Origin of the sequence: Klebsiella sp. D-Nf1 (assembly GCF_002810515.1) — a bacterium.
In the GTDB taxonomy this organism is placed as follows: Bacteria; Pseudomonadota; Gammaproteobacteria; order Enterobacterales; family Enterobacteriaceae; genus Klebsiella; species Klebsiella variicola.
In genome coordinates, this window is record NZ_PIOK01000003.1 from 454,459 (window position 1) to 511,162 (window position 56,704).

Below are 56,704 nucleotides of genomic sequence, written 5' to 3' on the forward strand. Positions count from 1 at the left end.
AGTAGTCAAGACGGAAGGTCTCGGTGCCCAGCGGGTAGACGCGTTTGCCTGCGACCGCCGGGAGATGCGCCAGCAGCGGGTTGGCGTAGATGGCATCCGCATCTTTCTGGTCGCCGGCGAACAGGAACAGGCTCTGGCCGTTCAGACCGGCCGCGAGGTTCTCCCCGCCCAGCTGCACGATATCGTGGCGTTTACCCTGGCTATGGCTGGCGGGCAGGCCGCCCGGCAGCGTCGCCAGGCTAAAGCCCAGCTGTTCGAGCATCTGCCCCTGGGCCGATGCCGGCGTCCAGATATTGGCGCTGTGCGCGGCGGCGGTATAGACCAGGGCGGTCACCGGCTGCGGCGGCAGTTTCATTTTTTCTTTTAACGAAACGAGCTGTTTATTGAAGTCGGCAATGCGCGCGCTGGCCTGCTGCTCATGGCCGGTGATCTGCCCCAACTGGGTGAGCAGAGTTTGCCAGCTTTTATCGTCATAGTTGATGACCAGCGTCGGGGCGATCGTTTTGAGCTGATCGTACAGCGGCAGGGCAGAGTCGCCGCCGGTGGCGCTCACCAGGATCAGATCCGGCATCTGGGCGGCCACCGCTTCCGCGCTTGGTTCGCCGATGTACAGCCGCGCCAGCTTGCGGGCTTTGGCGACCTCGCTCCACTGACGCAGAAAGCCCTGGCTATCGGCGACGCGGTTGTTCGGCGTGGTGGCGCCGCTGGCGACCACCGGGGCGTCAATCGCCAACAGCGAGCCGGTGAGGGTCACGCTGGTGGAGACAATGCGCAGCGGCTGGCTCGCCAGGGTGTGGGTCCCGTAGCTGTCGGTGATCTGGCGCGGCCAGTCCGCCGCCTGGGCTGAGGTAATTCCTAAAAGCAACAGCATGCCGGTCAGCGCACCGCGGCGGCAGAAAGAAAAGAAGTTCACGTCATCGCATCCTGATTCGAAAGGTAATAAATGCGTCTCATTTTCAACTTTGCGTCAGCAGGATGCAAGCCAAAGTGGCGCGCAATGACGTAACGCGGTTGACATGGCGGGCAATACCTTTTAGGTTAGCCAACCAAAATACAAATGATAATTATTCGTAATATATTTATCGTTTTTGGAGGATGATATGGAAACGTCACTGGCTGAGGATGTACAGAAACACACCCAGACCCTGTCTCCGGACAGCTTCTTCTTTATGTCGCCGTACCGCAGTTTTAGCACCTCCGGCTGCTTCCGCCGCTTCTCACAGCCCGCTGTCGGCGGCGATGCGCTGAACGGTGAGTTCCAGCAGCAGCTGGCCGCCGCTTTTGCCGACGCCCGCGCGGCGGGGATCCGCAAGCCGGTGATGGTGGGGGCTATCCCGTTCGACACCTGTCAGCCTTCCGAGCTCTATATCCCCGAGCGCTGGGAAGCGTTCTCCCGCCCGGAAAAACAGCGTTCCGCCCGCTACGCCGCGCCGCTGGAGACAATGGAAGTGGTGGAGCGCCGGGAGATCCCGGAGCAGGACGCGTTTTTAGCCATGGTGGAACGCGCTGCCGCGCTGACCGCCACCCCGGAAGTGGACAAGGTGGTGCTCTCAAGGCTTATCGATATTACCACCCGCGACCGCGTCGATAGCGGCGCGCTGATGGAGCGACTGATCGCCCAGAACCCGGCGAGCTTTAACTTCCACGTGCCGCTCTCCGACGGCGGCGTGCTGCTGGGCGCCAGCCCGGAGCTGCTGCTGCGTAAAGACGGGCCGCGCTTTAGCTCATTGCCGCTGGCTGGCTCCGCCCGTCGTCAACCGGACGATGTGCTGGACCGGGAAGCGGGCAACAGGCTGCTGGCATCCGGCAAAGATCGCCACGAGCACGAGCTGGTGACCCAGGCGATGAAGAGCGTGCTGGGCCCGCGCAGCAGCCAGCTGTCGCTGCCGGCATCGCCGCAGTTGATTACCACCCCAACGCTCTGGCACCTGGCAACACCAATCGAAGGCACCGCGCTGGCGCAAGAAAACGCCATGTCGCTGGCCTGTCTGCTGCACCCGACCCCGGCGCTGAGCGGTTTCCCACACCAGGTGGCGAAGCGCCTGATTGCCGAACTGGAACCCTTCGACCGTCAGCTGTTCGGCGGCATCGTCGGCTGGTGTGACGATGAAGGCAACGGCGAATGGGTGGTAACCATCCGCTGCGCGCGTCTGCAGCAGCGTACGCTGCGCCTGTTTGCCGGCGCGGGAATCGTTCCGGCCTCCTCGCCGCTGGGCGAATGGCGCGAAACCGGCGTCAAACTGACCACCATGCTTAACGTATTTGGCTTGAATTAAGAGGCAAGGATGATTGCATTTACCCGTTGGCCGGATGCGTTCGCGGCCCGCTATCGTCAAAAAGGCTACTGGCAGGATCTGCCGTTAACCAATCTGATCACCCGTCACGCGGAAAACGACGCCGTGGCGATTATCGATGGCGAACGGCAGATTAGCTACCGCCAGTTTAATCAGCTGGTGGACAACCTTGCCTGCTCGCTGCAGCGCCAGGGACTGAAGCGCGGGGAAACCGCGCTGGTGCAGTTGGGCAACGTCGCCGAGTTTTACATCACCTTCTTTGCGCTGCTGCGCATCGGCGTCGCGCCAGTGAACGCGCTGTTCAGCCATCAGCGCAGCGAGCTTAACGCCTACGCCGCGCAGATTAAACCGGCGCTGCTGATTGCCGATCGCGAGCACGCGCTGTTTGCTGACGATAGCTTCCTCCATGCGTTTATCGCTGAGCATCCTTCCCTGCGCGTCGCACTGTTGCGTAACGACGGCGGCGAGCGCGATCTGGCGACGGAGATTAATCGCCCGGCGGATAACTTTGTCGCCAATCCAACCCCTGCCGACGAAGTGGCCTTTTTCCAGCTCTCCGGCGGCAGCACCGGGACGCCGAAGCTGATCCCGCGCACCCATAACGATTACGACTACAGCATCCGCCGCAGCAACGAGATCTGCGGGATCAACGCGGAGACGCGCTACCTCAACGCGCTGCCGGCGGCGCATAACTATGCGATGAGTTCCCCGGGTTCGCTCGGCGTCTTCCTCGCCGGCGGGCGGGTGATCCTCGCCGCCGACCCGAGCGCCACCCTCTGTTTCCCGCTGATTGAACAACATCAGATCAACGTTGCCTCGCTGGTGCCGCCGGCGGTCAGCCTGTGGCTGCAGGCGATCCATGAATGGGGCAGCAATGCGCAACTGCAATCGCTGGAGCTGCTGCAGGTCGGCGGCGCGCGCCTGTCGGCGACCCTCGCCGCGCGCATTCCGGCGGAAATCGGCTGCCAGCTGCAGCAGGTGTTCGGCATGGCGGAGGGGCTGGTGAATTACACCCGCCTTAACGACAGTCCTGAGCGGATCATCCATACCCAGGGCTGCCCGATGTGCCCGGACGATGAAGTGTGGGTAGCGGATGCCGATGGCAACCCGCTGCCGCGCGGCGAAGTGGGCCGTCTGATGACCCGCGGGCCGTATACCTTCCGCGGCTACTACAACAGCCCGCAGCATAACGCAGAAGCCTTTGACGCCGACGGGTTTTACTGTTCCGGCGATCTGATTTCGATCGACGAAGACGGCTATATCACCGTCCAGGGCCGGGAAAAAGATCAGATCAACCGCGGCGGCGAGAAGATCGCCGCCGAAGAGATCGAAAACCTGCTGCTGCGCCATGAGGCGGTGATCCATGCCGCGCTGGTCAGCATCGAAGACAACCTGCTGGGCGAGAAAAGCTGTGCTTATCTGGTGGTGACCTCGCCGCTGCGCGCCGTCGCGGTGCGCCGCTTCCTGCGCGAGCAGGGGGTGGCGGAATTTAAACTGCCGGATCGCGTGGAGTGCGTTGCCGCGCTGCCGCTGACGCCGGTGGGCAAAGTCGATAAAAAACAATTACGTCAGTGGCTGGCCGAAGGCAAGCTGGGCTGAAGGAGAACAGAGAATGGCAATCCCTAAATTACAGGCATATGCGCTGCCGGAAGCCAGCGATATCCCGGCGAACAAAGTCAACTGGGCCTTTGAGCCGTCGCGCGCCGCGCTGCTGATCCACGATATGCAGGAGTATTTCCTCAACTTCTGGGGCGAAAACAGCGCGATGATGGAGAAAATGGTGGCGAATATTGCCGCCCTGCGCGACTTCTGCAAACAGAACGGCATTCCGGTGTACTACACCGCCCAGCCGAAAGAGCAGAGCGATGAAGATCGGGCGTTGCTGAATGATATGTGGGGGCCGGGCCTGACCCGCTCGCCGGAGCAGCAGCAGGTGATTGCCGCACTGGCGCCGGATGAAGACGATACCGTGCTGGTGAAATGGCGTTACAGCGCATTTCATCGCTCGCCGCTGGAGGAGATGTTGAAAGAGGCCGGCCGCGACCAGCTGATCATCACCGGCGTTTATGCTCATATCGGCTGCATGACCACCGCCACCGATGCTTTCATGCGCGATATCAAACCGTTCTTTGTCGCCGACGCCCTGGCGGACTTCAGCCGTGAAGAGCACCTGATGGCGCTGAAATACGTCGCCGGCCGCTCCGGCCGCGTGGTGATGACCGAAGAGCTGCTGCCGCTGCCGGCCTCCAAAGCGGCGCTGCGCGCGCTGATCCTGCCGCTGCTCGACGAATCCGATGAGCCGCTGGATGATGAAAACCTGATCGACTACGGTCTGGATTCGGTGCGGATGATGGCCCTGGCCGCCCGCTGGCGCAAAGTGCACGGCGATATCGACTTCGTGATGCTGGCGAAAAACCCGACCATCGACGCCTGGTGGGCGCTGCTCTCCCGTGAGGTGCAATAATGGCGGCGCTGGATTTTCGCGGCCAGACCGTGTGGGTGACCGGCGCAGGTAAAGGGATTGGCTATGCCACCGCGCTGGCTTTCGTCGAGGCCGGGGCTCATGTCACCGGTTTCGACCTCGTCTTTGACGGCGAAAGCTACCCGTTTGCCACCGAAACGCTGGACGTCGCCGATGCCGACCAGGTACGCGACGTGTGTGCGCGGCTGCTCAACAACATCGAACGACTGGACGTGCTGGTGAACGCCGCCGGGATCCTGCGCATGGGCGCCACCGACCAGCTGAGCGCGGAAGACTGGCAGCAGACCTTCGCGGTCAACGTTGGCGGCGCGTTTAATCTGTTTCAGCAGACGATGGCCCAGTTCCGCCGTCAGCGGGGCGGGGCGATCGTTACCGTCGCCTCCGATGCCGCGCATACGCCGCGTATCGGCATGAGCGCCTATGGCGCCTCGAAAGCGGCGCTGAAAAGCCTGGCGCTGACCGTTGGTCTTGAGCTGGCAGGCAGCGGCGTGCGCTGCAACCTCGTGTCGCCGGGCTCTACCGACACCGATATGCAGCGCACCCTGTGGGTTAGCGACGATGCCGAGCAGCAGCGGATCCGCGGCTTCGGCGAGCAGTTTAAGCTCGGGATCCCGCTGGGTAAAATCGCCCGTCCGCAGGAGATCGCCAATACCATTTTGTTCCTCGCCTCTTCTCACGCCAGCCATATTACCCTGCAGGATATTGTGGTTGATGGCGGCTCGACGCTGGGGGCGTAAATGGCCTGGAAGCGAGAGCTCACGCTGGCGGCGCTGAACGCCAGCAGCGAAAACACCATGGTGGCGCATCTGGGTATAGTCTACACCCGGCTGGAAGCGGGGCTGCTGGAGGCGGAGATGCCGGTGGATGCGCGCACCCATCAGCCGTTTGGCCTGCTGCACGGCGGCGCCTCCGCGGCGCTGGCGGAGACGCTGGGCTCGATGGCCGGCTGGCTGATGACCGAAGAAGGGCAGTGCGTGGTGGGCACCGAGCTTAACGCCAGCCATCACCGGGCAGTCTCCAGCGGGAAAGTGCGCGGTGAATGCCGACCGCTGCATCTTGGCCGCCAGAGCCAGAGCTGGGAGATAGTGGTGTATGACGAGAAGGGGCGACGTTGCTGCACCTGTCGCCTGGGCACCGCGGTGCTGGGCTAAGGAGCCGCTGTTTCCCGGCTTGCGCTGCGCTGAGCCGGGCTACGTATCGGCGCAATGAGTAGCCCGGATAAGGCGCAGCGCGCCGCCATCCGGGAATTTCCCTGGGCCAGGAAGCCGCTATTTCCCCGGCTTGCGCTACGCTGAGCCGGGCTACGGATCTGTAGGCCGGGTAAGGCGTTAGCCGCCACCCGGCAAAAAAACGGCACCGTTCACGGTAATCCTTTCATTCATTTTCCTGCCTTAAGTGATCTCGCTAGCAATGTGAGACAAATCTCTGTGGGCGTACGGCATCTGCGCTGTTTCGATGTTGTTAAATTCTGCGTTGTGATCTAGAAACAAAATGTAACATCCTGATTACCCTACCGGTGGACCACAACAATGAATAATTCAGGGAAATACCTCATCTGGACATTGCTCTCCGTGATCGGCGCCTTTGCCCTCGGCTATATCGCCTTAAACCGGGGTGAGCAGATCAACGCGCTGTGGATTGTCGTCGCCGCGGTCTGCGTCTATCTGATCGCGTATCGTTTCTATGGTCTGTATATCGCCAAAACCGTGCTCGGCGTTGACCCGACGCGGATGACGCCGGCGGTGCGGCATAACGATGGCCTCGACTACGTTCCAACCGACAAGAAAGTGCTGTTCGGTCACCATTTTGCGGCGATTGCCGGGGCAGGACCGCTGGTGGGCCCGGTGCTTGCCGCGCAGATGGGCTACCTGCCGGGGATGATCTGGATCCTCGCCGGCGTGGTGCTGGCCGGCGCCGTACAGGACTTTATGGTGCTGTTTGTTTCGACCCGTCGCGATGGCCGCTCGCTTGGCGAACTGGTTAAAGAGGAGATGGGGCCAACCGCTGGCGTCCTGGCGCTGGTGGCCTGCTTTATGATCATGGTCATCATCCTCGCGGTCCTGGCGATGATCGTGGTGAAAGCGTTGACCCACAGTCCGTGGGGGACATACACCGTCGCCTTTACCATCCCGCTGGCGATCTTTATGGGTATCTATATTCGCTACCTGCGCCCGGGGCGCATCGGCGAGGTGTCGGTGATCGGCCTGGTGATGCTGGTGTTCGCCATCATCTCCGGCGGTTGGGTGGCGGAAAGCCCGACCTGGGCGCCGTGGTTTGATTACACCGGCGTACAGCTGACCTGGATCCTGGTGGGCTACGGCTTTATTGCCGCGGTACTGCCGGTCTGGCTGCTGCTGGCCCCGCGCGACTACCTCTCCACCTTCCTGAAAATCGGCACCATTGTTGGGCTGGCGATTGGCATTCTGATTATGCGCCCGACCCTGACCATGCCGGCGCTGACCAAGTTCGTCGACGGTACCGGCCCGGTGTGGAGCGGCAACCTGTTCCCGTTCCTGTTTATCACCATCGCCTGCGGCGCGGTCTCCGGCTTCCACGCGCTGATCTCCTCCGGCACCACGCCGAAAATGTTGGCCAACGAAGGCCAGGCCTGCTTTATCGGCTACGGCGGCATGTTGATGGAATCCTTCGTCGCGATTATGGCGCTGGTGGCGGCCTGTATTATCGATCCGGGCGTCTACTTTGCGATGAACAGCCCGATGGCGGTGCTGGCGCCGGCGGGAACCACCGATGTCGTCGCCTCGGCAGCGCAGGTGGTGAGCGGCTGGGGCTTTAGCATTACCCCGGATACGCTGCATCAGATCGCCAGCGAGGTGGGTGAACAGTCGATTATCTCCCGCGCCGGCGGCGCGCCAACGCTGGCGGTGGGGATGGCCTACATCCTGCACGGCTCGCTGGGCGGGCTGATGGATGTCTCTTTCTGGTACCACTTCGCCATTCTGTTTGAGGCGTTGTTTATCCTGACGGCGGTTGATGCTGGCACCCGTGCGGCGCGCTTTATGCTGCAGGATCTGCTGGGGGTGGTCAGCCCGGGGCTGAAAAAAACCAGCTCGCTACCGGCCAACCTGCTGGCGACTGCGCTGTGCGTGCTGGCGTGGGGCTACTTCCTGCATCAGGGGGTAGTGGATCCGCTGGGCGGGATTAACACCCTGTGGCCGCTGTTCGGTATCGCCAACCAGATGCTGGCGGGGATGGCGCTGATGCTCTGCGCGGTGGTCCTGTTCAAGATGAAGCGCCAGCGCTACGCGTGGGTGGCGCTGCTGCCGACCAGCTGGCTGCTGATCTGTACCCTGACCGCTGGCTGGCAGAAGTCGTTCAGCCCGGACACTAAAGTCGGTTTCCTGGCGATCGCTAATAAATTCCAGGCGATGATCGACAGCGGCACTATTCCGCCGCAATATACCGAATCACAGCTGGCGCAGCTGGTGTTTAACAACCGTCTCGATGCCGGGCTGACCATCTTCTTTATGATTGTGGTGGTGGTGCTGGCGCTGTTCTCGATTAAAACCGCGCTGGCGGCGCTGAAAGAGGACAAACCGACGGCGAAAGAGACGCCGTATGAGCCAATGCCTGAAAACCTGGGCGCGATTGAGACCCAGGCGAAAGGGGCGCATTAACCGGTGTGCCGGGTGGCGGCTTCGCCTTACCCGGCCTACATTTCTGATCCTCCTTCTCCCTTTGGGAGAGGGAAACAAAAGAGAAATGACTTATGTTCGACACCCTCTCCAAAGCGGGAAAATATTTAGGCCAGGCGGCGAAGATGATGATCGGCGTGCCGGATTACGATAACTACGTCGAGCACATGCGAATAACCCACCCGGATCAGACGCCGATGACCTATGAAGAGTTCTTTCGCGAGCGCCAGGACGCGCGCTACGGCGGCAAGGGCGGGGCGAAGTGCTGTTAGCCCTCTTTGGGGAGATAGAGGCTGATTTGCTCCTGGGTACAGCCGTAAATCGCCGCCAGCTTCTCGCGGGTGCGCTTCTGCGGACGGGAGTCCAGCGCTTCCAGCTGTGATACGGCGGACTGGCTGATGCCGAGTTTAGCCGCGACCTCCTGCTGGGATAGCCCGCGCAGGATGCGCCACGCGGCCTGCAGGCTGACGTTTTCTTTATGCATCACGTCGCATACTTCGCCAGGCAGCATGACGTTATCATAGATGTCTGATTCATAAGGAATATCTTCCCAATCGTTTTCATCCTCGTCGTCGTACTCCAGCAGCGCCAGGCGCATACGAAAGTAATCACTGTAAGGAATGACGACATACTGGTCTTTTCCTTCTTCATCCTTGATGTACTGAATAGTCATATTCGGTATGTTCCTCATGAAGGTAGGTGGTGGTGGTTCGGCGTTTAACCGCCACGACGTAGCAGGTATCGCCCGGCGGATCCCCAAAGGTGTAGATGACTCTGTAATCACCTAATCGCAGCCGGTAGTGGTTTTCGGGAGAGGACAATTTTTTGATATCCGATATAGGTGAAGCTTTATCATCCATCTTCTCCAGCCTGGATTTAATGCGGCTCTTATACCGATTATCGATTTTAGAAAATTGCTTATCTGCCGTTTTTGACCAGACAATCTTCATCTGTACCTCCACTGTACGCCCACACAAAACATAAGGAAATAATAAGACTATTAGATAAATTCCGAATTTCTTATGGGGTACTGTAGAGCGGAGAAAAAACGCAGGTAAGAGGCAAAACGCAACCCGTCGAGGCGGCGCGGGAAGGCCTCTGCCGGGCGACAGAGGCTTGCAGAAAATGTGCGATCAGGCGTTCAAACCGCCATCCACGTCCAGCCCCGTACCGGAGATCTGCCCGGCGGCCGGGCTGGCGAGGAAGGTAACCGCCGCGGCGATGTCTTCCGGTTGGCCGTAGTGACCGACCGCAATCATCTGGCGCTGGGCTTCCGCCTGTTCCCCGTGTTCCGGGTTCATATCGCTGTTGGTCGGCCCTGGATGGACAAGGTTAACGGTGATCCCGCGAGGGCCTAAATCACGCGCCAGGCCACGGGTCAGGGCGTTGAGGGCGGACTTGGTCATGGCGTAAACCGCGATGCCCGGCATGGCCACGCGGTTAGCCAGACAGCTGCCGATGTTGATGATCCGTCCGCCATCGGACATATGCACCAGCGCTTCCTGGGTGGCGATGACCACCCCACGAATATTGACGTTGATAAGCGCGTCAATGTCCGCCAGCGTCATGGATTCCAGTGGGCCGCCGCGGGCGATCCCGGCGTTGTTGACCAAAATGTCCAGCCCGCCGAGGGACCGGGCCGCATGGGTGACGGCATCCTGAATAGCCTGCGCGCTGGCGCTGTCGGCCTGCACCGCCTCGCCGTGCCGACCCAGGGCCTTTATTTCATCGGCGACTGCCTGGGCTTTATCGGCCGATTTTTCATACGTAATAACCACATCGGCACCGGCGCGTGCCAGCGACAGCGCGATTGCGCGACCCAACCCACGGCTGGCGCCGGTAACCAGCGCCTTCTTACCTGTTAAATCGATCTGCATGATGACCTCGTTGCGAGAGTGGTGAGAATCATCATTAGGTATAGACGGTCGGGGTGATTAACGGCTGAAGTATTCCACCTTCTCAAACGCCGCGCGCAGAACCTCAGGGGTTAACGTCACTGGTAAATAATGAATCGACTCGCCCGGGCGCAGGGTATGGGCAATGACCCGGTCCAGTTCTGTGCGGTTATTGATATCGACCTCCAGTGCCGCCAGGGTGGTCGGCAGGTTAAAGCGCTGATACGCCTGCACTAACTGCGCCAGCACATCGTCCTGAGCAAGCAGGGCGCTCTGTACCAGAATACCGTAGGCGACTTTGGTACCGTGGAGGAATTTATCCGTCTGCGGCAGCACCGTCAGTCCGTTGTGCACCGCATGGGCGGCGGCGACCCGGGTGTAACGTTCCCCCAGCCCGCCAACCATCCCGCCGCCGGCGATAATCGCCTCTACCACATCGCGAAACGCCTGAGTCAGATCGCCGCGGCTCTGGTCCGCCAGCGCCGTTTCGCTGCTGGCCAGCAGCACGTCGCGGATCGCCAGCGCGCCGTTAATCCCCAGCCGCACGGTGAGCGGCAGCGCCTCCGGCTGCGGCGCCAGCACCACGGCCTCATACCATTTGGCTAAGGTGTCGCCAATGCCCGCCAGCAGGTACTCCGCCGGGGCGTTGAGAATGATGCGCGGCTCGACCAGCACCAGGAAGTTGGCGTCATCGAAGATCTCAAAATTCAGGGCCTGTCCGGCGTCGCTATACCACACCGACAGCGGCGTCCACGCCGCGCAGGTAGCGGCGATAGTCGGGATGGCCACCAGCGGTACCCCCAGGCGGCGGGCCAGCACTTTCGCGCTGTCGAGCAGCGCGCCGCCGCCGACGCCAATCACTACCGCCCGATCGTCACCGGAGGCCTGCACCAGCTCCGCCACGTCGCGTTCGCTGCAGTGGCCGGTAAAGCGGATCTTTTTTGCCTCCGGCAGGTGGAAGGCCGCCGGCAGAAAAGGTTCGGCACCGGCCAGGGCGCGCTCGCCATAGACCCACACCGCCCGCGAGAGCTGGTCGGCGCTGAAAAAATCGCTCAGCCGCTCAAGGCTGCCAGGGTGGGAGAAATAGTTGGCCGGGCCGGGTACGACGCGGATATCGCTGTTGCTCATGGAAGCTGTCCTTATAGGTGTTGGGCTAAACTGATGTTATGTCTGGACATCCAGATGGCTAATATTATTTCGTTGTATCTTATGCTTTTTACGCAGTTGTCAGCCAGCGGCGGCTATGAAAAATTCGTTAAATCAGAAGATTAATTACCGCACGGGAACAGTGATGAGCGCGAACCGCCTTGAGATGCATAACATTAGCCTGGCCTTCTCCGGCTTTCAGGCACTGAACAAGGTGGACTTTACCCTTCATGGCGGGTCGGTGCATGCCCTGACCGGGGCCAACGGCGCGGGTAAGTCGACGCTGATGGCGGTGCTGTGCGGCACCCACGCTCATTATGAAGGCGAGGTGACGATCAACAACCAGCCGGTCACCATTCGTTCGCCGCTGGATGCTAAACAGCTGGGGATCCACCTGGTGCAGCAGGAGGTGGATGTGGCGCTGGTGCCGGGCCTGAGCATTGCGGAAAACATCATGCTGGACAGGCTGGCGGAGCCGGGCATGGCGTTTCGCTGGTCGCGGGTTCGGCAGCTGGCGCGCGAGGCGCTGGCGCAGCTGGACGTGGCGCTGGACGTCAGGCGCTCCATTGACAGCTGCACGCTCGCCGAAAAACAGCAAATCCTGCTGGCCCGTGCTCTGTCGCACCATTGCCGCTTTTTGATCCTCGATGAGCCCACCGCGCCGCTGGATCAGCATGAAAGTGAGCGCCTGTTTGCGGTAGTACGCCGTCTGCAGCAGCAGGGGATCGGGGTGGTGTTTATTTCGCATCGTATCCATGAACTGAAGGCGATCTGCGACACCCTGACGGTGCTGCGCGACGGGCGGCTGATTGAGAGCGGCCCAATGGCGCCGCTGAGCGGCGAACAGATTGTCGAAAAGATGCTGGGCCACGAGCTGAGCGATATCTTCCCGCCGCCGCGCCCGCCGCACGGCGAAGAGGTGTTGCTGCAGATTGACGGTTTGCATGATGAGGCGCTGCTGCAGGATATTTCGCTGCGCCTGCGGAAGGGGGAAATTCTGGGTATCGCCGGGCTGGCCGGCGCGGGCAAAACCGAGCTGTGCAAAGCGTTGTTCGGCGCCAGCAAAAGCCGGGTGCAGCGTGGCGAGCTGAACGGCCAGCCGTGGCGACCGCGCGATCCAGCCGACTCGGTGGGGCGCGGCCTGGCGCTGGTCCCGGAGGAGCGGCGCAAAGAGGGCATTTTCATCGAAGAGCCGATCGCGATGAACCTGGCGGTCAGCGCCGATAACAGCTTTTCGCGCTGGAGCCTGTTTGGCCATCGGCAGGCCTGGCGCTGGGCGGAGGAGGTGATTGCCCGCCTCGGCGTGCGCGCCACTGGCCCGGGGCAGATGCTGCGCCGTCTTTCCGGCGGCAACCAGCAGAAGGTGGCCATTGGCAAATGGCTGCGCAGTCATGCCAATGTTTTGATTTTTGACGAACCGACCAAAGGGGTCGATGTGAAAGCGAAAACCGATCTGTTCATGCTGATCGATGGTCTGGCGCGGGAAGGCAAAGGGGTGATTTATGCCTCGGGTGAATTCGCCGAGCTGGTCGGTTTATGCGACCGCATCTGCGTGCTATGGGACGGACGGATTGTGGCGGAGATCCCCGGCGCGGAAGCCCGGGAAGAGACGTTGCTTTATTATTCAACCGGAGGAGCGGCAGCGTGAGCAAGGCCCTGGCAGTAAACGCGACGGTATCGGGCCGTCAGCGATTTTTTGATTTTCTCTATAAGTGGGGCATGTTGCTGACCGTGGTGCTGCTGGTGGCGGTCTTTGGCCTCGCCTCGGACAACTTCCTTGATCCGTTCAACATCATCAACATTCTGCGCTCGATCGCGATTGTCACGGTGATTGCCATCGGGGTGTCGATTTCTCTCACCATTGGCGGCTTTGATCTGTCAGTGGGATCGACGGCATCGCTGGCTAACGCGCTGGTGATTTCCCTGTTTGTCTGGCATGGCCTGGGGACCACCGAAGCGATTCTGATCACCCTCGCGCTCTGCACCCTGGTGGGGCTGTTTAACGCCTTTCTGATCGTGGTGCTGCGCATTCCTGACATGCTCGCCACCCTGGCCAGCCTGTTTGTGATTCAGGGCGTGGCGATGACCTACAGCTACGGCGGTTCGATTACTGAAAACATGGTGCTGCCGAGCGGCGAGATGGCGGAAGGCACTATCCCGGCGGGCTTTGGCGCGCTGGGGCAGGTGCCGACCATCGTCATCATCATGCTGGTGGTGACGCTGGTCGCCCAGCTGGCGCTGTCGTTCACCACCCACGGACGGCGGATGTACGCCATCGGCGGCAACCCGGAGGCCGCGCGGCTCTCCGGCCTGCGGATCACTCGTTACAAAGTCGCAGCATACGTGATTGCCTCGCTGCTGGCCGGGCTGGGCGGCATTCTGCTGGCCTCGCGTATCGGATCCTCGCAGGTCAACGCCGGCGGCGGCTATCTGATGGACGCGGTGGCGGCGGCCTGGATCGGCTTTTCGCTGGCGGGCTCCGGTAAACCGAACGCCCTGGGGACGCTGGTGGGGGCGGTGATCCTCGGTGTGCTCTCCAACGGGCTGGTGATGCTCTCGGTGCCGTATTACGCGATGGACATTATTAAAGGGTTGGTCCTGGCTGGCGCGCTGGCACTGACCTATTTTCAGCGCCGTACTTAACATTTTACAGGGTAAACAGCATGAAAAAGATCGCACTCTCTCTGATGACGCTGGGTCTGCTGCAGTCGACGGCGGCGCTGGCCACTGCCCCGACGCCGGTGCCGGCGGCGATTGCCGAGCACAGCGGCCCGATCCGTATTGCGGTGATCCGCAACCTGGGGTCTGACGATAACACCACCCAGTTTGTCTCCGGGGCGCTGCAGGAAGGCAAAAAGCTCGGTTTCAAAATCAGCACCTTCCTGAGCAACGGCGATGACGCCAAATTCCAGGACTTCGTCAACCAGGCCATCAGCCAGAAATACGATGGCATTATTCTCTCCCAGGGGCGTGACCCGTATTCCACCGCCCTGGTGAAGAAGGCGGTGGATGCCGGGATCAAAGTGGCGGTGTTCGATACCGCGGTGAGCGGTGAGATCCCCGGGGTGACGGTCAGTCAGCAGGATGACGCGTCGCTGACCGAGCTCTCTTTTGGCCAGCTGGTGAAAGACTTCAACGGCAAGGCCAACATCGTCAAGTTGTGGGTGGCGGGCTTCCCGCCGATGGAGCGCCGTCAGGCGGCTTACCAGACGCTGCTGAAGCAAAATCCGGGGATTAAAGAGCTGGAGTCGATCGGCGCCGTGTCATCCGATGTGCAGGGCGACACTGCCAACAAGGTGGGGGCGATCCTCGCCAAGTATCCGAAAGGGAAAATCGACGCGATCTGGGGCACCTGGGATGCCTTTAGCCAGGGGGCCTATAAAGCGCTGAAAGAGAATGGCCGCACCGAGATCAAACTCTACAGCATTGATATTTCCAACCAGGATCTGCAGCTGATGCGCGAAGCCGGCAGCCCATGGAAGGTGAGCGTGGCGGTGGATCCGAAGCTTATCGGCGCGACCAACGTGCGGCTGATCGCCAATAAGATCGCCGGCGAGCCGACGCCAGCCACCTACGACTTCAAGGCGGCGGCGATCCCGCAGGCGCTGCTGGCGGCCCAGCCGGGGGCGGTGAACGTGGCGTCGCTGGGGAAAATTATCCCTGGCTGGGGCCAGACCGAAGACTTTATCGCGCCGTGGTTCGCGACGCTGGAAGCGAAAAACAAATAAAATCAAGCCGGGTGGCGGTGGGCGGCGGCCTGGTGCCCTCACCCCGGCCCTCTTCCGCAGGGAGAGGGGGAAAACCATGCCACCGGGCGAGAGGGATCCCCTATGTCAGCATTACCTTCCCCCGAATACAGCCGCAATATGCGGCTGATTGGCCATAGCGATCAGGGCGGTCGTCCGGACGGCGTGCAGCTGATGGTGCACCGCGGATTCGCCTATATCGGCCATATGGTGTCGCAGGGCTTTTCCGTGGTCGATGTTCGCGATCCGACCCGGCCTACCACCGTCAACTATATTGCCGCGCCGCCGGGCACCTGGAACGTGCATCTGCAGGCGCATGACGATCTGCTGCTGGTGATCAACGCCCGGGATCTGTTTGCCGACGCCCGTTTTGCTGATGAGAAGGTCTACTACACCCGCTCGGTGGGCGACACGGTCAGCGATGTGCAGGACAAGGGCTGGAGCGCCGGGCTGCGCATCTTTGATATTTCCACTCCCGCGCAGCCGCGGGAAATCAGTTTCCTGTCGCTTAACGGCATCGGTATTCACCGCATCTGGTACGTCGGCGGCCGCTGGGCGTATGTGTCCGCGTTGATCGACGGTTTTACTGACTACATCTTCCTGACCATCGATCTGGCCGATCCGCGTAAGCCCGAAGTGGCCGGGCGCTGGTGGCTGCCGGGGATGCACCAGGCGGGCGGTGAAACACCGGACTGGCCGCAGGGCAAACGCTATGCGCTGCATCACGCCATTATTGCCGGGGATACCGCCTACGGCAGCTGGCGCGACGGCGGCCTGACGCTGCTGGATGTCAAAGACCGTACCCAGCCGACGCTGATTAGCCATCGCAACTGGAGCCCGCCGTTCGGCGGCGGGACGCATACCGCGCTGCCGCTACCGGATCGTGACCTGCTGGTGGTGCTGGATGAAGCGGTGCTCGACAATCAGGAGGACGGTGAGAAGCTGATCTGGCTGTTTGATATCCGCGAGCCGTCAAACCCGGTGAGCATCGCCACGTTCCCGCCGCCGGATGAAATCGACTATGTGGCGAAAGGGGCGCATTTCGGTCCGCACAACCTGCATGAGAATCGTCCCGGCAGCTTTGTCAGCTCAACGCTGATTTTTGCCACTTATCAGAATGCCGGCGTGCGGGCTTACGATATATCTAACCCGTATCGTCCGCTGGAGACCGGGGCGCTGGTGCCGGCGGCGCCAAAGACGATGATGGATACCCGTCCCGGCCGCCCGCAGGTGATCCAGTCCTGCGATGTGTTTGTCGATGCGCAGGGCATTATCTACAGCACCGATTACAACGGCGGGCTGTCGGTGATTGAGTATCTGGGATGAGGACAAGGTAAACGCAAAATGGTGCTCGCATGTCTGCCGGGTGGCGGCTTTCGCCTTACCCGGCCTACAAAAGACTGCAAGATCAAACCGTCATGCGGTTATCTGTAGGCCCGCGCAAGCGCAGCGCCGCCGGGCAATCCCTGATGATTGCACTTTTTTAGGGTTTGCTCCCTCTCCCTGTGGGAGAGGGTTGGGGTGAGGGCAAGGTAAACGCAAAAAGGCAATGACAATGGCCTTTTTTAGGGTGTGCTCCCTCTCCCTATGGGAGAGGGCCGGGGTGAGGGAAAACAGGCGCACTCAGCTGTACTGGCGTACCCGCGCCAGCAGCTCGTCGACGCTGTCGATACGCTCGGCCAGCACAATCAGCGCTTTGCCGAGGGTAATGGCGTGGCGCAGGCATTCATGGCGCATGGCGTCGTCCCGGATAGTGTCGATATCCGCGACGTGCGACAGCCCGACGCTGCGGCGGATCAGTTCGCTGCCGCAGAAGCCAACCGCGTCGGCCCAGACTTTCTTCAGAAAGGCGGAAGCGTAGCCGGGGTAAGCCAGGGCCGCGTCGCGGGTTTTCTCCGCCGCCAGCGCCTGGAAGCGTTCGGCGAAGGTGGTCCACAGCTGGTGGATATCGTTCAGTCGCTGCTCGCGTGCGGCGGCGGCGTCGCGAATGCCGAGCTGGCCCGGCAGGCCGCAGTAGTTAAGCAGCAAGTTGCCGATGGCGGTGCCGATATCGAAGCCAATGGGGCCGAAATAGCCGAACTCGGCGTCGATGGCCTTCAGGCTGCCTTCGGCAACGAAGATCGACCCGCTGTGGATATCGCCGTGCAGCAATGCTTCCGCATGGGCAAAGAAACGGTGCTTCAGCGCCGCCACCGCCAGCTTAAGCTGGGCGTCGTCGCGCAGGGCGGCGACATCGGCCTCCAGCTCCGCCGGGTAGTTATTACGCTCGTGGATCTGATACGGGTCGTTAAAGAACAGATCCTCGGTGATCTCGCACATCGCCGGGTTACTAAACTGCGCCACCTGCGCTTTTTTCTCGTGGGGATGGAGATAGAAATCGCTGGTGTGAAACAGCACCTGCGCCAGATAGTCGCCAAGCTGGCGGGCCGCCTGCGGGTAGTAGACGTTAGCGATAAGCTCCCCGCGCCAGATGCGGTGGTCGGAAAGATCTTCCATCACCATCACCGCCAGCTCAGGATCAAAATGGTGGATTTTTACCGTGTGCTGCGGGCTGTGCTGATAGTGGGCGACCAGGGTCTGCGCTTCCAGACGGGCACGGTCGAGGGTCAGCGGCCAGGATTCGCCGACACAGCGCACGTAGGGCAGGGCCTGTTTGACGATCGCCCGGCTGACGCCCTGGCGATCGAACACTTTAAACACCAGATTGAGGTTGCCATCGCCCACTTCCTGCGCGCTGACCAGCTCCGATGGGTTGTCGATGCCGGCGAACTGCTGCGCGTAAGCCACGGCATCGTGGGCGGTGAAGGTATGGTATTGCGACATTGCCTCGATCCTCGAATTCTGATTAAGCCGTTCAGACGTCTATACTTCTGAATTCCATCCTGACACAATGTGATACAACAACGCAACAGGGATTTAACGACATGCAGACATTACAGACCACCAGCCTGCGGGTGAGTGAAAATCAGCTTTTTATTCTCGACCAGCAGGCCTTGCCGCAGGAAAAACGCTGGCTGGCGGCGGATAACGTTGCGCTGCTGGTGGACCATATTCACGCCCTGCGGGTGCGGGGCGCGCCGCTGATTGGCCTGTCCGCCAGCCTGCTGCTGGCCCTGCTGGCCCAGCGCGGACTGAACCGGGATGAACTCCAGCAGGCGCTGGAGACGCTGCGCGCGGCGCGGCCGACGGCGGTCAACCTGATGAATAATCTGGATCGCATGAAGCAGGCGCTGGCCCGGGAAGATTACCCGCAGGCGCTGGAAGCGGAAGCTTTGCGTCTGGTCGAAGAAGATAAACAGCTGTGCGACCGCATCGCTGAGGCGGGCAGTGCGCTGGTGAAGTCCGGCAGTCGACTGCTGACCCATTGCAACACCGGTGGCCTGGCGACCGCCGGGGTGGGGACCGCCCTGGGCGTTATTGCGCTGGCGCACAAGCAGGGAAAGGTGGCCAACGTGTGGGTTGATGAAACCCGGCCGCTGCTGCAGGGCGGACGTTTAACCGCCTGGGAGTTGGGCGAGCTGGGCGTGCCGTATCAGCTGATCACCGATTCAATGGCCGCCAGCCTGATGGCGCAGGGGCAGGTGGACGCGGTGTGGGTCGGCGCCGACCGTATCGCCGCCAACGGCGATGTGGCGAATAAAATCGGCACCTACTCTCTGGCGGTTTTGGCCCATTATCACCAGATCCCGTTTTACGTCGCTGCCCCGCAGACCACCCTCGACCGCTATTGCCCGAACGGCGCGGCGATCCCCATTGAGCAGCGCGCCGCGGCGGAAGTGACCGGGGTGGCGGGCAGCTTCGGCGCGGTACAGTGGGCGCCGACGGGGGCTGCCGTTTACAATCCGGCGTTCGACGTCACGCCTGCTCGGCTGATAAGCGGCTGGGTGCTGGACAGCGGGGTGGTCACCCCGGCGCAGGTCGCCGCCGGGGCGTTTGCGCCGGACAACGGATAGCAGACACCGTGCCGGGCCTGGAAAAAACGGCTTTCCCGGGCCCGCGCCGCTACGGCAGAACCATCGTTATCGTGGGGGCGGACGGCCGGTCGATACGCTGACCGAGGGCGGTAATAGCCGCCTGGAAGGGACACAGCGTACCGACGTCGGTCTGACGGCAGCCCGGCTGACGCCACTCCTGACGCAGCATCGGGTGCTGCGCGTCCGGCGTCTGCAGACGACGCAGGTCGTCGAGGCCTTGCGCCTGGAAATAGACCCGCAGATAGCGTTCCCCGCTCTTCGCGTTGCGCCAGCGCTCCAGCACCAGGCTACTGCCCGGCGGGATATTTCCCCGGCTGTAGCCCGGCAACTGCCAGCTAAAGTTCATCAGCGTGCGCACCATGGCGATATTGGTGTCATGGGCCACCAGCAGCAGCCAGCGTACGTTCGGGGTCGCCTCCGGTTTGACGCCGTCGAGCATGGCGTTGAGCAGCACCGACCCGCGTTTTTGCGCGGTATACAACACATCGTTACTCAGATCGTAGTTTTCCGTTAACAGCGGCAGCAGGGCGGTGATCTGACTGGCCTGGGTGATCTTGCCCCACGCCAGCTGGCTGAGAGGCAGGTTTTCACTCCAGCCGAGACGCAGCGTTTCCACCATATTGGCCATCACGCTCAGTCCGCTAATGGTGGTTTTCCCGCTTTTGCTCTGCTCAACCTGCCAGGGGGTGTCGAAGATCGGGCAGGGTTTATCGGCCTGACAAACCGCCTGTTTCAATAATTGGATAGTCGGCGCCAGCGCCTGCCGGCGCTGCGCCAGATCCCCGGCCTTCTCTTTCACCGCCGCCAGCTGACGGGCGGGGTCAGTTTGCGTGGCGGCGAATTTGTCGGTCTGGAACAGGGGATCGGCGTCCCCGCTGACATAATGGATAGCAACGCCGCAGCCGGGGAAGGCGCCATCCACCAGCGCCTGGGCGGTCGCCCGCGTCCGCTGCAGCGGGCTGGCGCGCACGTAAATCGACTCCGCCGTCGGGCATCCCGCCTGCAGCAGGCCGAGCTGGCGATAGTGCTGGCCTTCCTCACGTCCTTTGTTAACCACGGCGGCATAGCCATGGCCGGTGAGCTCGCCGTCATGGGTGGTCCACTCGGTCCACGGTCGTCCGGTGGCGGCCTCGATGGCTTCCCGGTTGCCGGCCGTCGGCGGACGAATACCGTGGCGGCTGAGCTCGACCACTTTCTCCAGTTGCCAGTCCGCGGCGGCGGCAGATTGCAGCGCCAGCAGCGGCAGCGCGCAGGCGATAAACAGGCGTAACAGCCCCTGATGTCTTGCAGGCATCATATCTTCTTCCTTATTCGTTAATCGGTTATGAGGAGAACGAGGTCTGCCGTTCGACGGCATGGCGTCGGGCGACGATGGCGGCAGTGGTAAAACAGAGTAGCGCGGAACCCAGACCGGTACCCACCCAGAACAGCGCCAGCGTGCTGAAATCATACAGCGTTTTGCCGTTCTCGAGGATCGCCGTTTTATCAATAATGATCCCGGTGAGAAACTCGCCCAGGCCGGCCCCGGCGTAGCTGGCGATGCCGATGGTGCCGAGCGCGGCCCCGGCAGCTTTGCGCGAGGAGATATCGACGGCGATCAGCCCGCCGAGGAAGCAGGTCAGGGCGCCAATGGTGGCCCCGAAGATAACCATCGCCAGAATGTCAGTGTAATAATTGTGCGGCGACCAGAGCATCAGGGCGAAGCCGGCGGTGTTCAGCAGGCTGATAAACCCAGCCATCACGCTGCGGTTGCGCGGGAAAAAGCGGTCGGAGAGCATGCCGGCGATAATGGTCCCGGCGATCCCGGCGATGGCGTTGACGCCGATAATCCCGGACGCCTCCAGCGTGGAATAGGCTTTATCCTGCTCGAGAAAGAAGATCCCCCACGAGTTGACGGCGTAGCGGTCGATGTACATAAAGGCGGAGGCGAGGGCGAGGGTCCACAGCGCCGGGTTGCGCAGCGCCAGCAGCTGGTTTTTAAACACTGAGCCGCGGGCTTCGGCCTCCTCCTGCGGTTCATCGCGGATGACGTTGATGGACGGGAAGCCGCTGCTCTGCGGCGAATCGTGCATGAACAGCACCAGCAGCACCACCCCGGCGGCGCCGAGCGCGGCGGTGGACAGGTAGCCCATCTGCCAGCCAAATCCGGCGATCACCGCGGCGATCACCATATAGGTCACCGCCTCGCCGATATTATGCGCCGTCGACCAGATGCCATAGAAAGTGCCGCGCTCCTTGACGCCGTACCAGCGCGCCAGCGAGACCGCGCAGGGGCCGACGCCCATCGACTGGGCCCAGCCGTTGATCCCCCAGAAGATGGCCAGCAGCAGGGCGTTAGTGGTCATCCCCATCATCAGGTTCATCCCGGCGCTGAGCAATAAACCGAGGCTCATATAGCGCACCACGTTGGCGTGATCGGCGATAAAGCCGTTGACCAGTTTGCCGATGGCGTAGCTGAAGAACAGGGTAGAGCCGATCATACCGAGCTCCGTCGGGGTGATCCCCAGCTCCACCAGCGCGCTTTTGGCGACGGTGAATGATAACCGGCAGACGTAAAAGGTGACGTAGGCCAGGGTCATGGCGATAAAGGTTTGCCAGCGCACCCGGCGAAAACGGTGTTCATCAAACTCGGCGCCCGCTTTCGGCGGCGACGCCCGGAAAAAAGCGATAATTCCAGACATAGGTGGTTCTCCGCAGGTCGGAGGCGTGACTGATTGATGTGGTTCGTCCGTGAGTGAAGTTATTGTTACTGTGTAGAGTACATAATCAGAGATAGCCTGACCCGTAAGGGTTAATGTAAGGGTTGTGGGATCATCTTTTTCAGCTGCGGGTAGAGCGTCTGGCTGGCCAGCAGCAGCGGATTGCCGCGCTGGATCCCCTCCTGCGCCAGAAAATCGTTGCTGGCGCCGCCCGCTTCGCGCATCAGCACCAGCCCCGGCAGGGCGTCCCACGGGTTCATGTGCGGCTCGTAGTAGCCAATCAACCGGCCCGCCGCCGCCCAGGCGCTCATCAACGCCCCGGAACCGTTGCGGATAAACATGCCGCCGTCGATGAGCAGCGCCTGCAGAAACGGCAGAAAGTCCGCCGGGGTGACGCGATGCGAGGTGCCGACGCCTATCACGCCCTCTTTGACCGTCGCCCCAGGGTGCGGACGGATCGGGGCGTCGTTGAGCCAGGCGCCATGGCCCCGCAGGGCATGAAATAGCTCGCGATGGTTGGGGTCGTAGACCACGCCGATGACCGGTTCGCCGTCGGCGACGATCGCCAGCGACAGGCACCAGGCATGCAGGCCGTTGAGGAAACAGCTGGTGCCATCGATGGGGTCGACCACCCACAGGATCCGGGCGTCGGGCAGGCGGGTGCCGCTCTCTTCGCCGAGAAAGCCATCTTGCGGAAACGCGCTCTGAATGCGCTGTTTGACAAAGGCCTCCACCCGTTTGTCGGCCACGCTGACCACATCCTGCAGGTCGTCGCCTTTATGGTCGACGGTCAGCGCCTCGCGCTGTTGATAGTATTCAAACGCCAGCTCAGCGCCCGCTTTCGCCAGCTCGCAGGCCAGACGGTAGCGGGCCTGTAGCGCTTCTGATTCCTGAGATTGCATAGTGACTCCCTATTTTTGCACACGTGTGCATTTTGCGTGAAAAAAACAGCCCCGAAGGGCCGAATGAGTGTGGCCGGGTTTCGCAGAAGATTCTGTGATCGCTCCAGCATAAAATGATTTTTTCATTTCGCACTATGACGAATAATTAGTTTCACTGGCACTTCGCGATGGCGTGAGGGCAGGCTAAAGCGGGCGATCCGCGTCATTAACAGATCCACCGCGTGGTGGGCCAGCAGGGCGGTATTCTGCTGAACGGTGGTGAGCTGATAGGGCTGCCAGTCCGCCTGCGGGATATCGTCAAAACCGACGATGGCCGGCAGCGGGGCGGGGGCGTCCCGCAGGCCATCCAGGGCGCCCAGCGCCAGCATATCGGTGGCGCAGAACAGCGCCTGCACCCCGGGGTTTTCAGCAACCAATTCTCTGGCGGCCTGGTAGCCGGCCTGATAGCCGCCGCCGTCGCAGAAGCGGCTGCTCACCGTCATGCCCGACGTCCGGGCGATAAAAGCCTCATAGCGCTCGCGGGTGCTGAAGTTCTCGCGATTTTCGCCAATAAAGCCAACCTGCTGCCAGCCTCGACGACTGAACAAGCCCGCTACCAGCTTCGCTCCCTGGGCGTTATCGCTGCACACCCGGTCGCAGCCGGCGAGGTCCGCATGACGGTTGATCAGGGTGACGGGGATCTTGCGCGCCAGATACTCTTCCGCCAGCGACAGCGGCGGCGCGCCGGAGGTGATGATCACCCCGGCGACGTGATAGCTCAGCAGTTGTTTAAGCGAGGGGGCGAGCTGCTGCGGATCGTCAGCGTTCATCAGCAGCGGCATAAAGCCATTGAGCGCCAGCTGATGGACCAGCGGCGCCAGCAGTTTGCTGCGAAACGGGTTGTCGAAACCGGCGGTGACGATGCCGATAAAATTACTGCTGCCAGTGATCATCGTCCGGGCGATGATATTCACCTGATAGCCCAGGGCTTCCGCGGCGCTCAGCACCTTCTGCCGGGTCTTCTCCGACACCGAGGCGCCGGGGGTGAAGGTGCGGGAGACCGCCGAGCGCGAGACGCCGGCCAGTCTGGCCACATCCTCGGCCTTAATCCATTTTTTATCGCTCATCGTCGTTTCGCGCCGTCTGTTTTCCAGGAAGCCGACGCCCGGGCGGGCGTCGGTCACGCACACTGCCTGAAAAGGTATCACAGAAAGGCGTCGTCGCGCAGCGCCTTGCGCCCTATGCCGGGTAGCGGATGTGCTCCACCTCACGCTGCAAAATCACCTTGCCGTGGCGAATGGAGGTCAGCACCCGTGCCTGACGCCGGACGGCCTCGTAGTCGTTTTCCGCATCGAGGATCAGCAGGTTCGCCGGGCGGCCTTCGGCGAGGCCGTAGTTATCGCCCAGACACAGCGCCCGGGCGCTGTTATCGGTGACGAAGTCGAGGCAGCGCTGCAGATCGTCATAGCCGAGCATATGGCAGATGTGCAGCCCGGCATCCAGAATACGCAGGATATTGCCGTTCCCCAGCGGGTACCACGGATCCTGAATCGAGTCCTGGGCAAAGCAGACGTTGATGCCGGCGCGATCCAGCTCCGCCACCCGGGTGACGCCGCGCCGTTTCGGCCAGCTGTCAAACCGGCCCTGCAGATGAATGCTTTCGGTCGGGCAGGAGATAAAGTTGATGCCCGAGGCTTTCAGCAGGCGAAACAGCTTCGAGCAGTAGGCGTTATCGTAAGAGCCCATCGCGCAGGTGTGGCTGGCGGTGACCAGGGCCCCCATGCCGCGCACCCGCGCCTCCTCCGCCAGTACTTCAAGGAAACGCGACTGCGGATCGTCGATTTCATCGCAGTGGACATCCACCAGGCGGCCGTAGCGCTGGGCGAGGTCCATCAAAAACATCACCGAGCTGACCCCTTTGTCGCGGGTATTCTCATAGTGGGGAATGCCGCCCACCACGTCGGCGCCCATCTCGATGGCGCGGGTCATGAGTCCGCGGCCGTCGGGGTAAGATTCGATCCCCTCCTGCGGGAAGGCGACAATCTGCAGATCGATAAGATCGGCGGCCTCTTGTTTCACCGCCAGCAGCGCCTTCAGGGCCGACAGCGACGGATCGGTGACATCCACATGGGTCCGGACGTGCTGGACGCCGAAGTCGCGCAGCATGCCGATGGTTTTCAGCGCCCGCTGGCGGGTGTCCTCCGGGGTAATACTCGCTTTGCGCTGGCTCCAGCGGGTGATGCCTTCAAACAGGGTGCCGCTGCGGTTCCACTCCGGCTCGCCCGCGGTGAGGGTGGCGTCAAGATGAATATGCGGCTCGACGAAGGGCGGGATCGCCAGCCGGCCCTGGGCGTCGATATCCCCGGCGTCGGCAGTCTGCATCGCGGCCTGGGCGGTGATGCGGTGAATCATCCCGTCCTGCAGGTCAAGAGTAAACAGCGCCTCCTGGCGGCGCAGGCGAGCGTTAATAATTTTCATGGTGGGTCCTGTAAATGGTTTTGCGATAAACGCCAGATCACCAGCGCGACCGAGGCGTTGAGATGAAACTGAGGGTGGCTGACCGGGTAGCCGGTCAGTTTTTCAATACGCTGGATGCGTTGATGCAATGTGTTGCGATGCAGGCCCAGCCGGTCGGCGGCCCGCACCACGTTGCCGTTCTCCTGCAGCAGCGTCTCGAGGGTCTCCAGTAGTAGCCATGGCGCTTTGCGGCCCGGCTCGATCAGGCAGCCCAGAGTGTCGTGCATAAAATCGTTGAGCAGCGCCGGGTCGCTGACCGCGGACAACAGTTTGATAAACCCCAACTGCTGATAGTCGCTGATACGCTGGGTCGGCCGCAGGGTATCGCACAGATCCAGTGCCTGGCGCGCCTGCGACAGCGCCCGCGGGTAACCCTGCAGCTGCCTGACCGGCGCGGAGAGGCCGCAGAGCAGCGACAAACTATCCTCTCCGTCCGCCAGCGCCTGCAGCCACTGCTGCAGCCATTTTTTCTGCTGAAAGCCTTCCCCCTCCTCATCCGGCAGCAGGAAAAGGAACATGTTGCTGCGCTCCAGCAGCGGGAAGGGGTTGCCCTGCTGGTTGAGCTGCTGCTGCAGCTGCTGACGCACGCTGCGGTGGGCCTGCAGCAGCCAGGCTTCGGCCTGTTCGGGCGGGAACTGGCGAAACAGGCGGGACAGCCCCTCCAGACGCAGCGCCGCCAGCCGCAGCGGACGGGTAAAATCGAGCTGCTGGTGGAGGGCGCGCTGATGGAGCATCTGCAGATCCGGATAGTCGCCGGTGACCAGCTGCATCAGAATGTCGCGCTGTGACTGCAGGGCGTTTTCGCTGCGGACCAGCGCGGTGCCGATGCGCTCGGTGACAATCACCATCTTCAGCAGGTAGGGCTGCTCAATCAGCGGAATGCCCAGCTCGTCGGCAAGGGCGATCAGCGTGGCGGGAATGGCGTGGATATAGGCCTCGCCGGTGAGGATCACCATCCCGGCGATGCCGCGCTGTTTCCCCTCCATCAGCAACTGGATCAGGTTGGCTTCATCACGGGGATGGTTGATGCCGGTGATAAAGACCAGCTCGCCGCCCATGATCCACTCGGCGATATGTTCATTTTCCGCCACGTAGTACCAGCGTACGGCCCGCTGCAGCCCTTGCTTTCCCGCCCGCAGTCGCAGGGCGGAGAGTCCCTCAAGGGCCAGCAGTTCGCTGACCGTCAGGCTCATGGCTCCTGCTCCGCGACGGCGGCAGGCTGGCGTTTGCTTAGCAGGGTCAGGACGATATAGACCAGCGCGGAGACGGTGATCCCCACCAGCGGCGCGATCCACGGTGACAGATAGGCCACCACCGCGCCGGCGGCGTAGGCGCCGAGTCCCAACCAGTTAAAACGTGGCAGGCGGGCGTTCTGCAGCAGGGGATAGCGCCCGCCGCGGGCGAACCAGTAGTCGGCGAGGATCACTCCGCCAATGGGCGGAATAATGCTGCCCAGCAGCACAAGGAAGGGGATCAGCATTTCATACATACCGCCAATAGCGAGCACAATACCCACCCCGGCGGCGGCGATGGTTAGCGTCCGGCGACGTTCGCTGCGCAGCAGATGGCAGGCGGCGGCAGAGACGTTATAGATGGTGGGGCCCTGAATGGTCAGCAGGTTGAGACACAGCATGATCACCGCGGCGACCGACAGCCCCTGCAGGATCAGGACTTCCACAATATCGGCCTGTTGATAAACGATGGCGCACCAGGCGCCGGCCACGATCATCAGCCCGTTACCGATGAGGAAGCTGCCCATGCTGGCGAGAATGGCGGTCCGGCTGGAGTTAGCCAGCCGGGTCCAGTTTGTCGCCTGGGTGGCGCCGCTGGCGAAAGTCCCGAAGACCATGGTGATGGCCGCCGACCAGGTCATGGTGTCGCTCGGCGCAATGCGGGTCATTGCCTGCCAGCCGCCGGCGTGGTGCAGCGCCAGATACATGGAGACCATCAGCAGCACAAACATCAATGGCACCGACAGGCGCGACAGCGCGTCCAGTCCCTTGTAGCCCACCAGCGCGGTGACGCAGAACAAAATACCAAACAGCACCATCAACGGCTGGGTCAGCGCCTCGGGTAGGGCGAGGATCTTCACCAGCGAGATAGCGACCGTGGCGGTCCCCCAGGCGTACCAGCCCAGCTCGGCAAAGCCAAGAATAAAGTCGGCCAGCTTGCTGCCGATCTCCCCGAAGCAGAAGCGGCCCATCAGCACCGTATTCAGGCCGCTGCGCGCGGCGATCCAGCCCAGCGACGCGGCATAGAGAGCCAGCAAGGCGTTGCCGATGACGGCTATCCACAGCAGATTGACGATGGAAAAGGAGACGCCGAGTTTGCCGCCGGCAAACATCGTGCCGGTGAAAAAGGTAAAGCTGAATAACACCATGGCGATGGAAAATACGCCTTTGCGTCCGGTGGCGGGCGCTTCGACGAGGGGAAAATCATTGCTGTTTGACATCCTGGAACCTCTGGCTGGTAGATGGGCGGTGATAGCCGGAAGTAGCAAGAGATGTGCCAGGAAAAACCGGGCACGGGGAATATCACAAGATGTGCACAGTGCACAGTAATGATGGGGTAAAGACGATGAGATGCCATTTTAGTGGGCATCCTGCCATGTTTTGCACCAGTCCAGGGCAGAGGAGGGCGGCGAGCGCATCCCTGGCGCAGGAGGAGAATTTCAGCCAGGACGATCCGCCAGTTTTTGGCCAGGGAGTAGTGGAGAATAGTGGTGTACTGAAAACGGTTGGTTAAATCACTGTGAATAAAGGTTATTTAATATGCATTTATGATATAACCATTTGTCTTATGTGTGTTTCCTGAAATATTGTCCCCTCCGGTTAGCGGTGTTAGTATCGGGTAAATAGCCATTTAGACGGCTAAATAAATCATCGCTAACCTAAGGAACTGCTATGTGGCAAGAAAGACTCGCGCAACTGGTCACCACCTGTCATTGGATCGGGGCGAAAGGCTGGGCGCCGGCGACCGGCGGCAATATGTCGGTGCGCCAGGATGACACCTGGTGCTGGCTAAGCGAGTCGGGCCGCGATAAAGGCAGCCTGACAACCGAGGATTTTCTGCAGGTTGAGATCGCCACCAATCAGGCGCCTTCCGGACGGAAGCCGTCGGCCGAAACCGGCCTGCACACCCTGGTGTATCGCCTGTTCCCGGAAGCCAACGTGGTGCTGCATGTGCATACCGTCAACGCCACCGTGCTGTCGCGCATCGAAAAAAGCGACACGCTGGCGCTGCAGGGGTATGAAATGCAGAAAACCCTTAGCGGGCAGCACAGCCATCTCGATACCGTTCCGGTCGCCATCTTTGATAATGACCAGGATATTGACGCCCTGGCGGCGCGGATTGCCGATTATGCGCAAACGCGCCCGCTGCGCTACGGTTTTCTGCTGCGCGGCCACGGCCTGACCTGCTGGGGGAAAGATATTCAGGAGGCCCGCCGTCAACTGGAGGGGCTGGAGTTCCTGTTCGAGTGCGAGCTGATGCGCCGCCGCTACGAGCCCTGAGCCGGAGCAGGTATGGATTTTTATCTTGGTATTGATATCGGCACCTCGCGGGTGAAAGCGGTGCTGTTTGATCAGCATTTCACCGCCTGCGCCAGCGCCGCGGAAAACACTTCACCCCGCCTGTCAGCCAATGGCTATGCGGAACAGGATATGACCCAGCTGTGGCATTCGGTGCTGGCTATTCTGCGCCAGATTGCCCGCCACCCGGCGCTGCAGGCGGGGCGGCTGCGGGCCATCGGCCTCGCCGGGCAAGGGGAGGGGGTCTGGCTCAGCGATGAGCTGGGCGAACCGGTGGGCCCGGGGATCCTGTGGAGCGACACCCGCAGCCATGAGCTGATGAGCGACCTGCTGCGCCGACCCGGCTTCGACCGCCGCTATTTCGCCGATACCGGCACCCACCTGCAGCCCTGCAATACCAGCCTGCAGCTGTACTGGCTGAAACAGTATCAGCCGGCGCGGCTGGCGGCCGCGCGCTATCTGTTTTTCGCCAAGGACTGGATCCGCTTTCGCCTGACCGGCGTGGCGGCGCTGGAGCTGACGGACGCCAGCAGCTCGTTACTTAACCAGCAGACCGGCGGCTGGTCCTCGGTGGTGATGACGGAGATGGGGCTGGACGAACTGCTGCCGCTGTTTCCCCCGCTGCTGGCCCCGGATGCCCCGGCCGGCACGCTGAGCGACGCGGTGGCGGCGCTGACCGGGCTGCCCGCCGCGACGCCGGTGGCCGCCGGGGCGCTGGATGTCTGTAGCGCTGCGCTGGGCTGCGGCGCGGTCAACGAAGGGGATATCTACACGATCCTTGGCACCACCTGCTGCACCGGGATCGTCTGCCGCGGCCCGCAGACGGTGAACGAGGCGACGCGCTTTGTCACCCATACCGAAGCCGGACAGGTGATCTCGCTGTTTCCGATGCAGGCGGGTACGCCAAACATTGACTGGCTGCAGCAGCATATTTCGCTGGACGGCGATCTGGATCGGCTGGAGCAGGCGATCGCGGACGTGGAGCCAGGCAGCGGCGGCGTCTTCTGGCAGCCGTACCTCAATGGCGAACGCGCGCCGTTTTACAGCCCTGACGCGCGGGCCGGCTTTTTCGGCATTAGCCCGCACACCACCCGCGCCGAACTGCAGCGCGCGGTGTTTGAAGGCCTGGCCTTCGCCATTGTCGATGCGCTACAGGGTTATCCGCAGGGCGGCGAGCTGTATCTGACCGGCGGCGGCGCAGCCTCGGCGACCTGGCTGCAGATTATCGCCGACTGTACCGGGCGTACGGTGGTCTCCAGCGCCTTTAACGAACTGAGCGCGCGCGGCGCGGCGATTCTGGCGGCCCGCAGCGTCGCAGCGCTGGCCGAGACGCCTCCGCTGGCGCAGACCCGCTATCAGCCGCGCCCTCAGGCGCATGCCCGCTACGCGGCGCTGTATCCCGTTTACCGCCTGCTGCGTGAGCAGATGCTGCCGGTATGGCAGGCCAGACAGGCCGCCCTTCAACCTCTTTCTCAGGACGTACAACCATGAAAATCGTTTTTACCGCCGAGCATGCTGGCGACCTTAGCGCCTTCCACCCGCTGGGCGAACTGCTGGTGGAGGGATGGGCGCTGGGGAAACCGAAGCTCAGCGCCGGTCAGCTGATTGAGCTGGCCCATGACGCCGAGGTGCTGGTGACCAGCTATGATGAGGTGACAGACGCGGTAATGGCCGCCTGTCCGCGCCTGCAGGTGATCGCCTGCACCCGCGCGAATCCGGTGAATATTGATACCCAGGCCGCCCAGGCGCGCGGCATCCGGGTGCTCTACACCCCGGGGCGCAATGCCGATGCCGCCGCGGAGCTGACGCTTGGCCTGATGCTCAGCCTGGCGCGCCATATTCCGCAATCCCATGCGGCGCTGAAGCGGGGGGAATTCACGCAGGCTGACAATGCCGCCGCCGCCACCCAGCAGGGTCTGCGGCGGGATGTGGTCTGGGACGTGAGCCCGGAAAGCCCCTATGAAGTGTTTAAAGGCAGTGAACTGCGCAATAAAACGCTGGGGCTGGTGGGGTATGGCAACATTGGCCGCCGGGTGGCGCGTATCGCCCGGGCGTTCGGCATGGCGGTGTTGGTGGTGGATCCGTTCGTCGCCGCAGAGGATATCAATGAGCCAGGACTACAGAAAACGACCCTGGAGGCGCTGTTCCGCGAGGCGGATATCGTCAGCCTGCATCTGAGCAGCGGGCCGCACAGTGACGGGCTGGTGAATGCGGCGCTGTTAAACAGCATGAAGCCCGGCGCGCTGCTGATCAATACCTCTCGCGCGGCGGTGGTCGACGAGGCGGCACTAATTGATGCCCTGCGTCACGGCCCGCTGGGCGGCGCGGCGCTGGATGTCTATCACCGCGAACCGCTGTGGCGCGATCATCCTTTTGTCACCGAGTTCGATAACGTGATTATCACGCCGCATATCGCCGGAGCCACCCGGGAGAGTATCGCCAAACACACGGCGATGATTGCCGCCGATCTTCAGCGCTATGTCGCCGGGGAGCCGCTGCTGTACCAGTGGCGTTAAGCCGCTTGCGCCGCTGCGGCGGCGCGGGCCCGGCGTCAGGGGCGATGGGCCGCCATAAAAGCCTGGGTCTGTTCCCAGTCCACTACCCCGGCATCCGATCCCATCCCGGTCGCCACCAGCGCGGCCACCGCCGAGGCGACGTCACACGCTGCTTTCACGCTGAGTCCGCGCGCCAGCGCGGCAATAAACCCGCCGCAGTAGCTGTCGCCGCAGCCGGTGGTATCCACTGCCTCGACCGGCCACGGCGCAATATGCTCCAGCGCGCCATCGCGACGGATAAGCCAGGAGCCGTTCTCGCCGTCTTTCAGAATGCAGGTGCCCACGCCGAGTGCCAGGAAGAAGCGGCCGATGGCCTCCGGCTGCGTCTCGCCGGAGAGAAAGGCGGCTTCCTCCAGCGAAGGCATGAAATAATCCACCGACGGCAACAGGGGCCGCAGTAGTTCGAGGGTGTCTTCATTCGGGGCGATAAGGTCAAAGCTGGTGGTGACTCCGCGTGCTTTAGCCGCCTGCAACAGCCGCGCGCTCTGTCCCTGGTCCATTGCCGCCAGCAGTCCGGTCCCGCCGTGATGCAGGAAACGACAGTCGAGGACGGCGTCAAATTCCGCTTCACTGACGAACAGGGCGTCGGATGCGCCCCGGCAATGCAGGGCCGGACGCTCGCCGTTGGGGCGAATCGGCAGGATCGTCGCCGAGGTCTCTTTCAGCGCGGTGCGCTGGATAAGCGAGCAGTCGATGCCCAGCCGGGCATAGCTGGCGAGGATAAAGTCGGCCTTTTCATCTTCACCCAGGCAGGCCACCGCTGCGGTGCGGATCCCCAGCTTCGCGGCGTTGATATTGGCCCCTGCGGCGGTGCCGGCGGGGTTGAGGCGAATTTGCTCAATAAAGGCGACGCCGCCGCGCGGCGGGATCGCCACCACCGGGCGCCCGGCGATATCCAGAATAGTCAGGCCGACAAACACGGCGTCAAAGGTTGCCATCGTTCTCCCGTTTAGCGATGCGTTTGGCGCAGGCGCGCCTGCCAGAAAGAAAGGGCGAGGGCCACCACCAGAATCACGCCGACCAGCGCGTCCTTCACCAGATAATTGAGCCCCATCAGGTTCAGGCCATTATCAATAATGGCAAGGAACAGCACGCCGCCGAGGGTGCCGAGGATGCTGACCCGGCCCAGACGGTTAAAGGCGGTGCCGATAAATACCGCCGCAATGGCGTCCATCAGGTAAGACTGCCCGGCCAGGGGAGTAAACTGCCGCAGGTTGGCGGAGAGGATCACCCCGCCGATGGCGCAGAGCGCCGAGGCGGCCACCAGCACGCCGAGCATGGTCAGGCGATCGCGGATCCCGGCGATACGCGCCGCTTCGCTGTTCTGGCCGATGGCGCGGACATATTTGCCCCACAGCGTGCGCTCGGTGACCAACCATGCCACCAGCCACAGCGCCAGCACAATCACCACCGGCGTGGGGATCCCACCAAGGTTGCCCACTGCCAGATCGTGATATTCCGGCGCCATCCGCCGATAAGCTATCGCGCCGCCGCCGTCGGTATAGATGCGCTCGGCGCTGCTGGCGATAAACCAGGTGCCGAGCGTGGCGAGGAAGGGGCGGATCCGGCAGATGAGGATCAGAAAGGCATTGAGCAGGCCAATCAGCACGCCGCCAAGCAGGGCGCAGCCTACCGCGGCCTGCCACGGCAGATGCCAGGTTTTCAGGGCAACGAGGGCGAAGGCGGCGCCGAAATCGAGCGCAACGCCCACCGACAGATCAATCGCCCCGGCGCTGACAATCAAGGTCATCGCCATCGCCACAATCAGCAGGATCGCGCTGCCCTGCAGCAGGTTGGCCCAGTTATCCACGGTTAAAAATACCGGATTCGCCCAGCCAAACAGGGCGATGGCCAGCAGGGTGATGACGCCAAATCCGGCTCGCGACAGCCAGGCCAGCGGGCTGCTGGCCGTCTGTTCCGCCGGAGCCGGCGTTTTCAGGGTAATTTGGCTCATGCCTCGCCTCCTTTGTGTCTGACCGCCGATGCCGCCAGCACCACCAGGATCAGGCCGCCTTTAATGGCGCCCATCCAGAAGATATTGACCCCCAGCAGGCCGAGCCCGTTAGAGAGGGCGTTGACCAGAATTGCCCCCAGCAGCGCCCCCCAGATGGTGACCACCCGACGGCGCGAGAAAGCGGCGCCGATAAAGGTCGCCAGCACGGTTTCCAGCAGCAGCGGCGTGGCCGTCCCGCTGGAACTGCCGGAGCCCTGGCTGAGCAGCGGCAGAATAGCCAGCCCGGCGGCAATGCCCGCTAACAGCCAGACCAGCAGGGTCAAGCGGCGCACGTTCAGGCCGCTCATCTGCGCCATATCGCGGTTGCCGCCCACCGCCTGCACATGCTGGCCGAAGCGGGAGTGGTGGAGCAGGAACTGGAACAGGATAAATACCCCCAGCAAGTAAATCAGCGGCCAGGGCAGGCCCAGCACGCTGTTATCGCGAAAGGCGACCATCAGCGGATCGCTGACCGCGATGCGTCGCTGGCCGGTCAACAAATCTGTCAGGCCGGTAAACGCCACGGAGGTCGAGAGGGTAGCCAGCAGCGGCGGCAGGCCGGCCGCCAGCACCAGGAAGCCGTTGATCGCCCCGCAGAGCAGGCAAACCGCCACCAGCAGGGCCAGCAGCAGGAGATACGGCGTGTGCCATTCGGCCAGCCCAAGACTGAGCAGCGCGACGCCGAGCACCGCCGTCGCCGGCAGGGAGAGGTCGATGCCGCCGGAGACCACGTCATCCCCGCCAACGGCGATGACGCAGACCAGACCGAAACAGAGGATCGCCAGCGGAACGCTCTGGACCAGCATCAGGCTGATATTTTGCCAGCTGAGGAAGAAAGGAGACTGTACGCTGAGCCATACCAGCAGCGCCAGAAACAGGATCAGGGGAAATTTTTCAATCAGCGTCGCCAGGCCCGGACGGCCGCGACGCGGGATAGCGGTACTCATGGTGAAGGCTCCTGTCCGCCGTTGATCGCCACCAGCAGGGCGTCCAGCGTTAGCCCGCGGGTGGGCAGATTGGCCGCCAGCGCGCCGCGCCAGAGGACCAGGATCCGGTCGCATAGTCCGAGCAGTTCGGGGGCATCGCTGGAGGAGACCAGCACCGCCCGTCCTTTATCGGCCAGCTGGCGCGTACGTTGATAAATATCGCGACGGGCGCCGATATCGACCCCAAGGGTGGGTTCATCGAGAATAAACAGCCGGGCATCGGTGCCGAGCCAGCGGGCGAGGATCGCTTTTTGCTGGTTGCCGCCGCTCATGTAGCGTACCGGCAGCGCCGGGCGTCCCGGGCGGATCGCCAGCTGTTCTATCCAGTAGCGCGCTTTCTGCTCGGCGATACCCCGCCGCTCCCAGCCAAAGGTGGCGGTCTCCGGAAGTGAGGCGAGATTAATATTGTCGGCGGTGGTGAAGGGCAGGATCAGCCCCTGATGGCGGCGGTCGCGCGGCACCAGCGCCATTCCGGCGCGGATCGCTTGCTTCGGCGTACGAATACGCCGCGGCTGGCCGTCGAGGTGGATCGTACCGCGTTCCGCCGGGCGTAAGCCGTAGAGTAAGTCGACCAGCACATCGCGTCCGGCGCCCAGCAGGCCGGCGACGCCGACGATTTCGCCCGGCTGAATATCAAAAGAGAGATCCTGCAGCTGCCGCCCGTCGCTCAGCTGGCGCACCGAGAGCAGCGGGGCCGCCCCGGTGTCTGCCGCCGGGTGCTGGCGCGGGGTATACAACTGGTCGATTTCCCGGCCGACCATCATGGCGATCAGCGCCTCGGTATTCTGCAGCAGGTCGCGGTCCGGGTAACCGACCACTTCCCCGTTACGCAGTACGGTGCCGCGGTCGCAGAGGGTGGCTATCTCATTGAGGTAGTGGGAAATATACAGAATGGCAATGCCCTGGTCGCGCAGGCGAAGGATGGCGGAAGAGACCAGACTGGCCTCCTGCGCCTCCAGGGGGGCGGTGGGCTCGTCGAACACCACCAGCCGCGCCGCGCCGTCGATCAGCGCGCGGGCAATCTGCACCAGCTTGCGCTCGGCCAGGCTCAGGTCGCGCACCAGCCGTTCGGGGTCGATCGCCAGCTGCCAGTTTTGCTGGAAAAATTGCGCCGTGGCGGCCTTCATCCGTCGGCGATCCAGCGCGCCCCAGCGGGTGCGATACTCCTGGCCGAGAAACACCGATTCCGCGACGGTAAAGTGCGGGATCAGGTTAAGCTCCTGGTGGATAACGCGGATGCCGGCGGCTTCAATGGCTGCCGGGTTGCCGAGGGGCAGCGGGTGACCGTCGAGGGTCGCGCTGCCGCTGTCGGCCTGATAGACGCCGGCGAGGATCTTGATTAGCGTCGATTTACCGGCGCCGTTCTCGCCAATCAGGCCATGAATTTCCCCGGGATTGAGACGCAGGGTGACTGAATTAAGCGCCGTAACGCTGGCAAAACGTTTGCCGATCTGGTCCATGACCAGACCCGCGGCGGGGCGCTCCCCGCCAGGGTGTTGATTTATCACTGCAGTTCGCCGTATCCCAACTGTTTATACACCGCTTTCGCTTCCTGCGGACCTTTCACCGGTATCACCGGGATAAAGGTTTGCACCGGCAGTTTCTGACCGGCAAAGTAGCGGGCCACGTTGTCGGCGGAGGTCTGGCCAATCAGATGCGGCTGCTGCGCGACGTTAGCCACAAACGGGCTGCCAGGCTCTGCCATGATCTCCAGCGTCTCCGGACCGGCGTCGATGGCCGTCACTTTCACGTCCTTATCACGGCCGGTCTCTTCCAGTGCCTGGACGATACCGATGGCCGGTTGATCCCAGCAGGCGACATGGATCGCATCCAGTTTGCCTTTCGGATACTGGCTGAGTAATTCGAGGGTTTTCTTCCGCGCGTCTTCTGGCGAGTTGGCGAACTGCTCCGCCAGCTCAGGCTGGATAATATGAATATCCGGATAATCCTTAAGGACATATTTCCACTGATCGTAACGAATTCCGCAAATACGCAGCGCGCTGGAGAACGCGTTAAATACGGCGACGTTGCCTTTGCCGCCTAATTCATCCGCCATGTAGCGACCGATGGTCGAGCCTAAGGTGTAGTTATCGGAGGTGGTATTGTTGACCGAATATTGAGAAACGTGATCCACGGTAAATACCGGGATACCAGCATCACGCAATGCTTTAAATTTTGGTTCGACGGCGCTGTCGCCGAGAATACTAATTACCGCGTCCACCTTGCGTGACAGTAAAATATCGTGATTATTGGCATGAACCTGATTATCGCGGCCGCCATCGACGCCAATGACTTTGCCTCCCAGTTTCTCCACTTCCTCTGTCGCACCTTTAAAGGCCTCGCGATCCCAAAAATGCTGAGTGCCAACAACGGCAACGCCAATGGTTTTTCCCTGTAAGGAGAGGGCGTCTGCGGCAGTGACGCTCAGCGAGGCAAGGGAAAGCAGTCCCAGCGCGGTAGGCAATAATTTTCTCTTCTGCGACATTGTTATTATGATCCTGTGATGAAGGTGGTTGCGGACTGGTAGCATGACAAGAAGCACCTCGCCACCTCAAATACAAAATAAATCTAAGTTATGCCGGGAATGTTATATCGCAGAAAGGCCAGAGAAAAAGGTTATTTTGCCACCGGGAACCTGAAAATATTTCATGATGCAAAATATACCTTTTTATTTTGTGGTTTTATTTTTTGCTTATTCCGTGTTTATTTAACGGATAAAGACGGCTTTCTGTTTATTGTGATGGCGTGGAGAAATACGGCCCTTGCAGGGAAATGCAGGTGATTGCGCGGGCTAATACTTTTTTTAGCAGAGTAATGTCTGGCTGGGGCGGGGATATTTCCGTCATTTCCTCGATTTATATTAACGAGTTTTTTGGCTGAGAAGAACGCGAGTGCTATGAAGAAACAGCATAATTATACGGTGATGCACTGGGGAACGTGGCAGGTGGAGAGTCGCGAGGGCGATATCGTGGCGGTTAATCCGGTGCCCTGGGATAAAAATCCGTCACGCATCGGTCAGTCGCTCCCCGACGCGGTGACCAGCCAAACGCGCATTCGCCGTCCGGCGGTGCGCGCCGGCTATCTTCAGCAGGGGCCGGCGTCACGAGAAGGGCGAGGCAAGGAGCCCTTTGTCGAAGTCAGCTGGGAGGTGGCGCTGGACCTGCTGGCTCGCGAGCTGCGCTCGGTCAAGGCGCGCTGCGGCAATGAGGCGATTTACGGCGGCTCCTACGGCTGGGCCAGCGCTGGACGCTTTCACCATGCGCAGAGCCAGCTGCACCGGTTTCTCAAGGGCTTTGGCGGATACACCGCCAGCACCAATACCTATAGCAGCGCCGCGGGCGAGCGCATTCTGCCGCATATTCTCGGGCCGTTGAGCCCACTGCACCGTCAGCATACCCATTTTTCCGAGCTGGCGCGGGAGTGTCAGCTGTTTGTCGCGATTGGCGGTCTGCCGCTGCGCAATGCCCAGGTCAACGGCGGTGGCGCCAATGACCATATGCTGCCGTACTGGCTGGATAAGATGCAGGCCAACGGCACCCGGTTTATGAATATCAGTCCGGTGCGCAATGACCTCAGCGCGGTGCCCGACGCCGAGTGGCTGGCCATTCGGCCGGGCACCGATACCGCACTGCTGCTGGCGCTGAGCTATGTGCTGATCGCTGAGTCCCTTTACGACCAGGCGTTTGTGGCCAGCCATACCGTCGGGTTTGCCCCTTACCGCGCTTATCTGTTGGGCGAGCACGACGGCGTAGCGAAAACCCCGGCGTGGGCGGCGGCGATTACCGGCCTGGACGCCCAGCGCATCGCCGACCTGGCGCGGGAGATGGCCCGCCACCGGACGATGGTGAATATCTCCTGGTCTATCCAGCGCGCCCGTCAGGGGGAGCAGGCCTATTGGGCGACGGTGGCCCTGACCGCGCTGCTGGGACAGATCGGCACGCCGGGCGGCGGCCTTGGGTTTGGCTATGCCTGCACCAATCTGGCGGGCGCGGTGCGAAAAGCGTTTTCCGGCCCACGCTTACCCGCCGGGGAAAATGCGGTGGACAGCGTTATCCCGGTGGCGCGGCTGTCCGATATGCTGCTGCACCCGGGAGAAGCCTATGAGTTTGACGGTCAGCAGCTGCGCTATCCCGACATCCGTCTGGTTTACTGGGCGGGAGGCAATGCGTTTCATCATCATCAGGACATCAACCGACTGTGCGAGGCCTGGCGCCGTCCGGAGACGGTGGTGGTGCATGAGCAGTACTGGACCGCGCAGGCTAAATTCTCCGATATCGTCCTGCCAGCCACCACCTCGCTGGAGCGAGAGGATATCGGCAGCGGCGGTCACGACGGGTTTATGATCGCCATGAGCGCGCAGATCCCGCCGGTGGGCGAAGCGCGTGACGATTACGCCATTTTCCACGATCTGGCCGATCGGCTGGGCTTCGGAGAACCGTTCAGCGAGGGGCGGGACGCCGGGCAGTGGCTGCGTCATCTCTATGAGGAGTCAAGACCGCGGGCGCAAGAGGAGGGTATTGCGCTGCCTTCGTTCGAGGACTTCTGGCAGCAAGGGGTGCTGGAGTACAGCGCGCCGGAGCGGCCGCAGATCTTTCTCGCCGATTTTCGCGCCGATCCGCAGCGCTATCCGCTCTCCACGCCCTCCGGCAAGATTGAACTCTTTTCCGCCACCGTCGCCGGGTTTGGCTATCGTGAATGCCCTGGCCATCCGTGGTGGGATGAACACGAGGCCGCCCGGCAGCGGCAGGAGGCGGCGCGCTGGCCGCTTCATCTGCTCTCCAGCCAGCCGCGCGCCCGCCTGCACAGTCAGTACGACCACGGCAGCGTCAGCCGGGCGACGAAAATTCAGGGACGCGAGCCACTGTGGATGCATCCGAGCGATGCGCAGGCAAGAGACATCCGCGAAGGCAGCGTGGTGAAGGTCTATAACGACCGCGGGGCGATTCTGGCGGGCGTGCACCTGAGCGAGCAGATTTTGCCCGGCGTGGTACAGATGTCCACCGGCGCCTGGTATGACCCTCTGGATCCGAATGAAAAAGGATCGCTCGATAAGCACGGTAATCCCAACGTGTTAACCGAGGATCGCGGCAGTTCGCGCCTGGGGCAGGGCTGTAGCGCTCAGAGCTGTTGGGTGGAGATCGCCCCGTGGCGTGAGGAACTGCCGCCGATCACCGCCTTTGATCCGCCGAGGTTTATTGAGGTTTAGGTGTGGGGGAGCGCCAGCGGCGGGGCGGGTAGTCCGGAGGAGGCGCGGTATGCGCCGCCTCCGGGAAAGTGCGCGCCAGGCAATTTACTGATGACAGTGGGACGTTACGCCAGCCGTGGGTAGGCGCTGGCGATATCGTCGCCGGTAAACTGGGCGATCCAGCCTTCCGGGTTATCAAAAATGCGAATGGCGGTGAAGTTCGGTTCTGAACCCATATCAAACCAGTGCGGGGTGTGGGCAGGTACCGAAATCAGATCATTCTTTTCGCACAGTACCTGGAACACCTCGTCGCCAATGTGCAGGCAAAACAAACCTGCGCCCTCGACAAAGAAACGCACCTCGTCTTCGCCATGGGTGTGCTCGTTAAGGAATTTCTCCCGCAGCGCCGCTTTCTGCGGGTTATCGGCGCGCAGGCTGATGACGTCCCAGCTCTGGTAGCCCTTCTCGGCGACCAGTTTGTCAATCGCATGCTGATAGGCGGCAATCACCGTTTCTGCGCTGGGGGCTGCGCCCAGATCGCGGTCGGCCTGCCAGCGCTCGAAGCGGACGCCTTTGGCGTTAAGTTGATCCTGAATCGCTTTGGCGTCGGTGCTGTGCCAGAGCGGTGTTTGCGGATCGGTCACGGAAAAAAGGGTTAATGCGCTCATGCTGGGATCTGCTCCGGATGAATGTCGTCAAAACGCTGAACCTGGGGATGGTGGCTCGCCGGGTCGCGGTCGCCGCGTACCAGCTGGATCGTGCGCAAACCCGCGGCCTCGGCGGCGTCGAGTTCCTGATGGATATCCGACAGGAACAGGATGGTGCCGGGGGCATGGCCCAGGTGTTCAGCAATGTTACGGTAGGATTGCACTTCGCGTTTGGCCCCTACCAGGGTATCGAAATAGCCCGTGAACAGATGAGTAATATCACCTTCATCGCTGTAGCCAAATAACAATTTCTGCGCTGCGACGGAGCCTGAAGAATATACATACAGATCAATGCCCTGCGCTTTCCATTTCTCCAGGGCCGGCAGTACGTCCGGGTAGAGATGGCCGGTAAAGTCGCCGTTGAGGTAGCCGTCACGCCAGATGATCCCCTGCAGCGCCTTTAGCGCCGTGGATTTACGGTCTTCGTCCATAAAGGCGAAGAGGGTAGTGATAAGGTCGGCGGTGCTGGCGGCCGGAGAGTCTGTCTCGCGGCGCAGGTTGTCGAGAATGGTTTTGACGGGCTCAGCGTACTGCTGAGCGGTCACAAAGCCGGCCAGTCGTTCGCGGGCGTAGGGGAACAGCACGTTATGCACGAAGCGGATGTCGCTGGTGGTGCCTTCTATGTCGGTCACGATGGCGCGGATCATGGTTTCTCCAGAGTGGGCGTGGCGCGGAATAACATTAGCATTTAGACGTCTAAGCGTCTTGATTGCCAAATATTAACATCGTGTTATAGTGGCTTCAACAACAGCATTACAATCGGTATAAAAAGAATGAGTAATAACCCTTTGATTCCAGAGAGTAAACTCCCGGCGCTCGGCACCACGATTTTTACCCAGATGAGCGCCCTGGCCCAGCAGCATCAGGCCATCAACTTGTCACAGGGCTTTCCCGATTTCGACGGCCCGCGCTATCTTCAGGAGCGTCTGGCGTACCATGTGGCGCAGGGGGCGAATCAGTACGCCCCGATGACCGGCGTGCCGGCGCTGCGCGAGGCGATCGCCGGGAAGACAGCGGAGCTGTATGGTTACCTGCCCGACGTCAATAGCGATATCACGGTCACCGCCGGGGCGACGGAGGCCCTGTACGCGGCGATCACCGCTCTGGTGCGCCGCGGCGACGAAGTGATCTGTTTCGATCCCAGCTATGACAGCTATGCTCCCGCGGTGGCGCTGGCCGGCGGCGAGTTACGCCGTATTGCGCTACAGCCGCCGCATTTTCGCGTCGACTGGCAGCAGTTTGCTGCGGCGCTGAGCGATAAAACCCGGCTGGTGATCCTCAACACCCCGCACAATCCATCAGCCACCGTCTGGCAGCGCGAGGATTTTGCTGCCCTGTGGCAGGCAATCGCCGAACGCGAGATCTATGTCCTCAGCGATGAGGTTTATGAGCATATCAACTTCGCCGCTGACGGCCACGCCAGCGTACTGGCGCATCCTCAGCTGCGCGAGCGGGCGGTGGCGGTCTCCTCGTTTGGCAAAACGTTTCATATGACCGGCTGGAAGGTCGGCTACTGCGTGGCCCCGGCGGCCATCAGCGCCGAGCTGCGCAAGGTGCACCAGTATCTGACCTTCTCGGTGAATACCCCGGCGCAGCTGGCGATCGCCGACATGCTGCGCGAAGCGCCGGAGCACTATCGTGAGCTGCCGGCGTTCTATCGGGAACGTCGCGATCTGTTTATTGACGCGCTGCGCCCGAGCCGGCTGGAACTTCTGCCCTGTGAAGGGACCTATTTCCTGCTGGCGGACTACAGCGCTATCTCCGATCTTGACGACGTCAGCTTCTGCCGTTGGCTGACGACCGAAGTCGGGGTGGCGGCGATCCCGCTCTCCGTCTTCTGCGCCGATCCGTTCCCGCACAAGCTGATCCGCTTGTGCTTCGCCAAACAGCCGGCGACCCTGCTGGCCGCGGCGGCGCGTTTGTGTCAGCTGTAGTTACTTAATCGTCCACGCCTGAGAGAACTGGCGGCCAGCGAACATCTCCGTCAGGCCGCTAATTTGTTTCAGGCGCAGCACCTCATCGGCATCCATTCCCAGCTCTTTGCCGATCTTCTGCGGCGTCCAGCCGAGCTGGGTCAGTTCGCGGACGATTTCCGACATGGCATGAATTTGGTGACGTCCGCGCGCCCGGTTGTGGCGAATGGTCGCCGCTATCAGCCCGTCACGCGAGGCAACGTCGTCCGTCAGGCAGGTCACCGGCAGGTAACCTTTCAGCGTTTTTTTCAGCGCGGCTTTGTTGCAGGCCAGCTCATGACGGTGAAAACCGTCGACAATCGTATACGCCAGCGGACTTTGCTGGATGACGACGACCGGCTGGGTAAAGCCATCGGTTTCCAGCGAGGTCTGTAACAGGCGTTTTTCCGGTGGCGCCACGTTATTCGGGTTGTAGTCGTTGGGGATGACCTGCTCCTGTTTTACCCACAGCACGCAGTCAACGGGCTGGGAGCGGAAGGGGCTGTGCTGGTGGAGCACTCGGCGAAACGCGTTGATTGCCTCGATGCGTGCCTCGTCATCCAGCGTTTGCAGATAAGCATCCAGCGCCTGCGTCAGTTGTTGTTGCATAATATCCCCCATTGTTGGCGATGTTTTTCCATGCGTTTACGGTAGCGCTGATAGTGGCTGCTTTTGGTCGGGCTAAACGAGAGCTGGCGGCACCAGTAGTCGTTATTGAGCAGCACCTTGCAGACTCGCCGCCAGGACGGGATATCTTTGGTGCCAATGTCTGCGGGCTGGGTGTCGGGAATATCCTCCATGCCTTTTTTCAGATACCAGCGCAGATAAACGGCAATTTTGTTACGGTAGTGCTCGGCAGTGGTTTCCGGCATGCTGTCGAGCAAGAACAGGGCGTAGCTTTTCCACGTCAGGTGGTCGGGCTTTTCGATTTTTCGATGACCGTAGAATTGATTATCATGCCCGGCATAGACCCCGCCGCTGTGCGCGCCGCTCACCCGCTGACACATCGCAGCCCAGCGTTCAGGCTCCAGCACATGGTAGAGCCACAGTCCCTGGCGCTGCTCCGGACCGAACGGTTCGCAGATGCGCATATAGCGCAGCGGTACCCCAGCCTGATACATCAGATCGTACAGTGGGTTATAGGACTGACCGCTTTTGGCAAACCAGGTCCAGATGTCGGCGGTTTTCCAGTCATAGAGTGGGTAGATGTACCAGGCATGGCCGCCCGGGGCCGAGGTGGTCCACGGTTTATCGTCGGCGAAACGCTGTTTGCGCTGCGAAGAGATGGTCATAAAGCGATTCAGTGACTCGTCGGCGCGAATGCCCACCAGCACGGCAGCGGGGCGCCGCTGTGAAAACCACTCGGCAAAGTGGCTGACAAAGGACTCAAAGCTCATCCCCGGTTGGTAAAACGAAAAATAGCCCGGGTGGGTAATTGCCCAGGGCGGCGGCTGACGGACCCAGTCGGTCCCGGGCTCCCAGCATTGCCATTGCGGTTTATACTGCGTCAGGGCATTTTGGGTCGTTAGCGGCAGGGCAACCCAGTAAAAGGCGTCGATCACATCCTGATACTGGAGGCGTAGTTTTTCACAGTGGGCGATGGTGCAGGAGAACTGCGCTTCCCAGTCAATAAACAACACACTGATTTTTTTCCCCTGTAACCGTGCCGCCTGGGCGGTTAAATGCAGCATGACAGTGGAGTCTTTTCCACCCGAGAAAGAGACGCAAATACGTGAAAAATTATCCAGCACCCACTGGATGCGCTGCTCAGTTGCCTGCAGCACCGATTCCGGTAAGGGATATTTGATGAACGACATGACCATTAATCCTTTAACAGTAGAAATTCCCGTTCGCTCAGTATAAACGATGAGGGCTGCGAAATTAATGGTCGATTTGCATTCTGACAGGGTGCGAAAAATAGGCGGAAAAGTTACTCGCTGTTATTAAGTTGGGGGCGTGATACATCTCTGTTATTCATTAAGATTGTGATTAATTCAGATAAGAAATGATTTTGTGTTGATGATTGGTGATAGTTAATATATATCGTGATGTCCGGAAATAGCTCGTCTATATTGATGACGTGAAGTTGCATGGCCGGTGAAATAAAGTCATGTAAATAGGAAGGGACGAAGCCAATTAAGTCGGTTTTATTGATCATGTTAAGAATGGTCATAAAAGAGTCGCTGCGAAAGGCAATATTCCGCGGATTTAACCATGGCGTGCTGCTTTGCTGGACACGCTGAATGACAGGATCGTTGGTGATATAGTGGGTGAAAAATTCCTGCGCCAGCGCATCAATCGACGTGAGTTGATCTCGCCGCGGATGGTCCGCCCGGCAAACCGCCAGGGTCTGCACTGTCTGATAGGGCTGACACAAAGTGGCACGGTTGGTAATGGGCATTCGGGTGAACACCAGGTCTGCCTGGCGATACGCCAGCAGCTCCTCAGCCGATTCCGTGGTGGTCAGGTTATGGTGCTCAATCTGTAAATTGGCCTGATGACAGAGCTGGTTAATCATAAAATGGCTATTGACTGAACAGAACAGCGGGGGGCCATATATCACAATACGTTTACGCAGTTCGGAGCGATTATTGAGATTGATGGTTTTTTCCAGCTGTTCAAGATTTTGTTGCAAATGATAATGAAGATTGACGCAGGCGGTGGTGGGTGTCATCCCTTTCCCGACGCGAACGAATAACGGATCGTCTAACTGCTGGCGCAAACGTTGCAACGACTGACTCACCGCTGACGGGGTGATAAATAACATGGCGGCTGCTTTGCTGATGCTTAAATGTTGATAAATACACTCAAAAATAACCAATAAGTTTAAATCGAACTTTTTCAGATCGTAAAGATTTGCCATTAATGCAGTCCTGTGTATTATCAGCGCGGGTAGAAATATTCTTAGTGAGAATGTTGGTTGGCTTAATATTTGCGGTGTGAATTTAATTACCGGACTATAACGTTAAGTTCTGCTTAATATATCTTATTGTCGACAGGGGCGCCAGCGGTCCTTGTTATCTGGCGCCATTATGCAATGAGATTATTCTTGTTCGCCCATCATGATATGCAGCTTTTCTTTATCTGGCAGACCGACCACCTGCTGTAACATATTATCCTTATTCATATAGTAAATGGCTGGCGTGACGTTGGCCCCCAGCTCGTCCATCAGCTGCTGATTAACGTTGAGTACTTTCATTTTCTCCGGCGGAATAGCCTGCGGGATCGTCAGGGCCATTTTCCCATTCGATTGCTCATAATCATGCCAGGTCTTCGCCGGATCCTTGGTGGCCAGAATCGCGGCGGCGGTGGCCGGGCTTTCGGGCTTGATCACCCCCACCAGCAGGGTGCGGATCTGCACTTTACCGGCTTCCACCCAGGGGCGGGACTGCTGCCAGAACTGTTTACAGTAGGGGCAGAAGGGATCGGCAAAGACATACAGCACGATGGGGGCGTCCTTATTGCCATCCTGCAGCCAGTGGGCGCTGGCCATCTTCTTCCACATCTCCTGTCCTGCCGGCGTGTAGAGCTCTTTTTGAAACAGCTGCTCGCTGAGGTTGTTGCCGTTCTCGTCATACATATAGCCGGAGATCGCGTGTTTACCGTCCGGCGTGAGGTAGATGGCGACCCCCATGTCCTGGTATTTACCCAGCCAGCCTTTCATTCCCCCCGGCGCCTCAAAGGGTTTTATAATGGTAATGCCCTGTTTTTCAATCGCTTTTACCGGAGCGGGGAGCTCCTCCGCCTGGCTACATAACGGAAAAAGGCTGAGCAAGAGAAGACGCTTTAACATGAATATTCCTTGTAAAATCAGCAGGAAAGGGCAAAACGATTGTCGAACCTATCACAGTCATAGGCAAGATCAGCAGAATGACGGATTGCCCTTTGCTGGCGTGGGTGATGTAATCCTGGATGCTGTTACATTAAGGTAATGTAGAGCGCAACACATAGCCAGTCTGACTGGCGCTGAACCTACCTTCGGGTATTTCAGGTAACGGGGCCGCCTGAAAGGGTGGCCTTTTTACTTTTGTCGCGGCAAATGATGCGAAAAACAGCGAACAGCGCTGAACGCGTCGACAGGTTCACAGAGTTGTCTTGTTCCGGTTGTTAGATAACGCTTATTGATTCGATAATGTAAACGCATTGGTCGGGTCAGGAAAAATTCGTTAACTTAGACCTCAACGAAAACACGGAGGAAGTATAGATGTCCTTAATTAACACTAAAATCAAACCGTTCAAAAACCAGGCATTCAAAAATGGTGAATTCATCGAAGTCACCGAGAAAGACACCGAAGGCCGCTGGAGCGTCTTCTTCTTCTATCCGGCTGACTTCACTTTCGTCTGCCCGACCGAACTGGGCGACGTGGCTGACCATTACGAAGAGCTGCAGAAGCTGGGCGTAGACGTTTACTCTGTGTCTACCGATACCCACTTCACCCACAAAGCGTGGCACAGCAGCTCTGAGACCATCGCGAAAATCAAATACGCGATGATCGGCGACCCGACTGGCGCCCTGACCCGTAACTTCGACAACATGCGTGAAGATGAAGGTCTGGCTGACCGTGCCACCTTCGTGGTTGACCCGCAGGGTATCATCCAGGCGATCGAAGTTACCGCTGAAGGTATCGGCCGTGATGCGTCTGACCTGCTGCGTAAAATCAAAGCGGCGCAGTATGTTGCTTCTCACCCAGGCGAAGTCTGCCCGGCTAAATGGAAAGAAGGCGAAGCGACACTGGCTCCGTCTCTGGACCTGGTCGGTAAGATTTAAGTCTGTTTGTGCACGGCGGCGCTACGCTTGCACGGGCCTACAAGATTGTAGGCCGGGTAAACGGCGTGCCACCCGGCAATCAATGGGCGCTTTGGCGCCCATTTTATTCCAACACCATGATGCAAGCGCATTCAGGCCGCCTGGACGAGGCCGCTTGCATGATGATGTTTTAAGCCCAGGAGATAACAATGCTCGACACCAACATGAAAACCCAGCTCAAGGCCTACCTTGAGAAGCTGACCAAGCCTGTTGAGCTGATTGCCACGCTGGATGACAGCGCTAAATCGGCAGAGATCAAGGAACTGTTGGCTGAAATCGCTGAACTGTCAGACAAAGTCACCTTTAAAGAAGACAACACGCTCGCGGTACGTAAGCCATCATTCCTGATTACGAACCCAGGTTCCGACCAGGGTCCACGCTTTGCGGGCTCCCCGCTGGGCCACGAATTTACCTCGCTGGTGCTGGCGCTGTTGTGGACCGGCGGTCATCCGTCGAAAGAGGCCCAGTCGCTGCTGGAGCAGATCCGTGATATTGATGGCGATTTCGAGTTCGAAACTTATTATTCACTCTCCTGTCATAACTGCCCGGATGTGGTGCAGGCCCTGAACCTGATGTCGGTGCTCAACCCGCGCATCAAGCACACGGCGATTGACGGCGGGACCTTCCAGAATGAAATTACCGATCGCAACGTCATGGGCGTTCCTGCGGTGTATCTGAATGGTCAGGAGTTTGGTCAGGGGCGAATGACGCTGACGGAAATTGTCGCCAAAGTGGATACCGGTGCGGAAAAACGCGCAGCGGAAGAGCTGAACCAACGTGACGCTTACGATGTGCTGATTGTCGGCTCCGGCCCGTCCGGTGCGGCCGCGGCGGTCTACTCTGCGCGTAAAGGTATTCGTACCGGCCTGATGGGCGAGCGCTTCGGCGGTCAGGTGCTGGATACCGTGGATATCGAAAACTATATTTCGGTGCCGAAAACCGAAGGCCAGAAACTGGCCGGCGCGCTGAAAGCGCACGTCAGCGACTATAACGTCGATGTGATCGACTCCCAGAGCGCGACCAAACTGACGCCAGCGGCGACAGAGGGCGGCCTGCATCAGATTGAAACCGCCTCTGGCGCGGTGCTGAAGGCGCGTAGCGTCATCATTGCCACCGGGGCGAAATGGCGCAATATGAACGTACCGGGCGAAGATCAGTATCGCACCAAAGGCGTGACCTACTGCCCGCACTGCGACGGTCCGCTGTTTAAGGGCAAACGCGTAGCGGTAATTGGCGGCGGGAACTCCGGAGTAGAAGCCGCTATCGACCTGGCGGGCGTCGTAGAGCATGTGACCCTGCTGGAGTTTGCTCCAGAGATGAAAGCCGACCAGGTGTTGCAGGATAAAGTCCGTAGCCTGAAGAATGTCGACATCATTCTTAATGCGCAGACCACGGAAGTGAAAGGCGATGGCAGCAAAGTCACCGGCCTGCAATATCGTGACCGGGTGAGCGGTGATGAGCATCATGTCGCGCTGGCGGGGATCTTCGTCCAGATTGGCCTGCTGCCTAACACCACCTGGCTGGAAGGCGCCGTTGAGCGCAACCGCATGGGTGAGATCATCATCGATGCGAAGTGCGAAACCAATGTCAAAGGCGTATTCGCCGCTGGCGACTGCACCACCGTGCCGTACAAGCAGATTATTATCGCGGCAGGGGAAGGGGCAAAAGCGTCGCTGAGCGCCTTCGACTACCTGATCCGCACGAAAACCGCATAACAAGTCAGACAATAAACCTGCATAACAAAGAGGCTACCCCAGGGTAGCCTCTTTTTTTATCCTTTATTTCGTCACGCTTACCTGACGACCATCACCGGGATATGGGCATGGCGGATCACGCTCGAGGCATTGGATCCGAGCAGGTGGGTACTGATGGACGGGTTGCGTGAGCCAATCACCACGACGTCGGCGTTAATTTCGCTGGCCAGTTCGTTGACCATATCGCGCACGCTGCCGAAACGGACATGCAGCTTGATACGCGATGGGTCAATGCTGAAATGGCTGACCATCGTCTGCAGACGGGTTTCCGCCTCATGCTGCAGGTGTTCTTCAAACCGCCGCAGATCGGCGGTAAAGCGGCTCATGGTGAAGCTCGCAGAACCGGGTAATACGTGGAGCAGATGGATCACCCCGTCCTGCTGGGCCAGAAACTCCGCATGCCGGACGGCCTTATCGCTCAGCGCCATCTCAAAGACATCAACGGGCATAATGATAGTCTTATACATATGCATTCCTCCTTGTTCGTTTGCGTCTATATCAACATATTATATGCGGATATAGTGTCATTCAGGTCGCAAAACTGTCAGTCAGGCAGGTGCAAAGCGTAAAAAAAGGTTAGCGGGGGAAGAAACAGCAGAAAGAGGATGTATGGACATCCTCTGAATAAAGCGCGAAACGCCTCAGGCAGCAGGGATTAGCGGTGGAATTCGCCAGCGGCTTCCGGCTGGTACAATAGCTCCAGCACTTCCAGGTGTGTCGATGCACCGCCCGGCAGCTCCCAGTGAATGGTGCTGCCGACTTTCAGACCCAGCAGCGCGGCGCCCACCGGCGCGAGGACGGAGAGCTGGCTGGCGCTGTCAGTTACCTGTGACGGAAACACCAGCGTCCGCACGCGCTCTTCGCCGCTGGTTAAATCGCGGAATTTTACCTTACTGTTCATGGTGACGACGTCATGCGGCATCGCTTCCGGCGCCAGCATTTGCGCGCGGTCGAGCTCGTCATTCAGGGCATCGGCAACCGGTAAGTTGGCGAAAGCCGGCTGCTCCAGCAGCCTGTCGATACGTTCGGCATCCAGTTCGTTAATGATGATTGCGGGTCTGGTCATTGCATACTCCATGTTATCCAGGAACCTGTCCGTAAAAGAAAACCCTCGCCGAAAAGGGCAAGGGTTAAGGTTTTACCATCATACTGAGAGTTGCCGGCGGTTTGAAGTGATGAAACGCACATTCAGCGTGCAACGCCACCCGGAGGGCGGCGTTTTCTGCTCAGCACGTCGCTTTGCGCTACTCACCAACCTTATCCAGGATAAACTGGGTTCCACAGTTGCCCGGGTGAGGCTGTGGCAGAAAGGCGGAAGTGGCCAGCGGGGCGTTAATCGTGGCGGCGTTGAGGGAGATTTGCATCTCAGTCAGATAGGCCGGATTACCGTTACAGGTTAATTTAAACGCCTTCACGCTTTGTGGACCCCAGGCGCGGGCCACCGCGGCATCGAAGTCGGCGCGGCTGACGGTTTGACCATAATGCTTCGCGAGGAAATCGCCTACCGGGCTATGCTTAATTTCCCCATTCAGGCGCACCATGGTGCCAAAATAGCTATCGGGATCAAAGCCGAAGCAGACGCCATGTTTGGCGTATTCGTAGCGCTCCAGGCAGGAGGTGCCGCCCGAACCCGGCATCACGTTATTGAGCTTATTGGCCATCTCCAGCGACAGGCCGGTTTCCGCTGCCTGGCATTTGCGGTTCGCTTTCACTTCCGGCATGTCGGGCACCGGGCGCGTGGCGCAGCCGTAGCGCATCCAGCGTCTTTCATCCACGCCGCGTGCGGCAATCGATTTTGGCAGTCCGGGCCACAGGCCGTGCACGGTCAGAAAATCGGCTTTGTTCGCCGTGTCCTGTTGCAGGCGGCACTCTTCCGGTTCGCTACGGTTGCGGTCAAGCATGCTCTGACAGAATCCGGTTTGCCAGGAGAGGGCAAGGACGTAGCGGTCAAAATCAGCGTATCGCGTCGCGGTGAGCGGTTCAGCGCCGGCCTGAGTGGCGGTGAGCACAAGGGCTATCGCGGCGAAATCCTTCCTGAACATGTTTATTCCTGATTGTGGATGACAAAAGATAACGGGGAGTTATTAAAGCATAAAAAAGGCGCCTGCTGGCGCCTTTTCGCGTGGTTAGACCATTAGTGGACTGCGCTGCCGGGCACCAGAATCTCAGTGGCGATAATCACCACCAGCAGGCCAACCATCACCGGCACGGAGGTGCGTTTAACCACTTCGAACGGCGAAATTTTCGCCATCCCGGCAACGGCGACCACTACCCCAGAGACCGGCGATATCGTGCGGCCGAGGTTAGAGGCCTGCAGCATCGGAATCGACAGGTAAGCCGGATTGATGCCGGAAGAGTGCGCCAGCTTGGGGATCATCTCAACAAAGGCATAGAACGGGGCATTACCGGAGCCGGTAGTCATCGCCGCCAGCATGGTCAGGATCACCAGCACCAGCATCAGAATAATACTGGCCGAGCCGAACGACGTGGCGATGGAGATCAGCCCGTTGATAAAGCCGATGGTGCTTAACCCCTGGGCAAAGACGCCGGCAGCGACCAACAGCATTACCACGCCGGCGAAGGCGTCAGCCATCCCGCGGTAGGCGACTTCCAGCCCGCTGAAGACATTCTTGGTGTTAAACCCGCGCAGGAACTCAAGGATCGCCGCCAGCAGCATGCAGCCGACGAGGATAGTGATAATGTGCAGTTCCGGTCCCCATTTACCATCAAAGATCAGTACGCCGATGATCGGGGTAAACGGCAGAATGGCGTACAGCGCCGGGGCGGTGGTGGTGATGTCGTTGACATCCAGCATTTCGTGGGAAATGTTCTCTTTTTTATCCAGATAACGCTGCCAGAAGAAGTGGGCAATCGCCATGCAAATAATGGCCGCGATGGAAATAGGCAGCGTGGTCTTGAAGGCAAAGTCGATCAGCGGCATTTCAGCGGCTTTCGCCGCCAGCACGACATCGCCAGAGGTGGGCGAGAGGATAATGGCCGCTGGTGAAGCGCAGATGGCGGCAGCCGCCCCGCGACTGATACCGACGTTCACCATCACCGGGAACAGCGTCGCCATCAGCAGCACGCCAAGGCCGGTCGCCGAGGAGACCGCCAGCGACATCAGGCAGGCGACAAAGTAGGCGGCAATCATCAGCAGATACGGCGAATTAATATAGCGCAGCGGCTTTGACGCTAATTTCACGACCATGTCATTGGCGCCAATATGGGTCATATAGGTGGCGAAGCCGCACAGCATCATAATCATCATACCCAGATCGCCACCGCGGCTCATGAGTAGAATCTTAATGTATTCAATAATATCGGTAGCGGAATAGCCGGTGCTGTCGGTGTTTCCCGGCAAGACTTTGTGCCCCAGCAGGGCGCTGACGATCAATAAGATTAAGCCCCCGACGAACAGCACCCCGGTGGCCGAGTAGCCCTTAATGATATAGCGGGCGACGCCCACAATGACCACAATCCCGATCAGGATCTCAACAAACGTCAGCATTTATTACCCCTAAGCCCAAAGAATATGTAGATAAAAAGCGTCACACCAAATTTTAATGTGCGAATGTGCCGAAAAAACGGACAAAACTCGCTGATGCAAATCAATAAAGCGATAAGAACTACGTGTCACCCGTCTCGCCTGGATATAATCACCAGATGGATAGTTAAAAGGTTCTGATGGTCACCGGGCGAAAATCAGGAGTTTGCCTTATTTCGTTCAACCTGTATTGAGGCTATCTTTGCTACTTTAGGCGGCTTTTAAATGAAAGTGGTAATGGAAAAGTGTTGATGTTACGTCGTTTTTCACTGTTTTCTCTTGGTTTTTTTGGATGGTTGTTGGTATCCGTAAACGCCAGCGCGTCGTTTTCATCGACCCTCAGCGAAGGTTACCATACCTTAAGTAATAACGTGGCGCAGACCTGGAATGAGCCGGAGCACTATGACTTGTACGTTCCAGCCATCACCTGGCACGCGCGGTTTGCCTACGATCAGGAAAAGATTGATAAGTATAACGAACGCCCCTGGGGGGCGGGTTTTGGTGTCTCCCGCTGGGATGACAAAGGAAACTGGCACGGCCTGTACCTGATGGCGTTTAAAGATTCTTTCAATAAGTGGGAGCCTATCGGTGGCTATGGATGGGAGAAAACCTGGCGGCCACTGTCTGACCAGAACTTCCGTCTTGGCCTCGGCTATACCCTCGGGGTAACGGCGCGCGATAACTGGAACTACATTCCTATCCCGGTGATCTTGCCATTAGCATCAATAGGTTACGGTCCAGCAACCTTTCAGATGACCTATATTCCAGGCACTTACAATAACGGTAACGTTTACTTCGCCTGGGCTCGTATACAGTTTTAATTCGCTAAGTCTTAGCAATAAATGAGATAAGCGGTGCGTCTTGTGGAAAAACAAGGACTAAAGCGTTACCCACTAAAAAAGATAGCGACTTTTATCACTTTTTAGCAAAGTTGCACTGGACAAAAGGTACCACAATTGGTGTACTGATACCCGACACAGCATTAGTGTCGATTTTTCATATAAAGGTAATTTTGATGTCTAAGATTAAAGGTAACGTTAAGTGGTTTAATGAGTCCAAAGGATTCGGTTTCATTACTCCGGAAGATGGCAGCAAAGATGTATTCGTACACTTCTCTGCAATCCAGTCCAACGGTTTCAAAACTCTGGCTGAAGGTCAGCGCGTAGAGTTCGAAATCACTAACGGTGCCAAAGGCCCTTCTGCTGCAAACGTAATGGCTATCTAACCAACACGTCAGTAGAATATAAAAACCCGCTTTAAGCGGGTTTTTTTTTGCCTGTTTTCAGGGTCTTAACGGCTGGCAGCCTGCGAGAAAAGCCAGAAGGCGGCCGCTGTCATAGCAAACGACCCCAGCAAATTCACCAGCACGTTGAGGAGTGCCCAGCTCACCCGTCCCTGTTGCAGGAGAAAGACCACTTCTGCAGAGAAAGTGGAGAAGGTCGTCAGCCCACCGCAGAATCCGGTGGTAATCAGCAACTTCCACATCGGGTCAATATCGGTTAGACGATTAAACCACGCCAGCCCGGCGCCAATCACAAAGGCACCTACCAGGTTGGCCGTCAGCGTCCCAATCGGGATAGCATGATGCACAGGATTGAGCTTCATGCCGAGCCACCAGCGCAATACGCTGCCGGTGCCACCGCCGATAAAAACGGCGCAAAGAAGTTGAAACACGGTTGTTTCCTGCTATTTGATATAAGAGAGCCTCAAGTGTAGCGCGCGACGGGCGCGGTTGGCTATTCATAACCTGACGGAGAAAAACATGCGGGTAGCGGCAGGACAATTTGCCGTCACGCCAGTATGGCGGACGAATGCGCAGACCTGTGTGGCGATGATGCAACAGGCTGCGCGTGAAGGGGCGGCGCTGCTGGTGCTGCCGGAGGCGTTGCTGGCGCGGGATGACAACGACCCGGACATGTCAGTGAAATCGGCTCAGTCGCTGGATGGGGAATTTTTGCAACTGCTGCTGGCTGAGAGCGGGCGTAACCGTTTGACCACGGTTCTGACGCTGCACGTGCCGTCAGGAGAGGGCAGAGCGACCAATACGCTGGTGGTATTGCGGGGTGGCGAAGTGATAGCGCATTATCACAAGCTCCATTTATACGATGCCTTCGCAATGCAGGAGTCGCGGCGGGTGGATCCTGGCCAGCAGATCCCGCCGGTGATTGAGGTGGCAGGATTACGCGTTGGCCTGATGACCTGCTATGATCTGCGCTTTCCGGAACTGGCGCTATCGCTGGCGCTGAACGGGGCGGAGCTGCTGGTACTGCCCACCGCATGGGTGAGGGGGCCGCAGAAAGAGCACCACTGGGCGACGCTGCTGGCGGCGCGCGCCCTTGATACCACCTGCTATATCGTGGCGGCAGGCGAGTGCGGGACGCGGAATATCGGCCAGAGCCGCATTATTGATCCGCTGGGAACGACGCTGGCGGGGGCAGGGAGTGAGCCGCAGGTGATCTTTGCCGATGTCTCCGCGGAATACCTTGCCCGGGTTCGCGAGCGTTTGCCGGTGCTGCAGAACCGACGATTTGCGCCACCGCAATTATTGTGATGTTTTTTTAAACAAGGCTTGATTCACCTTGTTACAGATTGCTATTGTGTCCGCGCGTCAAATACCCGTATTGTTTATCCGAATAATTCGCTGTGCACGTCAGGATGGACACCCCTGCACTACCTCCTTGAGGAGAAGGCTCTGGGCCGAATCACGCAGCCCACGCACAGGTGGATTACAATATGACGGATAAATGCGTGTATGATGGCGTATTCGCAGCTTGTATAGAGAAGAAGGTTAGCTATGGGTGAGATTAGTATTACCAAACTGCTGGTAGTCGCAGCACTGATTATCTTAGTGTTTGGTACCAAGAAATTACGTACGCTGGGCGGCGACCTGGGTTCGGCTATCAAGGGCTTTAAAAAGGCCATGAACGAGGATGACGATAGCGCGAAGAAAGCCACCGTGGAAGAAGAAGCGCCGGCGCAGAAGATCTCTCATAAAGAGTAATTGATCCGATGCGTCCCTCCGGAGGGATGCTGGCGGAACGGCGAAGAGGCCGCGACGAATATCGTTGCGGCCTTTGTCGTTTTTGGCGATGCCGCGCAGAAAAGATGCAACGAACTGTTACGAAAACGCGAAGCAGAGGAAGCGGAGAGGGGCCGCTGCGGCGAAAAATCGCGCAGCGGCAGAAGCGGCAGAAGCGGCAGTTACTTCACTTCCATCCCTTTAGCCTGCAGGTCGGCATGGTAGGAAGAGCGAACGAAGGGACCGCAGGCGGCGTGGGTGAAGCCCATCGCCATTGCTTCCGCTTTCATCTCTTCGAACTCTTCCGGGCTGACGTAGCGCTGTACTGGCAGGTGGTGACGGCTCGGCTGCAGATACTGACCTAACGTCAGCATGGTGACGCCATGGCGACGCAGGTCGCGCATCACTTCAATGATCTCGGCGTTGGTCTCACCCAGACCGACCATCAGGCCGGATTTCGTCGGGAGCTCCGGGTGCGCTTCTTTAAAACGCTCCAGCAGCTTCAGCGACCAGTTGTAATCCGCGCCCGGACGCACCTGACGATAAAGACGTGGTACGTTTTCGAGGTTGTGGTTAAAGACGTCCGGCGGGGTCACCGTCAGGATTTCGAGCGCGCGATCCATACGGCCGCGGAAATCCGGCACCAGCGTTTCGATCTTAATTGACGGGTTTTTCTCGCGAATGGCGCTAATGCAGTCGGCAAAATGTTGCGCTCCGCCATCGCGCAGGTCGTCACGGTCCACTGAGGTGACCACGACATAGCGCAGACCCATATCGGCGATGGTTTGCGCCAGCTTCTGTGGCTCGTTCGCATCTGGGGTGACCGGACGTCCATGCGCAACATCGCAGAACGGGCAGCGACGGGTACAGATCGCGCCGAGGATCATAAAGGTCGCGGTACCGTGGTTGAAACATTCTGCAAGGTTCGGGCAGGAGGCCTCTTCACACACGGAGTGCAGGCCGTTCTTACGCATCGCTGCTTTGATACCCTGGATACGGGACGAATCTGCCGGAAGTTTGATTTTCATCCATTCCGGTTTTCTGAGCAGAGCTTCACGCTCAGTTGCCACGTTTTTCACCGGGATAAGGGCCATTTTATCGGCGTCGCGGTACTTAACACCGCGTTCCATCACAATGGGTTTACTCATAGCGTGCGTGTTCCAGTTGCGAGTCACGAAGGAAAGCGAATTAATTCAATGAAATGTTGCAATTATCAACTATTTTTGAATCAAGAGCAGGCAGTATACCATTGAAAAGGGGCAGAAAGCAGCCTGCCTGCCTCGCAAATTGTAAAATAGTTGTTGTTTTATCCTTTTCCTTTCCGTGCGCTACGCCTTAAATGCCTGGATTACCGTCTCGATAATCTCTTTCAGCAACGGCTCCTT

General features: G+C 59.8%; 54 protein-coding genes (2 of these 54 running past the window's edge). 23 read left to right on the forward strand and 31 right to left on the reverse strand.

All coding sequences use genetic code 11. From position 1 onward, the window contains the following. Positions 1–871: the 5' portion of a Fe2+-enterobactin ABC transporter substrate-binding protein gene (gene fepB, locus CWM54_RS15970; RefSeq protein ID WP_165785939.1), read on the reverse strand. Its footprint begins 47 nt before the window's first position; only the first 871 of its 918 coding nucleotides appear in the window; the start codon lies at positions 869–871; its stop codon lies beyond the left edge, outside the window. 229 nt (positions 872–1,100) lie between these two features. On the opposite strand from fepB, the gene entC reads away from it, so the two are divergent. The 7 genes from entC to CWM54_RS16005 all read left to right on the forward strand — a co-directional run bounded on the left by entC (position 1,101) and on the right by CWM54_RS16005 (position 8,701). After that, entirely contained in the window at positions 1,101–2,276 is a 1,176-nt protein-coding gene (entC, locus tag CWM54_RS15975; RefSeq protein WP_008805585.1) for an isochorismate synthase EntC, read from the forward strand. Between the two features lie 9 nt (positions 2,277–2,285). Continuing rightward, positions 2,286–3,893 (forward strand): (2,3-dihydroxybenzoyl)adenylate synthase EntE, encoded by a 1,608-nt coding sequence (entE, locus tag CWM54_RS15980; protein WP_023322215.1) that lies wholly within the window; start codon positions 2,286–2,288, stop codon positions 3,891–3,893. A 13-nt stretch (positions 3,894–3,906) separates the two neighbouring features. Then, on the forward strand, positions 3,907–4,758 hold the full coding sequence (gene entB, locus CWM54_RS15985) for an enterobactin biosynthesis bifunctional isochorismatase/aryl carrier protein EntB (protein ID WP_100697754.1): 852 nt from the start codon (positions 3,907–3,909) through the stop codon (positions 4,756–4,758). Beyond that, entirely contained in the window at positions 4,758–5,513 is a 756-nt protein-coding gene (gene entA / locus CWM54_RS15990; RefSeq protein WP_133123752.1) for a 2,3-dihydro-2,3-dihydroxybenzoate dehydrogenase EntA, read from the forward strand. Before entB ends, entA begins: the two co-directional genes overlap by 1 nt. Beyond that, positions 5,514–5,927, forward strand: coding sequence for a proofreading thioesterase EntH (gene entH / locus CWM54_RS15995; protein WP_025714607.1), 414 nt, complete (start codon positions 5,514–5,516; stop codon positions 5,925–5,927). 378 nt (positions 5,928–6,305) lie between these two features. Next, the gene (gene cstA / locus CWM54_RS16000; protein WP_100681434.1) at positions 6,306–8,411 is read left to right on the forward strand and encodes a pyruvate/proton symporter CstA; all 2,106 of its coding nucleotides are present in this window, start codon (positions 6,306–6,308) and stop codon (positions 8,409–8,411) included. A 92-nt stretch (positions 8,412–8,503) separates the two neighbouring features. Next, positions 8,504–8,701: a YbdD/YjiX family protein gene (locus tag CWM54_RS16005; protein WP_002893903.1), complete on the forward strand. Its 198-nt coding sequence runs from the start codon at positions 8,504–8,506 to the stop codon at positions 8,699–8,701. Here the strand turns inward: CWM54_RS16005 and CWM54_RS16010 are convergent. The 4 genes from CWM54_RS16010 to CWM54_RS16025 all read right to left on the reverse strand — a co-directional run bounded on the left by CWM54_RS16010 (position 8,698) and on the right by CWM54_RS16025 (position 11,452). Beyond that, on the reverse strand, positions 8,698–9,102 hold the full coding sequence (locus CWM54_RS16010) for a helix-turn-helix domain-containing protein (RefSeq protein ID WP_002893905.1): 405 nt from the start codon (positions 9,100–9,102) through the stop codon (positions 8,698–8,700). The two genes, CWM54_RS16005 and CWM54_RS16010, sit on opposite strands and share 4 nt — an antisense overlap. Beyond that, positions 9,077–9,379: a type II toxin-antitoxin system RelE family toxin gene (locus CWM54_RS16015; protein ID WP_061155386.1), complete on the reverse strand. Its 303-nt coding sequence runs from the start codon at positions 9,377–9,379 to the stop codon at positions 9,077–9,079. Before CWM54_RS16015 ends, CWM54_RS16010 begins: the two co-directional genes overlap by 26 nt. A 183-nt stretch (positions 9,380–9,562) precedes the next feature. Beyond that, entirely contained in the window at positions 9,563–10,306 is a 744-nt protein-coding gene (locus tag CWM54_RS16020; RefSeq protein WP_100697756.1) for an SDR family NAD(P)-dependent oxidoreductase, read from the reverse strand. A 57-nt stretch (positions 10,307–10,363) separates the two neighbouring features. Continuing rightward, complete coding sequence (locus tag CWM54_RS16025) at positions 10,364–11,452, reverse strand: oxidoreductase (protein WP_100697758.1); 1,089 nt, start codon at positions 11,450–11,452, stop codon at positions 10,364–10,366. Between the two features lie 163 nt (positions 11,453–11,615). Between CWM54_RS16025 and CWM54_RS16030 the strand changes: the two genes are divergently transcribed. The 4 genes from CWM54_RS16030 to CWM54_RS16045 all read left to right on the forward strand — a co-directional run bounded on the left by CWM54_RS16030 (position 11,616) and on the right by CWM54_RS16045 (position 16,542). Continuing rightward, entirely contained in the window at positions 11,616–13,118 is a 1,503-nt protein-coding gene (locus CWM54_RS16030; protein WP_100697760.1) for a sugar ABC transporter ATP-binding protein, read from the forward strand. Next, entirely contained in the window at positions 13,115–14,113 is a 999-nt protein-coding gene (locus CWM54_RS16035) for an ABC transporter permease (RefSeq protein ID WP_012968720.1), read from the forward strand. The genes CWM54_RS16030 and CWM54_RS16035 overlap by 4 nt, the downstream gene beginning before the upstream one ends. Positions 14,114–14,133: 20 nt before the next feature. Further along, on the forward strand, positions 14,134–15,198 hold the full coding sequence (locus tag CWM54_RS16040) for a sugar ABC transporter substrate-binding protein (protein WP_008805596.1): 1,065 nt from the start codon (positions 14,134–14,136) through the stop codon (positions 15,196–15,198). A 102-nt stretch (positions 15,199–15,300) separates the two neighbouring features. Continuing rightward, complete coding sequence (locus CWM54_RS16045) at positions 15,301–16,542, forward strand: LVIVD repeat-containing protein (RefSeq protein WP_012968719.1); 1,242 nt, start codon at positions 15,301–15,303, stop codon at positions 16,540–16,542. Positions 16,543–16,839: 297 nt separating this feature from the next. Here CWM54_RS16045 and mtnK read toward each other — a convergent pair whose 3' ends face one another. Further along, positions 16,840–18,039 (reverse strand): S-methyl-5-thioribose kinase, encoded by a 1,200-nt coding sequence (mtnK, locus tag CWM54_RS16050; protein ID WP_049155958.1) that lies wholly within the window; start codon positions 18,037–18,039, stop codon positions 16,840–16,842. A 101-nt stretch (positions 18,040–18,140) separates the two neighbouring features. Here mtnK and mtnA point away from each other — a divergent pair, with 101 nt between their 5' ends. Further along, positions 18,141–19,169, forward strand: coding sequence for an S-methyl-5-thioribose-1-phosphate isomerase (gene mtnA / locus CWM54_RS16055; protein ID WP_100697761.1), 1,029 nt, complete (start codon positions 18,141–18,143; stop codon positions 19,167–19,169). 49 nt (positions 19,170–19,218) lie between these two features. Here the strand turns inward: mtnA and CWM54_RS16060 are convergent, their stop codons facing one another. The 7 genes from CWM54_RS16060 to codB form a co-directional block, all read right to left on the reverse strand. Continuing rightward, on the reverse strand, positions 19,219–20,487 hold the full coding sequence (locus CWM54_RS16060; RefSeq protein ID WP_100697763.1) for a histidine phosphatase family protein: 1,269 nt from the start codon (positions 20,485–20,487) through the stop codon (positions 19,219–19,221). Between the two features lie 25 nt (positions 20,488–20,512). After that, a complete protein-coding gene (locus CWM54_RS16065; RefSeq protein WP_100697765.1) occupies positions 20,513–21,871 on the reverse strand; it encodes an MFS transporter in 1,359 nt (452 codons plus the stop codon). Positions 21,872–21,981: 110 nt separating this feature from the next. Next, positions 21,982–22,791 (reverse strand): inositol monophosphatase family protein, encoded by an 810-nt coding sequence (locus CWM54_RS16070; RefSeq protein ID WP_100681441.1) that lies wholly within the window; start codon positions 22,789–22,791, stop codon positions 21,982–21,984. A 122-nt stretch (positions 22,792–22,913) separates the two neighbouring features. After that, positions 22,914–23,864, reverse strand: a complete 951-nt coding sequence (locus tag CWM54_RS16075) for a LacI family DNA-binding transcriptional regulator (protein ID WP_162678331.1) — start codon at positions 23,862–23,864, stop codon at positions 22,914–22,916. Between the two features lie 145 nt (positions 23,865–24,009). After that, positions 24,010–25,248: a cytosine deaminase gene (gene codA, locus CWM54_RS16080; protein ID WP_100681442.1), complete on the reverse strand. Its 1,239-nt coding sequence runs from the start codon at positions 25,246–25,248 to the stop codon at positions 24,010–24,012. Further along, positions 25,245–26,480, reverse strand: coding sequence for a PucR family transcriptional regulator (locus CWM54_RS16085; RefSeq protein ID WP_061155376.1), 1,236 nt, complete (start codon positions 26,478–26,480; stop codon positions 25,245–25,247). Before CWM54_RS16085 ends, codA begins: the two co-directional genes overlap by 4 nt. Next, positions 26,477–27,739 (reverse strand): cytosine permease, encoded by a 1,263-nt coding sequence (gene codB, locus CWM54_RS16090; protein WP_100697767.1) that lies wholly within the window; start codon positions 27,737–27,739, stop codon positions 26,477–26,479. Before codB ends, CWM54_RS16085 begins: the two co-directional genes overlap by 4 nt. A 451-nt stretch (positions 27,740–28,190) precedes the next feature. On the opposite strand from codB, the gene CWM54_RS16095 reads away from it, so the two are divergent. The 3 genes from CWM54_RS16095 to CWM54_RS16105 are packed head-to-tail and all read left to right on the forward strand — an operon-like array spanning position 28,191 to position 31,333. Next, positions 28,191–28,799: a methylthioribulose 1-phosphate dehydratase gene (locus CWM54_RS16095; RefSeq protein WP_008805607.1), complete on the forward strand. Its 609-nt coding sequence runs from the start codon at positions 28,191–28,193 to the stop codon at positions 28,797–28,799. A 12-nt stretch (positions 28,800–28,811) separates the two neighbouring features. Further along, a complete protein-coding gene (locus CWM54_RS16100; RefSeq protein ID WP_100681444.1) occupies positions 28,812–30,308 on the forward strand; it encodes an FGGY-family carbohydrate kinase in 1,497 nt (498 codons plus the stop codon). Then, a complete protein-coding gene (locus CWM54_RS16105) occupies positions 30,305–31,333 on the forward strand; it encodes a 2-hydroxyacid dehydrogenase (RefSeq protein WP_100697769.1) in 1,029 nt (342 codons plus the stop codon). Before CWM54_RS16100 ends, CWM54_RS16105 begins: the two co-directional genes overlap by 4 nt. A gap of 35 nt (positions 31,334–31,368) precedes the next feature. Here CWM54_RS16105 and CWM54_RS16110 read toward each other — a convergent pair whose 3' ends face one another. From CWM54_RS16110 to CWM54_RS16130, 5 genes are read right to left on the reverse strand one after another with little or no spacing between them, the layout of a single operon-like run. Next, on the reverse strand, positions 31,369–32,310 hold the full coding sequence (locus tag CWM54_RS16110) for a carbohydrate kinase family protein (RefSeq protein ID WP_074386559.1): 942 nt from the start codon (positions 32,308–32,310) through the stop codon (positions 31,369–31,371). Positions 32,311–32,321: 11 nt separating this feature from the next. Next, on the reverse strand, positions 32,322–33,326 hold the full coding sequence (locus tag CWM54_RS16115) for an ABC transporter permease (protein WP_046622420.1): 1,005 nt from the start codon (positions 33,324–33,326) through the stop codon (positions 32,322–32,324). Further along, positions 33,323–34,312, reverse strand: coding sequence for an ABC transporter permease (locus CWM54_RS16120; protein WP_100681446.1), 990 nt, complete (start codon positions 34,310–34,312; stop codon positions 33,323–33,325). Before CWM54_RS16120 ends, CWM54_RS16115 begins: the two co-directional genes overlap by 4 nt. Continuing rightward, positions 34,309–35,811, reverse strand: a complete 1,503-nt coding sequence (locus tag CWM54_RS16125; protein WP_165785821.1) for a sugar ABC transporter ATP-binding protein — start codon at positions 35,809–35,811, stop codon at positions 34,309–34,311. The genes CWM54_RS16120 and CWM54_RS16125 overlap by 4 nt, the downstream gene beginning before the upstream one ends. Positions 35,812–35,855: 44 nt before the next feature. Beyond that, a complete protein-coding gene (locus CWM54_RS16130) occupies positions 35,856–36,836 on the reverse strand; it encodes a sugar ABC transporter substrate-binding protein (protein ID WP_100697771.1) in 981 nt (326 codons plus the stop codon). 411 nt (positions 36,837–37,247) lie between these two features. Here CWM54_RS16130 and CWM54_RS16135 point away from each other — a divergent pair, with 411 nt between their 5' ends. Continuing rightward, a complete protein-coding gene (locus tag CWM54_RS16135) occupies positions 37,248–39,557 on the forward strand; it encodes a molybdopterin-dependent oxidoreductase (protein ID WP_100697773.1) in 2,310 nt (769 codons plus the stop codon). A 104-nt stretch (positions 39,558–39,661) separates the two neighbouring features. Here CWM54_RS16135 and CWM54_RS16140 read toward each other — a convergent pair whose 3' ends face one another. Next, on the reverse strand, positions 39,662–40,204 hold the full coding sequence (locus CWM54_RS16140) for a 1,2-dihydroxy-3-keto-5-methylthiopentene dioxygenase (protein ID WP_061155367.1): 543 nt from the start codon (positions 40,202–40,204) through the stop codon (positions 39,662–39,664). Further along, entirely contained in the window at positions 40,201–40,890 is a 690-nt protein-coding gene (gene mtnC, locus CWM54_RS16145) for an acireductone synthase (RefSeq protein ID WP_100697775.1), read from the reverse strand. The genes CWM54_RS16140 and mtnC overlap by 4 nt, the downstream gene beginning before the upstream one ends. Before the next feature lie 141 nt (positions 40,891–41,031). Between mtnC and CWM54_RS16150 the strand changes: the two genes are divergently transcribed. Continuing rightward, positions 41,032–42,177, forward strand: coding sequence for a pyridoxal phosphate-dependent aminotransferase (locus tag CWM54_RS16150; RefSeq protein WP_162678329.1), 1,146 nt, complete (start codon positions 41,032–41,034; stop codon positions 42,175–42,177). On the opposite strand, the gene CWM54_RS16155 is transcribed toward CWM54_RS16150, so the two are convergent. The 4 genes from CWM54_RS16155 to dsbG all read right to left on the reverse strand — a co-directional run bounded on the left by CWM54_RS16155 (position 42,178) and on the right by dsbG (position 45,988). Then, positions 42,178–42,804, reverse strand: a complete 627-nt coding sequence (locus CWM54_RS16155; protein ID WP_100697777.1) for an IbrB-like domain-containing protein — start codon at positions 42,802–42,804, stop codon at positions 42,178–42,180. Further along, on the reverse strand, positions 42,789–44,012 hold the full coding sequence (locus tag CWM54_RS16160; RefSeq protein WP_100631557.1) for a phosphoadenosine phosphosulfate reductase: 1,224 nt from the start codon (positions 44,010–44,012) through the stop codon (positions 42,789–42,791). Before CWM54_RS16160 ends, CWM54_RS16155 begins: the two co-directional genes overlap by 16 nt. A 113-nt stretch (positions 44,013–44,125) precedes the next feature. Further along, positions 44,126–45,058: a DNA-binding transcriptional repressor CitR gene (gene citR / locus CWM54_RS16165; protein ID WP_100697779.1), complete on the reverse strand. Its 933-nt coding sequence runs from the start codon at positions 45,056–45,058 to the stop codon at positions 44,126–44,128. A 180-nt stretch (positions 45,059–45,238) separates the two neighbouring features. After that, positions 45,239–45,988 (reverse strand): thiol:disulfide interchange protein DsbG, encoded by a 750-nt coding sequence (gene dsbG, locus CWM54_RS16170; protein ID WP_100697781.1) that lies wholly within the window; start codon positions 45,986–45,988, stop codon positions 45,239–45,241. A 411-nt stretch (positions 45,989–46,399) separates the two neighbouring features. On the opposite strand from dsbG, the gene ahpC reads away from it, so the two are divergent. Both ahpC and ahpF read left to right on the forward strand, forming a co-directional pair. After that, positions 46,400–46,963, forward strand: coding sequence for an alkyl hydroperoxide reductase subunit C (ahpC, locus tag CWM54_RS16175; protein WP_002894394.1), 564 nt, complete (start codon positions 46,400–46,402; stop codon positions 46,961–46,963). Between the two features lie 188 nt (positions 46,964–47,151). Beyond that, entirely contained in the window at positions 47,152–48,717 is a 1,566-nt protein-coding gene (gene ahpF, locus CWM54_RS16180) for an alkyl hydroperoxide reductase subunit F (protein ID WP_008805622.1), read from the forward strand. A 77-nt stretch (positions 48,718–48,794) separates the two neighbouring features. On the opposite strand, the gene uspG is transcribed toward ahpF, so the two are convergent. From uspG to dcuC, 4 genes are all read right to left on the reverse strand, one after another. Beyond that, positions 48,795–49,223: a universal stress protein UspG gene (gene uspG, locus CWM54_RS16185; protein WP_002894401.1), complete on the reverse strand. Its 429-nt coding sequence runs from the start codon at positions 49,221–49,223 to the stop codon at positions 48,795–48,797. A 188-nt stretch (positions 49,224–49,411) separates the two neighbouring features. Beyond that, entirely contained in the window at positions 49,412–49,822 is a 411-nt protein-coding gene (rnk, locus tag CWM54_RS16190) for a nucleoside diphosphate kinase regulator (protein ID WP_008805623.1), read from the reverse strand. Between the two features lie 178 nt (positions 49,823–50,000). After that, positions 50,001–50,798 (reverse strand): ribonuclease I, encoded by a 798-nt coding sequence (gene rna, locus CWM54_RS16195; protein ID WP_061155359.1) that lies wholly within the window; start codon positions 50,796–50,798, stop codon positions 50,001–50,003. Positions 50,799–50,890: 92 nt separating this feature from the next. After that, the gene (gene dcuC / locus CWM54_RS16200; RefSeq protein WP_008805625.1) at positions 50,891–52,264 is read right to left on the reverse strand and encodes an anaerobic C4-dicarboxylate transporter DcuC; all 1,374 of its coding nucleotides are present in this window, start codon (positions 52,262–52,264) and stop codon (positions 50,891–50,893) included. A 335-nt stretch (positions 52,265–52,599) separates the two neighbouring features. Between dcuC and pagP the strand changes: the two genes are divergently transcribed. Together pagP and cspE are read left to right on the forward strand one after the other, a co-directional pair. Continuing rightward, a complete protein-coding gene (gene pagP / locus CWM54_RS16205; RefSeq protein WP_319823392.1) occupies positions 52,600–53,121 on the forward strand; it encodes a lipid IV(A) palmitoyltransferase PagP in 522 nt (173 codons plus the stop codon). Between the two features lie 194 nt (positions 53,122–53,315). Then, positions 53,316–53,525, forward strand: a complete 210-nt coding sequence (cspE, locus tag CWM54_RS16210) for a transcription antiterminator/RNA stability regulator CspE (protein WP_012542460.1) — start codon at positions 53,316–53,318, stop codon at positions 53,523–53,525. A 65-nt stretch (positions 53,526–53,590) separates the two neighbouring features. On the opposite strand, the gene crcB is transcribed toward cspE, so the two are convergent. Then, entirely contained in the window at positions 53,591–53,974 is a 384-nt protein-coding gene (gene crcB / locus CWM54_RS16215) for a fluoride efflux transporter CrcB (RefSeq protein ID WP_074386548.1), read from the reverse strand. Between the two features lie 88 nt (positions 53,975–54,062). Here crcB and CWM54_RS16220 point away from each other — a divergent pair, with 88 nt between their 5' ends. Both CWM54_RS16220 and tatE read left to right on the forward strand, forming a co-directional pair. After that, a complete protein-coding gene (locus tag CWM54_RS16220; RefSeq protein WP_074386547.1) occupies positions 54,063–54,851 on the forward strand; it encodes a deaminated glutathione amidase in 789 nt (262 codons plus the stop codon). 243 nt (positions 54,852–55,094) lie between these two features. Further along, positions 55,095–55,301: a twin-arginine translocase subunit TatE gene (tatE, locus tag CWM54_RS16225; RefSeq protein WP_008805630.1), complete on the forward strand. Its 207-nt coding sequence runs from the start codon at positions 55,095–55,097 to the stop codon at positions 55,299–55,301. A gap of 200 nt (positions 55,302–55,501) precedes the next feature. Here the strand turns inward: tatE and lipA are convergent, their stop codons facing one another. After that, on the reverse strand, positions 55,502–56,467 hold the full coding sequence (lipA, locus tag CWM54_RS16230; protein ID WP_061155356.1) for a lipoyl synthase: 966 nt from the start codon (positions 56,465–56,467) through the stop codon (positions 55,502–55,504). Positions 56,468–56,647: 180 nt separating this feature from the next. Next, positions 56,648–56,704 carry the 3' portion of a YbeF family transcriptional regulator gene (locus CWM54_RS16235; protein ID WP_071839108.1) on the reverse strand. Its footprint extends 903 nt past the window's final position, so only the last 57 of its 960 coding nucleotides appear in the window; its start codon lies beyond the right edge, outside the window — the gene reads right to left on this strand; it ends in the stop codon at positions 56,648–56,650.

What these genes read in the sequence shown, in the direction of transcription:
- entC (WP_008805585.1), top strand. Translation starts at nt 1,101, where the DNA reads ATGGAAACGTCACTGGCTGAGGATGTACAGAAACACACCCAGACCCTG.
- entE (WP_023322215.1), top strand. Translation starts at nt 2,286, where the DNA reads ATGATTGCATTTACCCGTTGGCCGGATGCGTTCGCGGCCCGCTATCGT.
- entB (WP_100697754.1), top strand. Translation starts at nt 3,907, where the DNA reads ATGGCAATCCCTAAATTACAGGCATATGCGCTGCCGGAAGCCAGCGAT.
- entA (WP_133123752.1), top strand. Translation starts at nt 4,758, where the DNA reads ATGGCGGCGCTGGATTTTCGCGGCCAGACCGTGTGGGTGACCGGCGCA.
- entH (WP_025714607.1), top strand. Translation starts at nt 5,514, where the DNA reads ATGGCCTGGAAGCGAGAGCTCACGCTGGCGGCGCTGAACGCCAGCAGC.
- cstA (WP_100681434.1), top strand. Translation starts at nt 6,306, where the DNA reads ATGAATAATTCAGGGAAATACCTCATCTGGACATTGCTCTCCGTGATC.
- CWM54_RS16005 (WP_002893903.1), top strand. Translation starts at nt 8,504, where the DNA reads ATGTTCGACACCCTCTCCAAAGCGGGAAAATATTTAGGCCAGGCGGCG.
- CWM54_RS16010 (WP_002893905.1), bottom strand. Translation starts at nt 9,102, where the DNA reads ATGACTATTCAGTACATCAAGGATGAAGAAGGAAAAGACCAGTATGTC.
- CWM54_RS16015 (WP_061155386.1), bottom strand. Translation starts at nt 9,379, where the DNA reads ATGAAGATTGTCTGGTCAAAAACGGCAGATAAGCAATTTTCTAAAATC.
- CWM54_RS16020 (WP_100697756.1), bottom strand. Translation starts at nt 10,306, where the DNA reads ATGCAGATCGATTTAACAGGTAAGAAGGCGCTGGTTACCGGCGCCAGC.
- CWM54_RS16025 (WP_100697758.1), bottom strand. Translation starts at nt 11,452, where the DNA reads ATGAGCAACAGCGATATCCGCGTCGTACCCGGCCCGGCCAACTATTTC.
- CWM54_RS16030 (WP_100697760.1), top strand. Translation starts at nt 11,616, where the DNA reads ATGAGCGCGAACCGCCTTGAGATGCATAACATTAGCCTGGCCTTCTCC.
- CWM54_RS16040 (WP_008805596.1), top strand. Translation starts at nt 14,134, where the DNA reads ATGAAAAAGATCGCACTCTCTCTGATGACGCTGGGTCTGCTGCAGTCG.
- CWM54_RS16045 (WP_012968719.1), top strand. Translation starts at nt 15,301, where the DNA reads ATGTCAGCATTACCTTCCCCCGAATACAGCCGCAATATGCGGCTGATT.
- mtnK (WP_049155958.1), bottom strand. Translation starts at nt 18,039, where the DNA reads ATGTCGCAATACCATACCTTCACCGCCCACGATGCCGTGGCTTACGCG.
- mtnA (WP_100697761.1), top strand. Translation starts at nt 18,141, where the DNA reads ATGCAGACATTACAGACCACCAGCCTGCGGGTGAGTGAAAATCAGCTT.
- CWM54_RS16060 (WP_100697763.1), bottom strand. Translation starts at nt 20,487, where the DNA reads ATGATGCCTGCAAGACATCAGGGGCTGTTACGCCTGTTTATCGCCTGC.
- CWM54_RS16065 (WP_100697765.1), bottom strand. Translation starts at nt 21,871, where the DNA reads ATGTCTGGAATTATCGCTTTTTTCCGGGCGTCGCCGCCGAAAGCGGGC.
- CWM54_RS16070 (WP_100681441.1), bottom strand. Translation starts at nt 22,791, where the DNA reads ATGCAATCTCAGGAATCAGAAGCGCTACAGGCCCGCTACCGTCTGGCC.
- codA (WP_100681442.1), bottom strand. Translation starts at nt 25,248, where the DNA reads ATGAAAATTATTAACGCTCGCCTGCGCCGCCAGGAGGCGCTGTTTACT.
- CWM54_RS16085 (WP_061155376.1), bottom strand. Translation starts at nt 26,480, where the DNA reads ATGAGCCTGACGGTCAGCGAACTGCTGGCCCTTGAGGGACTCTCCGCC.
- codB (WP_100697767.1), bottom strand. Translation starts at nt 27,739, where the DNA reads ATGTCAAACAGCAATGATTTTCCCCTCGTCGAAGCGCCCGCCACCGGA.
- CWM54_RS16095 (WP_008805607.1), top strand. Translation starts at nt 28,191, where the DNA reads ATGTGGCAAGAAAGACTCGCGCAACTGGTCACCACCTGTCATTGGATC.
- CWM54_RS16100 (WP_100681444.1), top strand. Translation starts at nt 28,812, where the DNA reads ATGGATTTTTATCTTGGTATTGATATCGGCACCTCGCGGGTGAAAGCG.
- CWM54_RS16105 (WP_100697769.1), top strand. Translation starts at nt 30,305, where the DNA reads ATGAAAATCGTTTTTACCGCCGAGCATGCTGGCGACCTTAGCGCCTTC.
- CWM54_RS16110 (WP_074386559.1), bottom strand. Translation starts at nt 32,310, where the DNA reads ATGGCAACCTTTGACGCCGTGTTTGTCGGCCTGACTATTCTGGATATC.
- CWM54_RS16115 (WP_046622420.1), bottom strand. Translation starts at nt 33,326, where the DNA reads ATGAGCCAAATTACCCTGAAAACGCCGGCTCCGGCGGAACAGACGGCC.
- CWM54_RS16120 (WP_100681446.1), bottom strand. Translation starts at nt 34,312, where the DNA reads ATGAGTACCGCTATCCCGCGTCGCGGCCGTCCGGGCCTGGCGACGCTG.
- CWM54_RS16125 (WP_165785821.1), bottom strand. Translation starts at nt 35,811, where the DNA reads ATGGACCAGATCGGCAAACGTTTTGCCAGCGTTACGGCGCTTAATTCA.
- CWM54_RS16130 (WP_100697771.1), bottom strand. Translation starts at nt 36,836, where the DNA reads ATGTCGCAGAAGAGAAAATTATTGCCTACCGCGCTGGGACTGCTTTCC.
- CWM54_RS16135 (WP_100697773.1), top strand. Translation starts at nt 37,248, where the DNA reads ATGAAGAAACAGCATAATTATACGGTGATGCACTGGGGAACGTGGCAG.
- CWM54_RS16140 (WP_061155367.1), bottom strand. Translation starts at nt 40,204, where the DNA reads ATGAGCGCATTAACCCTTTTTTCCGTGACCGATCCGCAAACACCGCTC.
- mtnC (WP_100697775.1), bottom strand. Translation starts at nt 40,890, where the DNA reads ATGATCCGCGCCATCGTGACCGACATAGAAGGCACCACCAGCGACATC.
- CWM54_RS16155 (WP_100697777.1), bottom strand. Translation starts at nt 42,804, where the DNA reads ATGCAACAACAACTGACGCAGGCGCTGGATGCTTATCTGCAAACGCTG.
- CWM54_RS16160 (WP_100631557.1), bottom strand. Translation starts at nt 44,012, where the DNA reads ATGTCGTTCATCAAATATCCCTTACCGGAATCGGTGCTGCAGGCAACT.
- citR (WP_100697779.1), bottom strand. Translation starts at nt 45,058, where the DNA reads ATGGCAAATCTTTACGATCTGAAAAAGTTCGATTTAAACTTATTGGTT.
- dsbG (WP_100697781.1), bottom strand. Translation starts at nt 45,988, where the DNA reads ATGTTAAAGCGTCTTCTCTTGCTCAGCCTTTTTCCGTTATGTAGCCAG.
- ahpC (WP_002894394.1), top strand. Translation starts at nt 46,400, where the DNA reads ATGTCCTTAATTAACACTAAAATCAAACCGTTCAAAAACCAGGCATTC.
- ahpF (WP_008805622.1), top strand. Translation starts at nt 47,152, where the DNA reads ATGCTCGACACCAACATGAAAACCCAGCTCAAGGCCTACCTTGAGAAG.
- uspG (WP_002894401.1), bottom strand. Translation starts at nt 49,223, where the DNA reads ATGTATAAGACTATCATTATGCCCGTTGATGTCTTTGAGATGGCGCTG.
- rnk (WP_008805623.1), bottom strand. Translation starts at nt 49,822, where the DNA reads ATGACCAGACCCGCAATCATCATTAACGAACTGGATGCCGAACGTATC.
- rna (WP_061155359.1), bottom strand. Translation starts at nt 50,798, where the DNA reads ATGTTCAGGAAGGATTTCGCCGCGATAGCCCTTGTGCTCACCGCCACT.
- dcuC (WP_008805625.1), bottom strand. Translation starts at nt 52,264, where the DNA reads ATGCTGACGTTTGTTGAGATCCTGATCGGGATTGTGGTCATTGTGGGC.
- cspE (WP_012542460.1), top strand. Translation starts at nt 53,316, where the DNA reads ATGTCTAAGATTAAAGGTAACGTTAAGTGGTTTAATGAGTCCAAAGGA.
- CWM54_RS16220 (WP_074386547.1), top strand. Translation starts at nt 54,063, where the DNA reads ATGCGGGTAGCGGCAGGACAATTTGCCGTCACGCCAGTATGGCGGACG.
- tatE (WP_008805630.1), top strand. Translation starts at nt 55,095, where the DNA reads ATGGGTGAGATTAGTATTACCAAACTGCTGGTAGTCGCAGCACTGATT.
- lipA (WP_061155356.1), bottom strand. Translation starts at nt 56,467, where the DNA reads ATGAGTAAACCCATTGTGATGGAACGCGGTGTTAAGTACCGCGACGCC.